The sequence below is a fragment of the Paraburkholderia lebeckiae genome, from assembly GCF_014201005.1.
GTDB classification, from domain to species: Bacteria; Pseudomonadota; Gammaproteobacteria; order Burkholderiales; family Burkholderiaceae; genus Paraburkholderia; species Paraburkholderia tuberum.
On record NZ_JACHDK010000026.1, the window covers coordinates 1 to 54,855 of the forward strand.

Sequence of the window (54,855 nt, forward strand, 5' to 3'; positions counted from 1 at the left end):
TCTCCACCCGGTATGACAAGCTCGCTGACAGCTATCTCGTGTTCGCGTCCCTTGCCTGCTCGTTTGGGCCGCTTTTAAATGTGAACACGGCCTAGGCCTTTCGCTCCAGCAGGTCTGTTGCGAAAGACTTCGCATGCACTAAAGCCTCTTGCGCGTCGAGGAATACACCGAGCTGATCCCAGTGCTCTTCGACCGCGTACGTTCCTTTCATACCGAGTGCCCTCTGAACGCGCAATTGCGCTGCGTACCTGCCGTCCTCCAATGGTCGGGCAGTCGCTAATACCTTGTGCGGAAGATCGGATCTTTCTGGCTGAACCAACTCGACAGGACCGCCAGGTACGCCGATTTCTTTCAACTCGTACATGGTTCCGGCCGCCGCGGATCACGAGTCTGCCGAAGTCCCGAAAGCTATGCAGAATGAACGTGTTCAACGGGAGATGGTCGATATTGCGCAGCTCCAAGTCGAAGTCGTCGGCCAGCCCGCATCGTGCGGCCAGCAAAAGCGCGAGTGCAAGACTCTCCAGTGGCCGCGCGACGAGCGATCTCGCCGCGCTGTAATCGCCGTTGGTCGTGGCATGAAGATAGGCGAGCACGCTGCCGGGCAAAATCGATGGAACGGCCAGCCTGCCCCGATGCTGCACGATGCGGTTAAATAGCACTCCGACGGATACTTCGAGAAGCGCAGTCAGGCCGAGCGACAGCGCGGCATGCGCAAGCGTCAGCAAATACGGAGTTTCCTCGTCACTCACGTCGCACAGCGCCGGCGCATACTCATCCACGATGGACCCTGCCAGAGTTTCGAAGGGTGCGCGGCACGCGTCTGATCATCAGTAAGCGTGTCGCCGAAACCGTCTTGACGCGGAGTTGAGTTACGTACGCGCGGGAAGCTGAGCGGCAACGGCCCACGGCGTGAGGTCGCCGACGCGATTGATGGGATGATCGGCGAGGCGAGCGAGTACGAACCGCAGATATGCCTCGGGATCAACGTTGTTGAGCTTCGCGGTGCCGATCAGGCTATAGATCGCTGCGGCACGTTCGCCGACCATGCGATTAACCGCATCGACGAACTCGCACCGTGGGTCGTCGCCGATCAGCTCCGCACTGCGGTCTGAAGACGCCGGTCTCCGGTCAACCCGTTGCTGGTGCCACGCTTACCTGCACGCAGAGATGGCCTGATCCGTTGTCGGCACGTCGAAGCGCCCATCGTTGCGTTCCCGCTGATCGGCGTCATCGGCTCCGTGCACCACTTAGCTCCCGCGATTGAGTTCGCGGTTCAGCGCGGTCATTTCGTCAGTGCTCGGGAAAGCGGGGTACGCGCCGAGTCGGTCCATGAGCGCCTGGAGGTTCTGCGGCGCACGGGCCTTGTCCGCTGCCGCCAGCGCTTTGCGCAGGTCATGCGCCGTCAGGGAGGTGCAATACGCCGGCGTGCCCGGCTGCTGGCGCCAGGAGTCGGCAAGGCTTCCCGCATCGACCGGCTCGAACCCGGTTTCGTCCACCAGCGTCTGCGCGATCGCCTTGGCGGCCGCGTCATCGCCCGCGACCGGTACTGCGATGCGGTCGGCTGCGCCGCGCGGTTTTCCCCCGTCCACAAGCACGCCAGCCAGAATGGCGTTAAACGTCTTCACTACCGGGCGGCCGAACTGGGCGCTAGACCAGACGCTCTCGGGCTTGCCGTCGTCGACTTCGGCGATATTGCCATCTCGCACGGGATAGTAATTCGAGGTGTCTATGACGACGACGTCCGCCGGCACATCGGCGAACAGGCCTGCGAGTTCCGGGTTGTTCTTGAAAGGAATGGAAAGGACTACGACGTCGACGTCCTCGACCGCTTCGGCCGGAGTGACCGGTTCCGCGCCCACCTTTTGGGCCAACTGGCGTAGTTCGTCGGGGGGGCGGGTTGAGGCCAGCTTGATGCTGTGCCCGTTCGCGGAAAATTTTTGTGCGAGCGTTGCGCCGATGTTGCCTGCGCCGATGATGCCTATTTTCATGTTCGTCTGTTCCTTAAGTGTCGCGAGCGTCGGCCGCAAGCCAACGAGGGCGAAGTTGATCGCAGCCGGCGTCCGGCGTGAGGCCGTGTCCGGTCGCGGCTGGCTGATCGGCTTCGCATTCGCTTCTCGACACTGGACGTATCAGGTCTGTGTCGAGAAGCCCGCCGACCAGAGCGCCGATCCCCTTTCGAAGTTGAGCGAGCGTCAGCCTCCGGATCGGCGGCTTGTTACATCAGTCTACGTCAGACAGTCCGGCGCGAGCCGATGATCGCCTTGGTCTCCAGGTATTCGCCGAAGGCAACCTCGCCCCATTCGCGTCCGTTGCCCGATTGCTTGTACCCGCCAAACGGCGCGGCAAAGTCCATGTCGGCATAGTTCAGCGTGACCTGGCCGGCGCGCAGCCTGCGCGCAACGCGCTCGGCCTGGACCGGCTCGCCCTGGACGTAAGCCGCCAGCCCAAACACCGTGTCGTTGGCGATGGCGATGGCGTCGGCTTCATCGGCATAACCGATGATTGCGAGAACCGGACCGAAGATCTCCTGCTGTGCGATCGCCATATCGTTCTTCACATTGGCAAAGACGGTCGGGCGAACATAGAAGCCCGTTTCCAGTCCCTCGGGACGGCCAGGACCGCCGGTGACGAGCGTCGCGCCTTCATCGATGCCGGACTGGATCAGGCGCTGGATCTTGTTCCACTGCGCCTCAGATACGACCGGTCCCATCTTCGCATTGCTAGCCGGATGCCCCACGACCCACTGCTCGGCTGCGGCCCGGGCAAGCTCGGAGGCCTCCGCCATCCGCTCGGCGGGAACCAGCATCCGCGTGGGCGCACCGCAGGATTGACCGCTATTGATCATGACGCCCGCGACGCCCGCCGCAACAGCCGACGCCAGATCGGCGCTTGGCAGGAGGATGTTGGGCGACTTGCCGCCCAGTTCCTGATGCACGCGCTTCACCGTCTGGGCTGCATTGCGCGCCACCTGGATGCCGGCTGGCGTGGATCCGGTGAACGAGACGAGATCCACATCGGGATGCGCGGTCAGGGCATTACCCACGCCTGCTCCGTCGCCTTGCACCAGGTTGAACACGCCCGCAGGCGTCTGAGCCTCATGCATGATCTCGGCGAAGATCGTCGCCGAATACGGCGAGATTTCCGACGGCTTCACAACCATCGTGCAACCGGTCGCCAGCGCCGCGGCGACCTTGCAGGCGATCTGGTTGAGCGGCCAGTTCCAAGGGGTGATGAGCGCACAAACCCCGATCGGCTCACGCACGATCTGTGCAGTGCCGTGGGGGCCCTCGAAGCTATAACCGGCGAGCGCAGTGCGGCCGATCTGAAGGTGGCCGAGGCCGACGGGCACCTGATACTGCTCTGCAAGCCAAAGCGGCGCGCCCATCTCCTGCGAAACGGCTTGGGCCAGATCCCTGGCACGCCGCTGGTAGCCGGCGATGATACGGTCGAAGAGCGCAAGACGGTCCTCGACCGAAGTCAGCGAGAACGTCTCGAACGCAGCACGAGCTGCGGCGACCGCTCGGTCGACGTCGCGGGCGTCGCCGATCGCAACCTGGCCGGACACAGATTCATCCGCGGGGTTGATGACATCGATCACGGTGTCGCCGGCAGGCTCAACCCACGATCCGTTGATATAGAACTGAAGATTGTTTTGCATATCCGGGCTCTCCATCTTCGTCAAAGGAGGCCAAGGTATACGCCGTAGACCTGGGCGTCAATTAGGCACCTGGAGTAGCTCAGGTAGGCTTGAGGATACCGCGTGCTATGGGCCAACCCCGTTCGGTGGTGGTGTCCCGGTCGCCCTCACAGGCCCTGGTCGATAGTTCCTGCAGATCACTCGTCAAGCAAACTGTCGAAGTCCTGATCCTTCCGCCAACAGGCTCCCACCGGCCGCCGCGTCGAATGCCTGACGCGCGGCCTCGACCTCGGAAAACTTGACGAGCGTCCACTCATGCAGTGCCCGCAATGGCGGCTGCAACGTGCGCCCAAGAGGCGTGATCTGATACTGCACCGCCACCGGAGACAGCGAAACGACCGTCCTCGAGATCAGGCCGTTGCGCTCCAGCCGGCGAAGACTCTGGGTGAGCGCCTTCTGCGTGACGCCTTGGAGGCGCCGCCGGATGGCGTTGAAACGCTGCGGCCCGTCGTCCAGCACGGCCAGCACCATCATCGACCACTTGTCCGCGATCTGGTCGAAGAGTGCGCGGCTGGGACAGTCAGACGAAAAGCATTTCAGTTCGGGAACGGGCATGGGTGGTTTCCTTCGATACACCTGGGCGACTTCAGGTGCCTAATTGACGGCAGGTATCAAACATATACCATGATGCCTTTGTTTGCAACGGAGCCTGTTCAATGTCTCACCCCGATACCAGTACCCTGTTTCGTCCCTTCTCAATCCGCTCGCTCAACCTGAAGAACCGGATCGTCATGGCCCCGATGACGCGGCTCTTTGCCCCCGAGGGCGTGCCTGGCGACGCGAATGTCGCCTATTACCGGCGCCGCGCGGAAGGGCGCGTGGGGCTTATTCTGTCCGAAGGGACGGTCGTCGACCGTCCTGCATCACGCAACGACGGCGGCATTCCGTTGTTTTATGGCGAGGCCGCGCTAGCCGGTTGGAAAGATGTGATCGATGCCGTCCACGACGCAGGCGGACGCATGGCGCCTCAGATCTGGCACACCGGTTCCACCCGTTACCTCAACAACTGGGAGCCTGATGCGCCGGTCGAAAGCCCATCCGGGCTAGTCGCGCCCGGCGACCCTCGCGGTGTGGCTATGAGCGAAGAGGACATCGCGGATACGGTCGCCGCCTTCGCCAAGGCGGCAAGAGACGCCAAAGCGCTCGGCTTCGACGCGGTAGAGATCCATGGCGCCCATGGCTATCTGATCGACCAGTTTTTTTGGCTGGGAACCAACCAGCGGACCGATCGCTATGGCGGGCCGACGGTCAAGGAGCGGTCCCGCTTCGCAAGTGAGATTGTCGCTGCCGTGCGCGACGCCGTCGGTCCGGATTTCCCGATCATCATGCGGTTCAGTCAGTGGAAGCAGCAGGATTTGAGCGTGCGCGTCGCCGAGACCCCGGCGATCATGGAGGACTGGCTACTGCCGCTGGTTGAAGCCGGGGTCGATGTCCTGCACTGTTCGCAGCGACGCTTCTGGGAACCCGAGTTTCCTGAGATCGATGGCGAAAATGGGCTAAATTTTGCCGGCTGGGCCAAGAAGGTGACGGGTGCCGCGACGATCAGCGTCGGATCGGTCGGGCTTGAAAAGGATTTCGCCACCTCTTTTGCCGGCGAGGGATCGACCCCTGCGAGCCTGGACCGTCTCGTCGAGCGAATGGAACGCGACGAGTTCGATCTGATCGCCGTTGGTAGGGCCATTCTCAACGACCCAAGCTGGGTCAAAAAGGTTGAACACGGCCAATACGGCGCGCTGAAAGGGTTCGACGCGGCAGCGCTCGCCGAATTGGTCTGACGGTGAGTTCGAGGACGGGAACATTCTTCGAACCCGTCCTCGTTATTCGAATTTCACGCTTTCATCTGTTTTGAGCTTCCCTCGATCGTCCACCCAAACGTCAATGCCAGGACTTTTGCAGCCCTTCCCCAGGTTCGCCAGCCGCCGAGCCAGATGTGCCCATGACTTCTCGATACTCTCGCATGAGCAGGCTGCCGCTGCGCGGTTGCTTAGGTTCCATGGACGCAGGAAACAATCGGAACCGCTGTCGGCCGCTGTTTTGCGCGACGCTTGTCCGCTGACCGCAAATGAAGGGGTGGAAAGCTCCAGGAGACAACGAGTGTGCAACTCCCGTTTTACTCCAGTCGGGCTTACTGTCGCCGCCCTCCCCACATAGCATCTAGGAAACCGGACTGCCGACCATCGGCTTCCAACGAAAAAACCGGCGCAAGTTCGGTTCCTTCGGGTGGAACTACTGGCGGGTTAGACGGTACCTTCGAGCAGCACAAAGTTACCGGTCGCGGCCCCGGCGCGCAGCGCCTTCGCTGCCTGATATTCAGGGCTCTCATAGAACGCTTTGGCATCCGCGAACGAATCGAACTCGATCACCATGTGTTTCGTGTGCGTACCGCCTTCTAAATGCTCATGTTTGCCTGAGACTGCAACGATTTTCGGCGCAACATGTTTCGTTGAAAAGCTTGCTATTGCTTCGCCTGCGGCTTTTGAGTAGATCGCGTAGGCGGCTGCATCCGTGATGTTTACGTGTGCGACGAGGTAGCCTTTTGGCACGGGTTTCTGATGCATGGCTTGATCTCCTGTTGTTCGCGGCTGAACGACGTGTGCAGCTCGAACGTCGGATCGTGCCTGCAGCATCCACGCGGATAAAGCTGTCCCTGTGGACAACAGCATTCGAGCCGCATCAACAATGCTGCGACGCATTGGCCTGGCAATGCGGCCCGAAGCCGGCGTCGATTGTTGCACCCTGCGCGGTTGCGATGCGGGGGGAGGCAGAAAGCGATTCACCCGCCGAAGAAGTTCTTGCCGCTTGATCGGCTCGACCGGCGTCAAGCAGCAGACAACCACACCCGCATGGGCGCGCGATACGCCTCAGAGCCGCTTACGATCGAGCCACTGTAGTCTGCGGTCACTGGTGCAGCCTCGCGTATCTGAGGCCACGATGTCGCCCACAAGATAGGTATTCTTATATTTGCAGCGAGATTCTGTTGCGTAACCGCACCGATGCCGCGCACTCCACTCAGCACGCGGTGCCCGAGCGCGCAAAGCTGCGCACGCATTATCAGGGCGCGAAGCAATTTGCTTCATGGTCGCCCTGTCAGGCATCCGTGCGAATGGACCTTCCAATTGCTCACCTGCCCGACTCCCCGGATGACGCCTTGCGCCCCGAGGCGTGTCCCGACGGCCGACTTCTGACGCAGCGAATGACGTTCCGGTCAAACGCTGCTTCGGGGCGCGTCACAGGCCAGCGGGGTCAACTCGCTGGACAGAGCCACAGCCCCTCCCTCCAACATCTTTTTCCGGCGCGCTTCTCTCACGGCGATACTTTCGTCCAGTTGCCGCTCGAGACCGTCGTCTGCGTTGTCGGCCCTCCATCGTGCGACGCCATGCCTCTGACGCGTCAGGTGCGCCAGGCCGGGCGCCTGTTTCGCCAGCCTGGCGCACTCGAACTCCACGTCGTCGCAAACATCCGGAGGAAGGGCATATTCCCAGGTCGAACTGACATACTCCCGGGCATGGTGGACTGTCGCCGGAAAGTCTCGCAGCACGGACGTGATTTGTGATTGAGCCACTTCCATTCGACGGTGGGAAACGACAATTCAGGGACATGGACGCCGACCGTCGGTTGACCGCTACCGGTGCGAATCGCCTCTGCTGATGCCCACCCGGCCCTGTGCATCATGGCGCGGCAGGTGCGCGCGTATTTCTCAAGGGAGAGCGCGACTTCGAGCGCAGCGTCGCGCCGTTCGCGCCGATGATCACGTCGGTCCCGATGTGAATTCCAGCCGATGGTCACAACTGAGCTGACGACACTCGAAGCCAGAGTCATCTTGAACGTGTCCCACCAGTCGAACTGCTGCACTAGCGGCAACCATCCCGATGCGATGTCCACTTTCTCCATTGTTCGACTCATCAGTTCAACCCGCAGCTTGCCGTCGGGAGAAATGCGGGGGAATTCGATCGGACCCTGCTCATCACAAGTTCCTGCGCGTTCGGGTCTCTGTCTGGCCGTGCGCTCACTGGTGACCTGGCCGGTTCCGATCGGGTGTCATTACGCCGTGACTATCACGGCGTCACTACCTGTGCAGGCGTCGATGGCTCGACATGAGAGGGTCTGCGGGGCAAACCCGAAACCTCCTCGGGCCTTCCCGGGTTCAGTGACCGGGCCGCTGCCCGGCGCCTCACAGACCGTCATCTGTGCGCGGTTCGCGACCGCTCCCGTGTACTACGGTCGAAAGGAAATATGACCTGGGATCAGGGCGATCCATGCGAGCCCTGGCGGTGATTACCTGAAGCGTGCTCCGGATCGACGTTTTGCAAAGACGCCCATCTCGCGAAACCCGCGGCGAGGCCGGGGTGCGCTGCGAGGAAATCTGGGGACGACCGGCGCGTGCCCGTTGCGGCTGCCTCGACAATCGCACGTCCAGCCCAAACGGCGCTTCACACGGGATTCCCGACCGGCGACCCCGTAGGCAATGAAGGCGCGGGACAAACGACTTCCGTCGCTATCAGGGCAGAGCGCGACGGCGCCTTGACCCGCTGCCGGACACGCCCGGCAGCGGGCACGGTGCTGCCCGGCCCGTGTGGCCTCGCTGCCATGAACGACGTCGAGGCGATTGCGGCGTGGCTCGGGCTGCACGAATCGGCGCACACGGTGCTCGCCTACCGGCGCGAAGCCGAACGGCTGGTACTGTGGGCCGTCGTCGAGCGCCGACTGCCGCTCTCCTCGCTCACCGCCGAGGACGCGACTGCCTTCCGCGCCTTCCTGCCGCGTCCTGTGCCCGCTGCGCGCCGGACCGGGCCACCCTGCCCGCGCACGTCGCCGGCGTGGCGGCTGAGCGCGGGGGCTCACCCCGCGCTCAGCCGCCTACGCGCTGTCGGTGCTGCGCCGCCCTCCTTGCCTGGCTGGTCGACCAGCATTACATAATCATCAATCCGTTTGCCGGCGTGACGGTCCGCGGCGCTCACCCGCGCACCCCATTCGCCGCCGCGCGCGCTCTCGAAGGGCGCGAGTGGAAAACCGTACGCGCGTTTGCAGACCGGCTCGAACGCGCCGGCTGGAAGCCACCCGCGGCACACCGACTGCGCTTCGTGCTGGATTTCGGTTACGCCACCGGGTTGCGTGCGCGCGAGTTCGTGGCAGCGACGCTCGGCGACATCGAGGTGGAGACGCGTGGCACGTGGTGAATGGAGGTGACCGGTAAGGGGGCCAAGCCTGGCCGCGTGGCGCTGCCACCGCTCGCACGCGATGCCTTGCGCCGCTACCTCAGGTCACGGAGCCTGCCGGTCAATCGGAACCGATGGACGCCAGCCACACCGCTGATAGGTGCACTCGACCGAAATCAGGAAACGGCCCGGAGGGGCGGTCACGGCGCGTCGGGTAATACCAGCATCAGCTTTTCCAGGAGGCAGCGGAACATGTCCTGGCGCGCAATCCGGCGCTCGCCGCAAAGCTGCGGCACGCCAGCCCCCACTGGCTTCGTCACTATCTTCCCTGCCGGACTATGTCTTGTAAGCCCGGAATGCTGCTCCTTTTGAGGCAAATGGGCGAAGCCAAATAGAGATAGTCTGGGGCTCCTTTCCGCTGCACCCCAACATCGGGGAAGGAGCTCAACGTGAAGTACGTCATCCATGATCAGGTGGTCCTCTCACGACCACCTGAAGGGCCACTTGCGACGCTTCTCGCCTCATTTGCAAGAGCGCTGAGTGATCAGGGATACAGTGCGTATTCCCTGCATCGGCAAGTGCGCATTGCAGCAGACTTTAGCAGGTGGCTTGAACACGCAGGTGTCGGAACACGCCGCATCGGCACTGACCATGCAACACGGTATTTGCGACATCGCGCGCGAATCGTTCGACTGTGCCGCGGAGATCGCGCCGCCCTCGGACACCTCATGGAATTCCTACGCAGTAGGCAAGTAATTCACGCTGAGAAGACACCGGTTTCCCAACTGTCGCCTATTGAGCGCTGTATCAAGGCCTACGTAGCGTACTTGCGCGAAGCGCGCGCCCTGACCGAAGCGACGATTCGCAACTACGTGCCCTTCGTCCGCAGTTTCCTGGAGGACTGCTTCGGCAACCAACGGGTCACGCTCTCCCGTTTGCGCGCGAGCCATATCGTGAGATTCGTGCGACGTCAGGCACCACGTTTGCACCCGAAGCGGGCGAAGCTCATGACCGCTGGGCTGCGATCCTTTCTACGCTATACGAGCTATCGTGGCGACGTGGCGCTCGATCTCGCCGCAGCTGTTCCCGTTGTAGCCAACTGGTCGATGCCTGCGATTCCCCGCGCGATCGCGCCGGCTCAAATCCGGCAATTGCTTGCTAGCATCGATCGTCGAAGTGCGGTTGGTCGTCGCGACTACGCCATTTTGCTCCTGCTTGCCCGACTTGGATTGCGGTCGGGAGAAGTAGCGTTCCTCGAACTCAACGACATCGACTGGGCCGAGGGATGCCTGACTGTTCGCAACAACAGCGGGTTGTGCAACGAATTGCCCTTGCCCGCTGACGTCGGTAGGGCGATCGCCGCATATCTGAGTCGTGATCGACCGTCCGGCCTCTGTCGGCGCGTATTCTTGCGCTCAAGAGCTCCGTTCACCGGGTTTCGGAGCGCGTGTGCGGTCGGCTCCGTTGTGCGTCATTCGCTCCAGCGCGCCGGCATTGACGCGCCGACTATGGGAGCACACCAATTTCGCCACGGATTGGCCACTGAGATGCTGTGCCACGGTGCGTCGCTCGGCGAGATCGGTGAATTCCTTGGACACCGGCATCCACAGACCACGAGGATCTACACGAAGGTCGATATCAAGGCGCTGCGAACGCTGGCCGTGCCATGGCCAGGAGGTGTGCGATGAACACGCTTCGGCAAGCGCTCGACGAGTACGTTACCGTGAGACGCGCCCTCGGATTCAAGCTGAATGAGGCAGACAAGGGATTGCGCGACTTTGTCGCGTTCATGGAACGACGCCGCGCCTCGTACATCACGCAATCGCTCGCTCTCGAATGGGCTCAGCAACCATCATGGCAGCGACCCGCAAGCTGGGCGCAGAGGCTGGGCTTTGTCCGTATGTTCGCGCGCTATCGCAGTGCAACCGATCCACGCACCCAGATCCCAGCGCAAGGCCTGCTTCCCTTTCGGCCGACGCGGGCACGACCATATCTATATTCGGATGGTGAGATTCGAGCGCTGCTGGACGCGGCGCTTCAAATGCCGTGCAGGTTCCGACGCGATGAACTGCAGCCATGGACCTATCATTGCCTGTTCGGGCTCCTCAGCGTAACGGGTATGCGTCTGGGCGAAGTCAGAAACCTTGAACTTGAAGACGTTGATTTGAAGACAGGAGTGTTGACGATCTGCGGCACCAAGTTCGGCAAGTCGAGACTCGTTCCTTTACATGTCTCGACCTGCAAAGTACTTGCCGCCTACATTGCACGGCGAGAACGTTATTGGGCCGGGCGAACCGTGTCATCCTACGTATTCGCTTCCAATAGGGGGAACCGGCTGGACAACAGCGAGATTCATCGCGCCTTTTATCGACTCTCGCGCCAGATTGGGCTGCGCGGCGAATCAGACAGTCACGGGCCACGCCTGCATGACATGAGGCACGTCTTTGCGACGAGAACGCTTCTACATTGGTACCGGTCTGGACAGGACCCCGAGCGTCGTCTGCCCATCCTGTCGGCCTACCTCGGTCATGTCCATGTGGCCGATACGCAGTGGTACCTCAACGCCTCGCCCGAACTCATGCGCGAATCGATGGGCCGACTCGAGCGGCATTGGGAGAACCGCTCATGAACAAGTCAGCCAGCTTTGCTCCCTTTCTGGAGCGATTCTTTATACAGCGCCTGATGCAGCAGCGGCAGGCCAGTCCTCACACCATCATCTCGTATCGAGACACCTTCCGTCAGTTTCTGAGGTTCGCCGAGCAACACCTGCATAAGCCGCCGTCAGGTCTGGACTTCAAGGAGATCGACGCCCCCTTGGTTGTCGCGTTTCTGGACGACCTTGAGAAGCGTCATGGCGTAAGCACTCGCAGCCGTAATCTTCGCCTAACGGCAATTCACTCGTTCTTCCGGTACGCAGCTCTCGAAGCGCCGGAGTATTCTGCGCAGATCCAGCGCGTGCTAGCCATTCCCAGCAAGCGCTTCACCCGCACGCTCGTCAACTTCCTGACTCGCCCGGAGATCGACGCACTCCTTGCCGCGCCCGATCAACGTGCCTGGTCCGGCCGACGTGATCATGCCTTCTTGCTGGTGGCTGCGCAGACCGGCCTGCGTTTATCCGAGATGACTGGACTCAAACGCGAGGATCTCGTTCTTGGTGCCGGCGCTCATGTACGCGTAATCGGCAAGGGACGCAAAGAGCGCTGCACGCCGATCACGAAGTCTACGCGCGCCGTATTGAAATCCTGGTTGCGCGAGCCGCAGCGCGGTGATGGTGATGTGCTGTTCCCGAGCGCCAGGGGAGGACGTCTCAGTGTCCATGGCGTCCAGTACCTGATAAACAAGCATAGAGAAGCGGCGTCAAGAATGTGTCCCTCCTTGAACACGAAGCGGATCACCGTCCACTGCTTGAGGCATACGGTTGCCATGGACCTTCTTCAATCGGGCGTTCCTCGTTCAGTGATTGCACTGTGGCTCGGACACGAATCGGTAGAAACAACGCAGATCTATCTCGAGGCAACGCTTGCAATGAAGGAACAGGCCCTTGCGAAGATGTCGCCATTACGCGGCAAGGCGGGACGCTTCTGCCCGACGGACCAACTGCTCGCCTTTCTGAACAGCCTGTAGGGTCACGAAACTATGTTGGGTGATCGGAGCGGCGCTTCTGTTCTGAGGCGTGCAATCGTTGGGCCAATATGAACTCTCATCCATATCGCCCGACATAGTCCGGCAGGGAAGATAGTGTCTGCTATCTACCCAGCTACATAGTCGTCACACGCATGCCACGCACGCGCTCGACGCCGGGGTCGAACTTGTGACGGTGCGCGACAATCTCCGTCATGCCTCGATCGCGACGACCTCGACCTACCTGCACGGCGAAGAGGCGAAGCGTGCACGCCAGGTCAGCGCAGCGTTCCGGCGTCAGCCACCTCGCCAACCGCGACGCGAGGACAGATTTCGTTCGACCCGGTAGTCGAACGTTGGCGCGAGTGTATCCCCTGACATCTTAGGCACCGGAACGGCACCGGGTTGAACGCATCGATTATCGACATTTAGCACGCAGACTTTGTTGTACCCGAACGACAAACCTTGCGACCCCGCAGCAAAAAAGAGTTTGACAGACTATCTTAAGATATATATCTTAAGATGCATCTTACGACACTCATAGGAGAGTCCCAGATGCGTCATCCTCATCATTTTTCCGGTCCGCGCGGCGCGCGCGACCGTTTTCATGCCGGCTTCGGCCTTCCGTCGTCGCAGGCGAGCGAAGTCGCCGACCTCGGCGCCTCCGAAGCATGCGCTTCCTCAGGCGCCCGCCACCACTACCTGCTGCACGTTTTGCGTCACGCCTTTGGCCGCCATCACGAGGGGCGCTTCGGCGGCCGTGGCGCACGCTTCGGCGGTGGTTTCGGCGGTCCGGGCGGATACGGTAGTTTCGGCGGCGGCCCCGGCGGCTTCGGCGGCGACGGCGATGGTTTCCCCCGTGGTCGCAAATTCAGCTCCGACGATCTGCAACTGCTGCTGCTATCGCTGATCGAAGCGCAGCCGAGTCACGGCTACGAGTTGATCAAGGCGCTCGAAACGCGCTCGAACGGCTTCTACAGCCCGAGCCCCGGCATGGTCTATCCAGCACTGACCTACCTCGAAGAACTCGGCTACGTCACCGTGCAGCTCGAAGGCAACCGCAAGCGCTATGAGCTGGCGGATGCGGGCCGCGAATATCTGGCCGCGAACCGCGAGCGCGTCGAGCTGATGCTCGCGCGACTCTCGCATATCGCACGCAAGATGGATTCGGTGCGCCGCGCGTTTGCCGGCGAGGAGCCGGCCGACGTCAGCGAAGGCGGCTGGGTGCCCGAGCTGAATGAAGCGCGCCGCACGCTGAAGAACGCGCTGCTGCGCCGCGACAACGCGCCGGCCGACGAACAGCGCCGCATCGCAGCGATTCTGATGCGCGCGGCCAAAGAAATCGAAGGCGGCAGCCGTGGCGACATCGCAAAGCCCGGCAACGACAGCGAGCCGACCGCCTGACAACGCGCGCCCGTCCACGAGGCGACCCGCGCGTCCTCCTGAACCGAACCGGAGCATCGCCCATATGCAAGAGCAACACACTCGCCCTGATCTCGCCGTGCATCGCGTACGGCATCCGTTGAAGTTTCGTCTGCTGCAGGTCAAGCAGGTACGCGCGCTGACGCCGCACCTGATTCGCGTGACCTTCACCGGCGACGATCTGCACGACTTCGTCTCAGCCTCGTTCGACGACCACATCAAGGTCTTCTTCCCCGACCCCGGCGCTGACAAACCTACGCTGCCGCAAGCCGGCCCCGACGGCCCGGTGTTCCCGGAAGGCAAGCGGCCGACCGCGCGCGATTTCACGCCGCGCCGTTTCGATCGCGACGCCCGCGAGCTCGACATCGAGTTCGCGATGCACGACGCGGGCCCCGCAGCGACGTGGGCCGCGCAGGCGCAGGTGGGCCAGTATCTGGGCGTCGGCGGCCCGCGCGGTTCGCTGGTGATTCCGACCGGCTTCGACTGGCATCTGCTGATCGGCGACGACACCGCGCTGCCCGCGATCGCGCGCCGTCTCGAAGAGTTGCCTGCCGCCACGCGCGTCGCCGCGGTGATCGAGGTCGCCGATCCGTCGGCGCGCATCGAATTCACGACGCAGGCCGAGGTGCATCTCGTCTGGTGCTATCGCAACGAAGCCAACACGCAAAACGGCACGCGCGGCGAAGCGCTGTTGCACGCGGTGCGCGAGACCTGGCTGCCGGAGAAAGGCGAAGGCTACGTGTGGGCCGCAGGCGAAGCGGCAACGATCCGCGCGGTGCGTCAGCATCTATGCGGCGAGCGCGGCGTCGACAAAACGCGGATTCGCGCGGCCAGCTACTGGAAACAGGGCGCGGTCGCGGTCCACGAAACGATCGACGACTGAGCTTCTGCTCGCGTGGCGCGCGGCATTAGCGGCGTACTTCGAACGACAACAAAAGGAAATCAACCGATGTACTCAATCACTGCACGGCACGAGCGTCGTTTGTTGTGGCTGCTCGCGCTCACGCAGTTCACGATCATCATGGACTTCATGGTGATGATGCCGCTCGGCCCGCAGATCATGAGCGCGTTCCAGATCGCGCCGGCCGCGTTCGCGACGGCCGTATCGGCGTATTCGTGGTGCTCGGGGCTGTCGGGCCTGTTCGCGGCGACCTATATCGACCGCTTTGACCGGCGCCGTCTGCTGCTCACCATTTACGCGCTGTTCGCGCTGTCGAACCTCGCGTGCGCGCTCGCGTCGAGCTTCGCGCTGCTGCTCGCCGCGCGTGCGTTCGCGGGCATCACGGGCGGCGTGCTCGGCTCCGTGATCATGGCGATCGTCGGCGACGTGATCCCCCTGCAACGGCGCGGCGCCGCGACCGGCACGATCATGACCGCGTTCTCGCTTGCGGCGATCGCCGGCGTGCCGGCCGGCGTGATGCTCGGCGCGCAGTTCGGCTGGGCGGCGCCGTTCTTCCTGCTGGTCGCGTTGTCGCTGCTGGTGTGGTTCGCGGCCTCGCAACAGGTGCCGTCGCTGGCCGCGCATCTGAGCCGCCGGCAGCCGCCGCTCGCGGAAGTACTGCCCGAGCTGTGGCGCCTGCTGAGCAACCGAAGCCATCTGAACGCGTTCGCGCTGACGTTCATGATGATGATCGCGCACATGCTGGTGATCCCGTTCATCGCGCCGATGCTGGTCGCCAATCACGGCGTCGCGCCGCGACAGCTGTCGTGGCTGTACATGGCCGGCGGTGCGGCGACCTTCTTCACGTCGCGCCTCGTCGGCAGATTCGCCGACCGCTTCGGCACGCAGCGCGTGTTCCGCTGCGCGGCGCTGCTGTCGTTCGTGCCGGTGCTGTTCATCACGCATCTGCCGAACCTGCCGTTCTACGCGCTCGTGCTGTTCTTCCCGTGCTTCCTCGTGTTGATGAACGGCCGCATGGTGCCGATGCAGGCACTGCTGACCACGGTCCCCGAGCCCGCGCGACGCGGTGCGTTCCTGAGCGCGAACAGCGCGCTGCAGGCGCTCGGCACCGGCACCGGCGCGTGGCTCGGCGGCTTGATGCTGAGCACGTCGGCTGATGGCCGCATCGCCGGATATGGAACCGTCGGCTGGGCGGCGGTGGCGGTCGCATGCGCGGCGGTGCTGTGGGTCTCGCGCGTGAAGGGCGTGCCGCGCGAAGTGGCGGCGGCCAGCGCCGCTGGCGCGACGATGCCTCGCGCCGGCATTGAAGCTCACATCGCTGGAGAAGGTTAGCGATGCCATGCGGCGCGCGGTGTCGCTGCGCCAACTGCGCGCCGCGCGTTACGCCTCATCGTCGGTGCTGCCCGTCAGCGCGCGCCGCGCGGCCTCGCCCTGACCGTGCGACGCCGTGTAAAACACGCGCGCCCGGCCGATCACGATTTTCAGCGTCGCGATGACGGGCACCGCGAGAAAAATCCCAGCGACGCCGCCAAGCTGATCGCCCGCGAGCAGTCCGACGATTACCAGAAACGGACTGACCTCCACGCCTTCGCTCATCAGATACGGATTGAGCACGTAGTCCTGGAACAGCCGGTACAGTCCGATAAAAATCACGAGCCACAACAGGTGCGGATAGCCGCTGAATACGGCTACCACGAGCGTGATCGCGACCGCGGCAAGCGGCCCCGCGAACGGCACGAATTCGAGCATCCCCGCGCTGACCGCGAGCAGAAACGCGTACGGCACGCCGAGCAGCGAAAACACGACGCCGTAGCTAAATAGCGTGGCGAGCGACAGCAACAGCAGCGCGCGCACGTACTTCGACAGCAGCACGTTCAGATCGTCGACGATCTCGTTCCACAGCACGCGATGCCGGCTGTTCAGCAACGCCAGAAACGCGTCGCGCATCCGTTCGCCGTCCTTGATCAGCAGGAAGCTCAGAATCGGAATCAGCACCAGGTAGATCAGGTTGCTCGCCGCATGGACGACGCCGAGCCCGAGGCTGCGCGCCAACGGCACGGCCTTGTCGGAACCGGTCTCGATCTGGCTGCGCACGAAATCGACGATCCGCTCGCGCAGCGGTTCGAGAAAATGCGGAAGCGGAAAACGGTTCGGCACATCGGTGCGCAGCAGCGCGGGCAGTTGCGTGACGAGGCGCGTCGCCTGATCCTGCAATTCCACGCCGAACACTGAGCCAACCACCGCGAGCAGCGCGACCACGACGACGAACACGACCGCGATCGACACGACGCGCGGCATGCGGCGCGGCCTCACGCGTTCGACCAGCACCACCATCGGGTAGATCAGATAGCTGAAAAACACCGCGAACACGACGACGAGCACCGTCGTCGACGCGATATAGATGAGGAAAAATAGCAGCGCGAGCAGAGACGCGGTCCAGACTTTCCTGGCCGCGCCGACGTCGAATCCCAGCATGAAGCGTCCTCGAATGGGCGATGCGGCGCCGGCGCGACGAGTGCGCCGGCTGACTCTGGACCGTAACAGAAATTTACACGTTCCGTGTGTCGGACGCCGCGCCGCGAGGGCGCGACGCGGCGAGCACCGGCAGCGTGCGAGGCGCTACGCACGCGGTGCGTCATTGCACGGCTTGCGTGCCTGACTTGATGTGCCCGAAACCTGGGGGCAGGATAAATGAAGCTGCGGGTATGTGAAGTTTCGGCTCGCTAACCCTTCACACGCTCTCGTAACTCTTCGGTTTCTTCGCCGATTCTCGCCTGTATCCTGCCGGCTATTTTCTCGGCCGCTCCTTCGGCCTGCTTCGCGCGATTGCCGGTGACCTTGGCAATCGCTTCCTTGACCGAGCCCTTGAGCTCCTTTGCTGTACCTTCTACACGATTCCTGTCCATGGTGCCTTCCTGCTAGGTTTGACTGTGGAGTTGCCTGCTGGCGTTGCAACGAAACAGCCAACGTACGGCGCGACGCGCCTCGTTATGGCGCGGATCGCTTCGCCAGAGGCGATCCGCGTCGGAGCAACCTGAAAATTCCTAGCATTCGTCGTTCCCGATATCCAGTGCGCCGCGCATCGTCACCTCACCGTGACGGTGTCCTTCGCGGCGTCGTTGGCGGCATCCTTGCCGTGAGCCGGATCAGGATGATCATCTTTCGCGCCATGAAAGATATGCTTGAAAAGTTCCTTGTTCTTTGCGCCATTCAAGAGGTTTCGCAGCGCGGCTTCGTCGTGATTGATGAAGCACGCGGGAGGCTTGGTCCGGTCGATCACGTAGACGCACTGCTTCTGCAGATTGCCGGCGTCGGGCAGCTTGCCGCGGAAGATCTTGTCACGCAGGAACGTGCACATTTCTTCCCAGCACTCCTCGGTGGATTTGCCCGCCGCGCAGGACCGCAAAATTTCGGTCTTCAGAATGGCCTCTGGCACGGCATAGTAAATCGGATAACCCGCTCTCAGGTAAAGTTGCAGTTGCAACACTTCGTAACAGCGGCCCAACGCATGGATCGACGGCACGAGCAAAGACCGTTCATCCGACTCGTCTCCTTCGGTGGGTCCGGTCGCCGTCTGACTGCCCTTCGAGCGGGAGTCGACGTAGGGAGCCGCCTCGCCTTCCTCTTCCGCGAGACGCTTCTTCTCCTCGACCTCGCGTTCCGCGATGGTCCGTGCCCGTTCTTCTTCTCCACGGCAAATGTGGACATAGAACACGAGGAACGTGAAGGCCGTGACCAGCAACGCAAGCAGCCAGCTCTCACCCATGCTGGTTGCACGATCAGCGTCGCTGACTTCCTTCATCACCGCGGCGATCTTTTTAACGCACTCGATGCCGGGAGGAAAGCAATCCGCATCCGGCACGCGATGCGAGAAGGTCACCACCCAGTAGATACCGCTGCCCACCAGAACCGCAATGCCGCCTGGCGCGGTGAGGGCGAGCTTTTTTGCATGAGGGCCCTGCTCGACGTGGGAAGCGGGTTTGTCGCCGAAGGGTTTGGAGCGGCAATTCTCATCTGACGGCTTTTCCATGCGCATTGCCTCCTGATCGATCAAGAGCACGAGAATGCGGGAAGCGGTGACGTATAAACGCACCGTAGGTCGGACGAGCGCCGTGATGAGGGCTGCGAGCAGGCTTTGCCGGTCGGGACGGGGCTGAACTATCTATCTAAGATTGCGCCCGGAAAGATGTCAATTGGCGCGCGTAGTTTGTGTCCGCCAGACCACAATTGGCACCGGCGGCTGATGGGCGGGACATGCCAAGCAGACCTAAGGGCGCGCGCGGGTGCGCCGGGCCGCGCGCCTCGCGCGGCATGCGATACGCCGCGCAAGTCAGTCGCCATGCTCCGCGCCCAGCGCCGCCAGTGGATGCGCGTCGCGATGCCACGGCGAACTCAGGAAATGCCGCACGCGCTCGGGTTGCACATCGGCGAGCGTCGCCGGTGACCAGCGCGGCCGACGGTCCTTGTCGATCAGTTGCGCGCGCACGCCCTCGCGGAAATCGCCTTCCTCGATCGAGCGCTTCACGATGCCGAGCTCCATCCGGAAGCAATCGGCAAGCGTCATCTGCCGGCCGCGCAGCAGCGCTTCGCGCGTCACGTGCAGCATCGTCGGCGAATGGGCGGTCAGTGCGTCGTAGGTCGCTTGCAGCCATTGCCGCACCTCGCGCGGCGGTTCGCGTTCGAGATCCTGGCGCAGTGTCGCGACGATGCGCTCGACGCCCGAACGCCGGTCGAAGTGGCGCAGGATCAGTTGCGTCAGCGCGCCGAGCGGCGCGTGCGGCACGATATTGCACGGCGGCTCGAACACGGCGCGCAGCGCGTCGATGCGCTCGCCGTCGTGCGACATGCGCTGCAGACGTTCCTCGAAGCTCGCGAGCCAGTCGGCCGGCACGCACAGGTCGGCCAGTTGCAGGCGCATCGCATCGGCGCCCGCTAGCGTCGCGCCAGTCAGCCCGACATACAGCGCAAGCTCGGCCGGCATCACGCTCAGAAAGCGGCTCGCGCCGACGTCGGGCACGAAGCCGATGCGCGTCTCCGGCATCGCGATGCGGCTGCGTTCGGTCACGATGCGCAGCCGCGCCGCCTGGCCGAGGCCCATGCCGCCGCCCATCGCGATGCCGTCGAGCAGCGCGACCACCGGCTTCGGAAACGTGTGCAACGCGTAATCGAGCCGGTACTCGTCGACGAAGAACGCGAGCCAGCGTGGGTCACCCTGCGTCGCGAGCCGATGCACCTCGCGCACGTCGCCGCCCGCGCAAAAGCCCTTGTCGCCAGCGCCCTTCAGCACCAGCGCGACGATCCCGGGATCGGTGCGGCAATGCTCGACCAGCACCGCGAGTTCGCGCACCATCGCGTGCGACAGCGCGTTGAGCGCGGCAGGCCGGTTCAGCGTGATGATCGCCACGCGGTTGACGACGCGCAACAGCACGTCGGGTTCGGCTTGCGTGTTCGTCACGTCGCGCATTTCGACCGCAAAGCCGTGCAAAGCGCTCATCGCTGCGTCTCCCGCGATGCACGGCTCGTCTGCCAGCGCGGCGCGCGTTTTTCGAGGAACGCGTTGACGCCCTCGCGCTGATCGGCGCCATCGAACAGATCGACGAAGCGCTCGCGTTCTAGCGCGAGCGCGGCGGCGCGCGGCACGCCATGCCGCGCCTGATGGATCAGCTCCTTGCTGAAGCTGACCGCCTGCGGGCTCAAACCGGTGACGCGCTGCGCCATGTTCAACGCGGCTTCACGCGCGGCGCCGCGCTCCACCACTTCTTCGACGAGACCGATGCTGAGCGCGGTCGCCGCATCGACGCGCTCGCCGGTCAGAATCATCCGCTTGGCCCAGCCTTCGCCGACGAGCCACGGCAGCGTCTGCGTGCCGCAGCCGCATGGCAGCAGACCGACCGCCGTCTCGGGGAGCGCCAACACCGCATGCTGCTCGGCGATGCGGATATCGCACGCGAGCGCGCATTCGAGACCGCCGCCCATCGCAAAGCCGTTGAGCGCCGCGATGACGACGGGCCGCGCGTTCTGCAGCGACTCGAAGGCCGCGCCGAAACGCGCGGCCGCGGTGCGCGCGACTTCGCGATTGCCGTCGGCGAACGTGTTCAGATCGGCGCCCGCGCTGAAAAACTTCGGACCGTCGCCGGTGATCACGAGCGCGCGCACGCGCGCATCGGCGTTCAACCGCTCGACGGTGCGTTGCAATTGCAGCAGACCGTCAGGCGTGAAAGCGTTCGCGGGGGGCCGTTTCAACGTGATCAAAGCAACGGCGCCGTCATGTGCGTAATCGAGGTCGATCATTGCGTGCCTCCGTGGCCGTTAGCGCCGCGCTCACGCGAGCGATACAGCTTGATCACCGCCGAAAAGTCCAGGCGCCCCGCGCCGTTCGCGCTCATCGTTTGATAAAGCTGCTGCGCGAGCGCGCCGAGATAGACCGGTTGACGCACGCCGCGCGCGGCATCGGTGGCGAGGCCGAGGTCTTTCAGCATCAGGTCGGTGCCGAAGCCGCCGCTATAGCCGCGCGACGACGGCGCGGTCTCGATCACGCCCGGCATCGGGTTATACGTGTCCGAACTCCAGCAGCGCCCGGTCGACGTATTGATGATGCTACCGAGCACCTTCGTGTCGATACCGAGCGCCTCGCCGAGCGACATCGCCTCGGCGACGCCCGCCATCGAGATGCCGAGCACGAGGTTGTTGCAGATCTTCGCGACCTGGCCCGTGCCGGTGTCGCCGCAATGCACGATGTTTTTTCCCATCGCCGACAGCACTGGCTTGACCTGCTCGTACGCGCTAGCACTGCCGCCGACCATGAAGGTCAGCGTGCCCGCCGCCGCGCCGCCCGTGCCGCCCGAGACCGGTGCATCGACGAAGCTGTTGCCATGAGCCGCGGCGAGTTCGGCAAGCGCTTTTACGCTGGCGGGGTCGATCGTGCTCGAATCGATGATCGGCACGCCCGGCGCGATGCCGGCGAGGATGCCATCGTCCGCGACGAGCACGCTGCGCACGTGAGCCGCGGCGGGCAGCATCGTGATCACGCATTCGACGTCGCTCGCGGCGGCTTGCGGTGAGCGGGCCGGCTGCGCGCCCGCGTCGACGAACGTGCGCACAGCTTGCGCGCTGAGGTCGAACACGTTGAGCGCGTGGCCCGCCTTCAGCAGGTTCAGCGCCATCGGCGCGCCCATATTGCCGAGTCCGATAAAGCCGATCTTCATGATGTCGTCTCCGTGTGTGCCTTCAACGCAGGCGGATCGTCGTGTTGACGCCATCGTTGACGGTGTCGTCGTCGAACCAGCGCGCGGTGACCGTCTTGGTCTGCGTGTAGAACTGCACGACCTGCTTGCCGTAGGGACCGAGATCGCCAAGCTTCGAGCCGCGCGAACCGGTGAAGCTGAAAAACGGCACCGGCACCGGGATAGGAATGTTGATGCCGACCTGGCCGATATCGATCTCGCTCTGGAACTTGCGCGCCGCCGCGCCGCTTTGCGTGAAGAGGCCGACGCCGTTGCCGAACGGGTTGGCGTTGACGAGCGCGATCGCATCGTCGAGCGTCGCGACGTTCAGCACCACGAGCACCGGCCCGAAGATTTCGGCGCGGTAGATTTCCATGTCGGCCGTCACGTCGGTGAACACCGTCGGGCCGATGAAGTTGCCCTGCTCGTAGCCGTGCACGTTCACATCGCGGCCGTCGAGCACGAGTGTCGCGCCCTCTTTCACGCCAGCGTCGATCAGGCCGAGAATGCGCTGCTTCGCGGCGCGCGACACGACCGGCCCGACATCGGTGCCCGGCTCGTGACCCGCGTTGACCTTCAGCGTCTTCGCCTTCGCGACGAGCTCGGGCAGCCATTCGCGCGCGGCACCGACCAGCACCGCCACCGAACTCGCCATGCAGCGTTGCCCAGCGGCGCCGAACGCGGCGCCGGCGAGCGCGTTGAGGGTCTGTTCGCGATTCGCGTCGGGCAGCACGACCGCGTGGTTCTTCGCGCCCATCATCGACTGCACTCGCTTGCCGTATTCGCTGCCGAGGCGATATACGTGCGTGCCGACCGCCGTCGAGCCGACGAACGAAATCGCCTTCACCAGTTCGTGCGTGCACAGCGCATCGACGACTTCCTTGCCGCCGTGCACGACGTTCAGCACTCCCTTCGGCACGCCGGCTTCGAGCGCAAGCTCGACGAGCTGCATCGTCGACAGCGGGTCCTGCTCGGATGGTTTCAGCACGAAGGTATTGCCGCACACGAGCGCCATCGGGAACATCCACAGCGGGATCATCGCGGGAAAATTGAACGGCGTGATGCCGACGCATACGCCGAGCGGCTGGCGCAGCGTGTAGGTGTCCACACCACCCGCGACGTTCTCGGCGAACTCCCCCTGCTGCAACGTGCCGATCGAACACGCGTGCTCGACGACTTCCAGACCGCGGAAGATGTCGCCCTCGGCATCGGGAATCGTCTTGCCCTGCTCGGCCGACAGCGTCTTCGCGATGCGCGGCATACGCTCGCGAATCAGCGCCTGGTACTTCAGCATGATGCGCATGCGCGCGCCGATCGGCGTGTCCTTCCACGTTTTGAACGCGGCGTGCGCGCTGCGCACTGCCGCGTCGACTTCCGCGACGGTCGCGAACGGCACGCGGGCGAGGACCGCCTGCGTGGCCGGGTTCACGATGTCGCGCCACTCGGTCGTCTTCGATTCGACGAACTCGCCGTTGATCAGCAGTTTGACGGTGGCCACGGCGCCGGCAACGTCGCGGCCGGTCTCGTTCGAAGCAAGGGTGCTCATGCTGAAACTCCTGTGATTTAGAAAACAGTGCCCCGACGCGTCGAATCCGAAGCTCGGATTCAACGCGTGCGATTCACACCGGGGCGGCAAACCAGCAATGGCGAGGAATAAAGACAGTCACCGCAAGTCGGGAAAATCCTCTTCCCAATACTCGTCCGGCAGACGCGCGGGCTCGGCCGCGCGCTCCATTTCGCGGCGCCGCAATTCGACGCGGCGGATCTTGCCGGAGATCGTCTTCGGCAGTTCGCTGAATTGCAGACGGCGAATCCGCTTGTACGGCGCGAGTTTTTCACGCGAGAACGCGAACACCGCGCGCGCGAGTTCGGGACCGGCTTCGTAGCCGTGACGCACGGTGACGAACGCCTTCGGCACCGACAGACGCAACGCGTCCGCGCTCGGCACGACGGCCGCCTCGCCGATCGCCTCGTGTTCGATCAGCACGCTTTCGAGTTCGAACGGACTCAGGCGATAGTCGGACGACTTGAACACGTCGTCCGAGCGGCCGACGTATACGTAGTAGCCGTCGTCGCGACGCAGCGCGACATCCGACGTGCGATAGAAGCCGTTGCGCATCGACTGCGCGGTCGCGTTGGCGTTGTTCGCATAACCCGTCATCAGGCCGAGCGGCCGTTCGACGAGCGGCAGCGCGATTTCGCCTTCGCCGACCGGCTGGTCGTCGGCGTCGAGCAGCTCGACCCGGTAGCCCGGCAGCGGACGCCCCATCGAGCCGGCCACGACCGGCTGGCCCGGCGAATTGCCGATCTGGCAGGTCGTTTCGGTCTGGCCGTAGCCATCGCGAATCGTAATGCCCCACGCGTGCCTGACGCGCTCGATGACCTCCGGATTCAGCGGCTCGCCAGCGCCGACGATTTCGCGCAGCTTCACCGGATAGTCGCCGAGCGGCTCCTGCACGAGCATGCGCCAGACGGTCGGCGGCGCGCACAGCGTGGTGACGTTGAAGCGCACGAGCGCGGCGAGTGTGTCTTTCGGCACGAACCGCGGGACGTTGAACACGAACACGCAGGCCTGCGCGTTCCACGGCGCGAAGAAGCAGCTCCACGCGTGCTTGGCCCAGCCCGGCGAGCTGATGTTCCAATGGATGTCGCCGGGTTGCAGGCCGATCCAGTACATCGTCGACAGATGCCCGACCGGATAGCTCTGGTGCGTATGCTCAACCAGCTTCGGCTTCGATGTGGTGCCGGACGTGAAGTACAGCAACAGCGGATCGCTGGCGTGGGTGACGCCGTCCGGCGTGAAATGCGGCGAAGCCTCGTACGCGGCGGCAACATCGATCCAGCCGTCGCGCGGCGCACCGACCGACAGGCGGGTGAGCGGCACGTCGAGCGCATCGAATTTGCCCAGCTCCGCGCTGTCGACCACGACGAACTTCGCGCCGCCGATCTGCACGCGGTCGCGCACGTCCTCGCCGGATAGCTGCGTGGTGGCGGGCAGCACGATCGCGCCGAGCTTCATCGCGGCGAGCATGACGTCCCATAACTCGACGCGGTTCGGCAGCATCAGCAGCACACGGTCGCCACGGCCGACGCCCACGCCGCGCAGAAAGTTCGCCATCCGCGACGAGCGCTCCGACATCTGCGCGTACGACAGACGCAGGCCGTCGCTGGAAGGATCGTCGACGATCCACAGCGCGGGGTTGTCGTTGTCATGCGCGATCGCGTCGAAGTAGTCGAGCGCCCAGTTGAACTCGCCGAGAGCGGGCCACGCGAATTCGCGGTACGCGCGCTCGTAGTCGGTGCGATGCCGCACTAGCAGATCGCGCGCTTCGAGAAAGGCTTTCGCTGCTGTCATCGTCGTCTCCTGTCGACCAGAGTTAGCGCTTTAGCGCTTACTCCGGTCCCATGCAACGTAGTTGCGAGTGGCGCGGGGCGCGCTCGGTTTTTTTCGCCGCGGTGATCCCAGGCGAGCATCCGCGGCCAGGCTATTGTGCGCTCAAACACCGCCCTCAAACATGGCGCGCGATCACCATCCGCTGCACTTCGCTCGTCCCTTCGTAAATCTGCGTGATCCGTGCATCCCGATAGTGGCGCTCGACCGCATAGTCCTCCAGATAGCCGTAGCCGCCATGAATCTGGATCGCGTTCGAACAGATCTCCTCCGCAAGCTCCGACGCAAAAAGCTTCGCCTGCGACGCCTCCGACAGACACGGCCGCCCCGCCGAGCGCAGCCGTGCCGCGTGATGCACGAGCAGGCGCGCGGCATTCAGGCGCGTCGCCATGTCGGCAAGCATGTTCGCGATCGTCTGGTGGTCTTTCAGCGGCTTGCCGAACTGCTCGCGCTCGTTCGCGTAGCGGCGCGCGGCGTCGAACGCGGCGCGCGCAATGCCGACTGCCTGCGCGGCGATGCCGATGCGTCCGCCTTCGAGATTCGACAGCGCGATGCGCAGACCCTCGCCCGGCTCGCCGAGCAGATTGGCCTCGGGCACCGCGCACTGATCGAGCGAGATCGGACAGGTGTCGGACGCGCGAATGCCGAGCTTGTGCTCCGGCCGGCCGACGTTGAAACCCGGCGTCGAGGTCGGCACGATGAAGGCGGACAGGCCGCGCTTACCGCGCTCGGGATCGGTGACCGCGAACACGATCGCGAGACCGGCGCGCGCGCCGTTGGTCACGAACTGCTTGCTGCCGTTCAGAACCCACTGCCCGTCGCGCCGCTCCGCGCGGGTGCGCAGATTGTTCGCCTCGGACCCCGCCTGCGGCTCGGTCAGGCAAAACGCGCCGATCGTCCGGCCGTTGGCGAGCTCGCGCAGATAGCGGTCTTTCTGCGCGGCGCTGCCGAAGTTCAGGATCGGCGCGCAGCCGACCGAGTTGTGCACGCTCATCAGCGTCGCGCAGGCGGCGCAACCGGCCGCGATCTCTTCGAGCGCGAGCGCATAGGCGACGTAATCGGTGTAGGAACCGCCCCACTCGGCCGGCACCATCATGCCCAGAAAGCCGAGTTCGCCCAGCTGCGCGACGACCTCGGCCGGCAATTGCGCGTCGCGATCCCATTGCGCCGCGTGCGGCGCGAGGCATTCGGTCGCGAAGTCGCGCGCGGCGTCGCGGATCATCCGTTGTTCGTCGGTGTAGAAGCTGTCCATGACTGCGTCCTCGTTGGTGCTGACGGCCGTGCTGGCGATCGCGGCGATGCGGCAAGTGTAGGCAAGCGGCCCGCGCCGTTCGATGCTCGCTCCGCTCATTCTTGCTGAGCGCTTTTGCCACACTGCTACCATGCACGGACATGGGGCCTCGCCATTTCAAGGGCTTCATGAACCAGGACCCAGCCCATGCTGAGCGCTTTTGCCAGAAAAACCGAATGCCGATGAAAAGCGACAAAGGCACGATCTCCGTCAGTCTGGTCGAGGAAACGCTCGCGCTCGCGACGGCGCGCGGCCTCGACGCGCGAGCGCTCGCCGAAGCGGCCGGCATTGCCGCGGCGATGCTCGCGTCGCCGAAAAGCCGCGTATCGTCGGCGCAATACGGCGCGCTGTGGGCTGGCATCGCACGCGCGCTCGACGACGAATTCTTCGGCCAGGACTCGCATCCGATGAAAAGCGGCAGCTTCATCGCGATGACGCAGATGGCTCTGGGCGCGCGCAACGGCGCGCAGGCGCTTGCGCGCGCGGTCGGCTTCATGCGGCTCGTGCTCGACGATCTCGGCGCGACGATCGACACCGACGCGCAGCGCGTGCGCCTGAAGTTCGTCGAGCGCGCGGGCACGCGCAAGCCGGCGATGTTCGCTTACGCGACGTATTTCATCCTCGTGTACGGGCTCGTGTGCTGGCTCGTCGGCCGGCGCATTCCGTTGCTCGAAGCGCGCTTTCGCTGCGCCGCGCCGCCGGCCGCGCACGAATACCGGCTGATGTTCTGCGAAGACATGTATTTCGACGAGCCCGAGTCGTCCGTCGATCTCGACCCTGCGTTTCTGGAACTGCCGGTGATCCAGACTTCGCGCTCGGCGCGGCCGTTTCTGCGCGATGCGCCGGGCAGCTTCATCGTCAAGTACCGCAATCCGGGTTCGCTCGCCGCGCGCGTGCGCAAGACGCTGCGCGCGCTGCCGATGTCGGGCTGGCCCGCGGCCGATCAGATGGCCGCGCGCCTGCACGTCGCCGAGGCGACGATGCGGCGGCACCTGAAGCAGGAGGGCCACACCTATCAGTCGATCAAGGACGCGCTGCGGCGCGACATCGCGATCGCCGAACTGCAGCGCACGCAGCGCACCATCGCCGATATCGCCAACGCCGTCGGCTTCGCGGAGCCGAGCGCGTTTCATCGCGCGTTCCGCAAATGGACCGGCATGCGCCCGACCGACTACCGGCCGGCCCGGGCCGCGGAGCTCGATCTCACGCGACGCGCCGAATCGGACTAAGCTTTAAGCGGCAACAGGCCAGCCTTGATCGAGGGTATGGGCCCGCGCCGCCGGTTCGCACCGGCTGGCGCGACGGCCGTCAGCGATGAACACGACTCCGCGTCTCCCGCTCCGGCAGTCCGGTCCGCGCAAGCCGCTTATCCGCGGCGGCATCGTGGGCCGTTTGATGCGCGGCATCGCCGTGCTCGGCGTGCTATGCGCGTTCGGCTTCGCGACGCGCGAAGCGCTGGCGCCGCTGCAAGCGGCCAATGCGGCGAGCTCGGCGAACGTTGCCGCCGCGACCGCCGACAGCGTCGTCGTGATTCCGGTGAATGGCGCGATCGGACCGGCCACCGCCGATTTCATCGTGCGTGGTTTGCAGCGCGCGGCCAGCCAGCGCGCACAGCTCGCGGTCCTGCAACTCGATACGCCCGGCGGCCTCGATACGTCGATGCGGCAGATCATCAAGGCGATCCTCGCCTCGCCGGTGCCGGTCGCGACCTTCATCGCGCCGAGCGGCGCGCGCGCGGCCAGCGCCGGCACCTACATCGTCTACGCGAGCCATATCGCGGCGATGGCGCCGGGCACCAACCTCGGCGCCGCGACACCGATCCAGATGGGCATCGGCGGCAACGAGCCGCCCGCCGGCGGGCCGCCGGTAACGCCAGCCACCCCAGGCACCCCAGGCACGCCGGGACTGCCGGACATGCGCACGCTGCCTGGCGGCGCGTCCGCGCCTGCGCCTGCGTCACCCGGAGCATCTTCCGAAGCCGCCAGCGCACTGCCGCTCGACACCCAATCGACCGAACTGCGCAAGCAGGTCCACGATGCCGCCGCCTACATCCGCGGCCTCGCGCAGATGCGCGGCCGCAACGCCGACTGGGCCGAGCGCGCGGTCCGCGAAGCGGTGAGCCTGTCCGATGAAGAAGCGCTCGCGCAGCACGTCGTCGATATCGTCGCGCGCGACGTGCCGGACCTGCTGCGCCAGCTGGACGGCCGCACGTACGTCACGAGCGCGGGCAGCGTCACGCTGCACACCGCGCATGCGCCGCTGATCACGCTCGAACCCGACTGGCGCAGCCGCTTTCTCGCCGTGATCACCGATCCGAGCGTCGCGCTGATTCTGCTGATGCTCGGCATGTATGGCCTGTTCTTCGAATTCGCCAATCCGGGCTTCGTGCTGCCCGGCGTAGTCGGCGCGATCAGCCTGCTGCTCGGCCTGTTCGCGATGCAGATGCTGCCCATCAGCTACGTCGGGCTCGGGCTGATCTTTCTCGGCATCGCCTTCCTGATCGGCGAAGCGTTCCTGCCGACCTTCGGCTCGCTCGGTTTTGGCGGCGTGGTCGCGTTCGTGGTCGGCGCAATGATGCTGATGGATACCGACGTGCCCGGCTACGGCATCCCGCTGCCGCTGATCGCCGCGGTCGTCGTGTTCAGCGTCGCGTTCGTGCTCGGCGTGTCGCGGCTCGCGCTGCGCGCGCGGCGGCGGCCGGTCGTGACGGGCTCGGAGGCGCTGATCGGCTGCCTCGGCGTGGTGCTGGACGACGGCTTGCTGCCCGAACCCGAACACGCGGCGGGCGGCCCGCTGGCCGGCTGGGCGCGCGTGCACGGCGAGCGCTGGCGCGTCTCGAGCACCACGCCGGCCGCGCCGGGTCAGAGCGTGCGCGTGACGGCGCGCAACGGCCTCACACTGACCGTGGTGCCCGTAGCGTCGGTCGACGCCTTACAAGGAGAACGCTCATGATCGGCTTCACATTCGGCTTCGGCAGCATCCTGATCCTGCTCGTGGTCGCGCTGATTGCGTCGTCGGTGCGGATTTTTCGCGAGTACGAACGCGGCGTCGTGTTCATGCTCGGCCGCTTCTGGAAGGTCAAGGGGCCTGGGCTCGTATTGATCATTCCGATCGTGCAGCAGGCGGTGCGCATGGATTTGCGCACCATCGTGTTCGACGTGCCGACGCAAGATGTGATCACGCGCGACAACGTGTCGGTCAAGGTCAACGCGGTCGTGTATTTCCGCGTCGTCGATCCGGAGAAGGCGGTGATCCAGGTCGCGCGCTACTTCGAGGCGACCAGCCAGCTGGCGCAGACGACGCTGCGCGCGGTGCTCGGCAAGCACGACCTCGACCAGCTGCTGTCGGAGCGCGAGCAGTTGAACACCGACATCCAGAAAGTGCTCGACTCGCAAACCGACGCGTGGGGCATCAAGGTATCGATCGTCGAGATCAAGCACGTCGACATCAACGAGACGATGATCCGCGCGATCGCGCGTCAGGCTGAAGCCGAGCGCGAACGGCGCGCGAAGGTGATTCACGCGGAAGGCGAGTTGCAGGCATCGAAGCAGTTGCTGGAGGCGGCCCAGACGCTCGCACGGCAACCGCAGGCGATGCAGTTGCGCTATCTGCAGACGCTGGTGACGATCGCCGCCGACAAGAACTCGACGATCGTGTTCCCGCTGCCGATCGACCTGTTGAGCTCGGTGATGGAACGGTTCAACAAGCCTTCGGCGTGATAGGACGATATTTTGTCAGGACACCCATTTGGCACGGACTAGCGTCGAAGTTTTCAGCAAACCCGCCCGCTTCCGCGTTGCTTGCGCTCACGTGGGGAACGAGGCTCGCGGCGGGTTCAATCTGCCGGCAGAAATGATGCGCTGCGTTCTACCGCCTTACCCGGCGCGCACCGATAAACCATATTGCCCGGCTGTTTTTTCCGCTCCGCAGGAGCCCGCCATGACTCTGTTCTCCCGCATTGGACTCGGCGCGCTGTTGGCCGCCGTGAGTATCAGCACCGTCTACGCGCAAGCGGTGACGCAGCCCGCCGACCCGTCGGCGCCGAAAACGCGCGCCCAGGTCCGCGCTGACCTCGCGGAATGGCTCGCCGCCGGCTACGATCCGTTGGACTGGATCAACTATCCGGAGAACGCGCAGCACGCGAGCCGCATCGTCGCGCAACACCGCGAGCAGCAGCAAGGCAACGCCCCGACGACCGTGCAGTAAAGCGTCGCGGTTGCCTGGTCGCAGCCTGAATGCCGCCCGCCGCGGGCGGCATGGCGAGGCTTGCGTCGCGGCAAGGTATCATCCCGTCCCGCCATTCTCCACGCAGCAAACCAGCCGCACACAGCCGGAACCCGCACCATGCCAATCTGGGTCGATGCCGACGCCTGCCCGGCCGTCGTCAAGGACATGCTTTATCGCGCGGCGCGCCGGACCGGCATGCCGCTGACGCTGGTCGCGAATGCGTTCCTGCGCGTGCCGCCGTCGCCGCTGATCCGCGCGATTCAGGTGCCGTCCGGCTTCGACGCTGCCGATCAGTTGATCGTCGAGCGCGTCGTCCCGGGCGATCTCGTGATCACCGCCGACATCCCGCTCGCTGCCGCCGTGCTGGCAAAAAATGCCCATGCGCTCGATCCGCGCGGCAACTGGTACACGCCAGGCACGATCGAAGAACGTCTGCGCATGCGCTCGATGCTCGACCAGTTGCGCGCGAGCGGCGTCGACACGGGCGGGCCGGCCGCCTTCAGCGCGCGCGATGGCAAGGCGTTTGCTGGCGAACTCGATCGCTGGCTCGCGCGTCAGGCGGCTCGCGGTGATGCGCAGGCGCCACAGTCGCACTGCAAACCGCCCGCCTGACGGGGCCGGGCGGCCCGCCGCGCGGCCTGCCTTGCCGCGCCGCGCTGTCACCGCCTCGATCACAAAAACACTGTCTGAACGACGAAAGAGAGAAAACCCGCCACATGGACTCGATCAAACGCTACTTCGGCTTCGACGCCGTCGACACCAACCTGCGCACCGAAGTGCTAGCCGGCGTAACCACTTTCCTGACGATGGCCTACATCATCTTCGTGAACCCGGCGATTCTCGGCGACGCCGGCATGCCGAAGAGCGCGGTGTTCGTCGCGACCTGCCTCGTGGCCGCGCTCGCGTCGCTGATCATGGGTCTGTACGCGAACTACCCGATCGCGCTCGCGCCCGGCATGGGCCTGAACGCGTACTTCGCATACACGGTCGTCAAGGGCATGGGCTACACGTGGCAGGCCGCGCTCGGCGCGGTGTTCATCTCCGGGTGCCTGTTCCTGATCGTCACGCTGTTCCGCGTGCGCGAGGTGATCGTCAAGGGCATCCCGCATTCGATCCGCATCGCGATCACCGGCGGCATCGGTCTTTTTCTCGCGATCATTTCGTTGAAGTCGGCCGGCGTGGTGGTCGGCAATCCGGCCACGCTCGTCACGCTCGGCAATCTGCATGACCCGCACGTCGTGCTCGCGGCGGTTGGCTTCTTCGGCATCGTCACGCTGGATCATATGCGCGTGCGCGGGGCGATCCTGATCGGTATCGTCGGCGTGACGATCCTGAGCTTTTTCTTTGGCGGCAACCAGTTTCACGGCATCGTGTCCGCGCCGCCGTCGATCGCGCCGACGCTGTTCCAGCTCGATATCCGCAGCGCGCTGTCGAGCGGCGTGCTGAACGTGGTGCTGGTGTTCTTCCTCGTCGAGCTGTTCGATGCGACCGGCACGCTGATGGGCGTCGCGAACCGCGCGGGGCTGCTGGTGGAAGGCAAGATGCATCGGCTGAACCGCGCGCTGCTCGCGGACAGCACCGCGATTCTCGCCGGCTCGATGCTCGGGACCTCGTCGACTACCGCGTATATAGAAAGCGCGTCGGGCGTGCAGGCCGGCGGCCGTACCGGTATGACCGCGATCACGGTTGCCGTGCTGTTCGTCGCGGCGCTGTTTTTCGCGCCGCTCGCCGAAGTGGTGCCGCCGTATGCGACCGCGCCCGCGCTGCTGTACGTGTCGTGCCTGATGCTGCGCGAACTGGTCGACCTGCCGTGGGACGACGCGACCGAGGTCGTGCCGGCCACGCTGACCGCGCTGCTGATGCCGTTCACCTACTCGATCGCGAACGGCGTGGCGTTCGGCTTCATCTCGTACGCGGGGCTCAAGCTGCTGACGGGCCAGGCGCGCCAGGTGAAGCTGGTCGTGTGGATCATCGCGGCGATTTTCCTGTTCCGGTATTTCTATCTCGGCAGCGAGTGAGGAGGTCGCGCGGTCGGGGGGCGAATGTGTCGTCGGGTTCGGGGACCGTTTATCATCCGATGTTTCGAATGACGATCGACCGGGTCGCCCCCCCAGGAGCCGCGATGTCCTCATATAACCGCACGGCGGACCGCTACACGAAGCCCGCGATTTTCTTCCACTGGATGATTTTTCTGCTGGTCGCGCTGGCCTATCTGGCCATCGAAATCCGCGGCCCGCGCGGCTCCGACAGCCGCGCGTTCTGGACCGGCGTGCATTTTTGGGCCGGCACGCTGGTGCTCGGGCTGGCCGTGTTGCGGCTCCTGTGGAGATTGTGGGCCGGCGCGCCGGGTGAGCTCGAAAGCAATCGGCTGCTCGCTTTTCTCGGGCGCTCCGCGCACCTCGCGCTCTATGTGTTCATCTTCGCGCAGCCGCTGCTCGGCATGCTGATGGTCAATGCGGGCGGGCGGCCGGTGGCGCTCGCATGGACGGACATCGGCTTCACGCTGGTGCGTGCGGATTCGATCGCGCGGCCGCTGTTGAAGGACGCGCACGAGTGGCTCGGCAACGTGTTCTATTGGGTGATCGGACTGCACGCGCTCGCGGCGATCGCGCACCATGTGGTGTTCAGGGATCGGGCGCTGCGGCGGATCATTTGAAAGTAATGGAGTGGGCTGCGTGCCGCCGATGCATTGCACGCGGCTGCGGCTTGCGCGCAGGCCAGCCAGTGGCAGCGGCACCGGTGAATCCGAACTTCGCGCTTCGGCAGCAGTCGCGCTTGCCGAAGCTTCGGTGCCGGTAGCCAGCCGATAACTTCAGATCGGTCAGTTACGCCAGTTCGCCTCGTAAAACCGCACGTAACCGCTTCTGAGCACGAGACACTGCGCGCGCGTTTCCGACAACAGCCGGCGCGTGGCGGCCTCGATGCGCGGCCGGTGCGCGTCGAACGCGACGATCATGTCCTCCAGCCGGGGCGACGCGGCGCCGAAGTGATCTTCGAGCGCTTCCGCGGTGATCATGCACTCCACCCTCTGCCCATCGACCATTGCCGGAAACGCCAAAGTAAGTTCGCGACCTGAATATTCAGGGGCTTCGTTCGGGAATTGGATCTGCATGGGAGTCACCTGGAAGAGTGCGCGCACGATGCGCTCGGGTAATGCACGCGCTGATTGCTTGCTATCGCGTCCGCCGCTCGTTCCTCCTTGTCCCATGCAGCCGACGCGGGCCGTCGCCTCGACGCGGCATCGTCAGTTCGCGCCACGCGGAGGTGAATTGATTCACTTTAGACGAGTTCGGGCCAGGTGCAAGATTTCCCCCGATTTTTTCTTGAAGGCGCGACGCGCCGATGTTGCGGCGCGGCATAAAGCGGTGTCGGATCCCGTGTAAAGTGTCGCGCACCTAGTCATTGACTTGCACGATGTCCGCCCCCACCCGCCCGCCTGTGGTTCGCGTCGAACCGCTCGGCCAGAGCTTCGAAGCGCCCGATTCGCTGACGATTCTCGAAGCCGCCGCTTTCGCCAATCTGCGTTTGCCGCGTTCGTGCCGCAACGGCACGTGCCGAACATGCTTGTGCCGGATGACGTCTGGGCGTGTGCGCTACACGATTGAATGGCCCGGCGTGAGCCGCGAGGAAAAGGCGGACGGTTATATCCTGCCGTGCGTGGCGGTCGCGGAAACCGACCTGGTGATCGAAGTGCCGGATGCGGTCGCGATACCGGCACGGTGAGCGGGAGCATGGGGGCCTGGCGCCCCGCTCGCCGACGCTTTCACGCGCTGTGTCTTACCGCGCGTTGCCCATTGCGCGGGCGATTTTCTTGTCCGTGTTGTACTGACTCAGCGCATACACCGACCAGATGGCCGCCGGCACCCAGCCGATCACCGTGATTTGCAGAATCAGGCAGATGATGCCCGCAAACGGACGGCCGATCGTGAAAAACTGCAGCCACGGCAAAATGATGGCAAGCAAAAGACGCATTCGGTTTTCCTGTTCCTGTGATTACGGCAGCATGGGCGAGTCCGCCGGGGACGCATCTGCCTCGTTGTTGAACTCATCGAGCGGCGCAAAACGCGGCACCTTGACACCTTCCTGCTCTACCAGCTCGAAAAACACCGTCGCTGGACGGGTCCAGATCGTACCATTGCCCGCCTTGTAGACGATCATCGTGACCGTCGGATCCGATTCGAGCGTGGCCTCGCAGACCAGTTCGTAAATGCCGCCTTTGTAGTGTCGGTAGCGCATGGTGTGTGTCCTTATTTTGGGCGTCATCGATGCACTTTCAAACGTGGCGCGCCGGAGCTCAGCCGCCCTCTTTCATCTGCTTCAGGATCTTGTAGACGGTCGCGCGGCCCATCGTCAGCACCGCGGCCACGTAGTTCGCCGAGCTGCGGCCGCGAAACGCGCCCTGCGCGTGCAGCGCCTCGACGATTTCACGCTTGTGCTCGCGCGTCAGCGCATTGATGCCGATCTGCCGGTCACGCAGCCACGTGTGCAGATACGTGTTGATGCGGTCCTGCCAGTCGTCGCGGAACAGATCGTCGGCAGGCGCGTCCGTCATCGCGCCGCCCTTGATGAACAGATCGAGCGTCGAGCGCACATCCTCGAACACCGCGATGTTGAAGTTCACGCACAGGATGCCGGCGGGCTTGCCGTCGTCGTCGAACAGGATGTTGCTCACGCAGCGCATGCGGCGGCCGTCCCAGTTCAGCTTTTCGTAGGGACCGATGGTCTGGCCGCGCGCCGCGAAGTGAGCGTCGTCGAGCACCGACGGCGCGCCCACCTCGAGCCGCGACAGATTGTTCACCAGATACGCGATGGTCTGATCGCGCAGATCGTGAATCACCACCTCGGCGCACGGATAGAGCAGCGCGGCGATGCCGTCGGCGATCGGCGCGTAGCGCTTCAGCAGCAGGTCTTTGACAGGAGACACGTTCGGGTTGCGCATGGAAAAAACGCGAGGTTCGAAGGAGGCGGCGCGCGATAGCGGATGACGACGAAGCCAGATGCCCGCAGTGGACGCCGGCGCGCACGCTCGGTCCGCAATTCAGGAAGTCGCCATTGTAGCGGCCTCGCGCTGGCGCCGCGAATCGATGCCGGACGGCTATTTTGTCTACCTCGCGAGCGCATTTTTTTCGTGCGATAAACACTGATTCACCGACACCCAACCGAACGGAGCCAACCGATGGCCACACTCGAAGCGCTTCGCGCCGTGCTCGACGACAAGCGCACGCCGGAGATCATTCGCAACCACATCATCGATTCGCTGCAGTACGCGCTGTGCAACTATGGTCAGGTCTTCACGGCGAAGGAAGTCGAATGGCTGGCCGGCTGGGACGATGCGCGCCTGCCGCTGGTGGCCGCGCGCGAATTGCAGAAGCGCGTCGCCGAGACGTCGCGCTGACGCACGCGTTCGGATAGCGAGACTCGCGCGCCACTCGCGCAATTCGCGCGTCCGTCACCGGTCCCGCATCCGACACGACTTCGCCAACCGCCCGCGAAGCCCCGCCAGTCGGGCGTTCCGGTCGTGCGCTGAAGTTGGCACTATCCAATCAGCCCTATTTCAGGCATCATGTTGCAATTGTTGTACCTCGCACCCATATAGCACTGGCAGCACCAGGCAGTCTCAACCCGGCATCTCCGCACCACCCCCGACTGTTCGACCGCCCTTTATCTGCGATCCCGTCACTCCGGCAATGCGCCGCCCGCATTCGCCGTCGCGAGAAGTACACCGAGCGGTTCAGCATCATGCGTCCGGCGCCCGAATTGACGCGCCGCCTCAGCGTTTTTTCGGTCGAATCCGCGTTTTCGCGCGACCGCTCGGGCCATTGTCATTGAGCCCGCCGGGTCTAGCAGGCCTGTGCCAACCATTTTTATCGCCGGCGCGCCCATCGGTGCTGCGCCGCCGGTCCGCGCCGTGACGCGTCAAAGGAGCGTTGCCGGAAGCAGCGCCCCGCACGCGGCGCGTGGACCACGCAATACAGGACATGTTGCTCATGAATTCAGCAGTCAGGACCTACAAGGGTTACGAAATTCACCCGCTCGTTTATCCGCGCCGCCCCGCGGGCGCGCAAGCGACCCGCAATCCGGGCGCCGGTTACGACGCTTCGGTGCGCATCTGCCGCGTCGGCGCCAATGCGGCGGCCGACGGCCGGGTATTTCGCCTGCAGTACCTGTTTCCGTTCGACGGCATGGGCAAGGCGCGCATCGCGTGCATGGCGCATGCGGAACGGCTGATCGACGGCCAGGTGAGCGGTCAGTCGGTCAGCGATCTTTGAGCGGCGTCATCGGCGCGTCACTCATGTCGCGCAGCGTGCTTTCGGGCGCCGCTGCTTTTCAAACGAATCCACAGTCGCGCCGCTCGCAATGCCCGCGGCCGATTTCCCCTTTATCCCATCGACCAGGAGTTATGCATGGCGAAAGAAGAACTGCTTGAACTTGACGGTATCGTCGACGAAGTGCTTCCGGATAGCCGCTACCGCGTGACGCTCGACAACGGCGTCGTGGTCGGCGCCTATGCGTCCGGGCGCATGCGCAAGAACCATATCCGTATTCTCGCGGGCGATCGCGTGACGCTCGAATTGTCGGTCTACGACCTGACCAAGGGGCGGATCAATTTCCGCCACAAGGACGAGCGTTCGAGTGGCGGCGGTGCGCCACGGCAGGCGGCGCGGCGCAGGTAAGCAGGGGTCACGGCGCCGCCCTTCGTACCTGCGATCTTGTGCAGGCGATGCGGGTAGCCCGCGAAAGCGCGAGGCCCGACTGACTCGCGCCATACCTTCCGACTCCGCGTTCTGCTTGAACGCGCTACGTCAGCCTCGCCGCCCAAGCGCGTGAAATAGACGTCTTCCCTGACATTCGGGATGCTCGCCAGCGCTTGCTCGACCGTCGTACGCCGCAACACGCGCGGCGTCTTGATTGGAATCTGGCGGCACGCCGCTTCGGTGACCACGCACGTCGCAGCGCGTCTCGCTAAACCCCAAACACCCGCTCCCCAATCCTCCCCGCCCGCGCTCTTGCGCACCTGCTCGACCACCCGCTCCTCCAGCTCCGACAGACGCTCGCGCATCGCCGTCACCGTGGCCTGCAGGTCGCCGGCATCGAGTGCGTCGATGATCCGCGCGTGCTCATCGGCGGAACAGCTCGAGCCCTTCGACGGATCGAACAGCGCCTTGTATAGCTCTGTCTTCGCGACGCGTTGCCCGACCAGTCCAAGCAACTCGGTGCCGCCCGCCAGCTCCGTCAGCAGTACGTGAAACTGGCCGGCCAGGCGCACGGATTCACCGATGGTGCCCGACGCCGCGCCGCTGCTGTGGATCGGTATCGCGGGCGCGGGGCTCGGCGGCGTGTTTTCGCTGACGCTCGTGACCGCGATGGATCATTCGACCGATCGTCGCGTGGCCGGCCAGCTGGTCGGGTTCACGCAGGGCGTCGCCTTTATCGTTGCGGCGGTTGCGCCGCTCGTGGCCGGCATCGTGCGCGGCTGGAGCGGCGGATTCGTCGCCGCGTGGATCATGCTCGCCGGCTGCATCGCCGCGATGATGGCGGTGACCTTGCTGTTTTCACCGCGCAGTTATTCGCGCTGGCTATAAGGCTCCAGGGCTGCTGCCGCGACGAACGCGATGCGCCGCTTCGGTGCATCGGGCGCCCGCTGTCCCGCATGCCCCTCGCCGGTGCAGCGCGACCGACGTGGCAGCGTCACCTCTTTCGCGGACGATTCGCAGCCATCGCCCGCAAAAAAACCCCAATCGATCCCCGCCATTCGCGCGAATGCGCTCACACACCTCGTCAAGCCCCGTCGCGCGAAGGCTGGCATATCCATTGCTTTACTGATAGTCAGATGCCCCTTCCCCTGACTCCATGCTGCGTGTTCTCCTTGTCACCGACACCGACAAACCCATCGGCGATCTGCGCGACGCGCTCGCCTGTCTCGGCTGCGAAATGCTCGCCGGCACCGCGACGCCGCAGGCGCTGCATCGCGCGGTTCAGGACGAGCGGCCCGACGTCATCATCATCGATACGGAGTCGCCGTCGCGCGATACGCTCGAACAGCTCGCCGTGATGCACGCGACCGCGCCGCGCCCCGTGCTGATGTTCAGCCACGACGCGAACCAGCAACTGATCCGCCAAGCGGTCAACGCGGGCGTCACCGCGTATCTGGTCGAAGGCCTCGCGACCGAACGGCTCGCGCCGATTCTCGAAGTCGCGCTCGCGCGTTTCGCGCAGGAGTCGCAATTGCGCGAGCGGCTCGCGCAGGCCGAAAACGAACTGGCCGAGCGCAAGCTGATCGATCGCGCGAAACGCCTGCTAATGGATCAGCAGAAACTCACCGAACCGGCCGCCTACGCGAGTCTGCGCAAACGCGCGATGAACCAGGGCGTCAAACTCGCCGAGGTCGCGCGCGAGGTCGTCGCGTCGGCCGGCTCGCTCAAATGATGCGCTCATGAATCCAGCCTCTTCCGTCACCGCGGCGGCCTTTGCCGAGCCGCCTGAAAAGACCCATCTGCGGCTCGGCTTCGTCGCGTTGTCCGACGCGGCGCCGCTGATCGCGGCGAAGCTGCTCGAGTTCGGCCATGCGCACGGGCTCACGCTCGAACTGTGCCGCCAGCCGTCGTGGGCCGCCGTGCGCGACAAGCTGCTAGCCGGCGATCTCGACGCCGCGCACGCGCTTTACGGGCTCGTGTATGGCGTGCAGCTCGGCCTCGGCGGCCCGCGCACCGACATGGCCGTGCTGATGGTGCTGAACCGCAACGGCCAGGCGATCACGCTGTCGAATCGGCTCGCCGATGCGCTCGCGAAGCATGGGACATTGCGCGAGGCGCTCGCGACGCTCGGCCGCAAGCCGGTGTTCGCGCACACCTTCCCGACCGGCACGCATGCGATGTGGCTGTACTACTGGCTCGCGGCGCAAGGCGTCGATCCGTTGCGCGACGTCGACAGTGTCGCGATTCCGCCGCCGCAGATGGTCGCCGCGCTTGCCGAAGACCGGCTCGACGGTCTGTGCGTCGGCGATCCGTGGAATGAAATGGCCGAGGCGCACGGCGTCGGCAAAACGATCGCTTATTCGAGCGAGGTGTGGCCCGAGCATCCCGAGAAAGTGCTCGCCTGCCGACGCGATTTCGTCGATGCGCATCCGCGCACGACGCGCGCGCTCGTGCAGACCGTGCTCGAAGCGTGCCGCTGGCTCGACGGCGTCGGGCATCGCGACGAGATCGCCCGCTGGCTCGCGCGACCCGATTACATCGGTATCGACGAGACGCTGATTGCGGCGCGGCTCGGCGACCACCTCGACACGGCGAACCCGCGCCGCCTGCCGATGCGTTTCTTCGACGACGGCGCGGTCAACTACCCGCATCCATTCGAAGGCGCGTGGTTCCTCACGCAGTTCGAGCGCTGGGGGATCATCGACGCGCGCAACGACTACGACGCGGTCGCCGCGCGCATCAACCAGACGCAGTTGTATCGCAAGGCCGCCGCGCGCGTGAACGTGCGGGTGCCCGGCGAGGACGTCACCAAGGAACTGATCGACGGCGCGGTGTGGGGAAGCGGCTCACCATCCGCCGCTTATGCGCGGCGTTTTGCGATCCGCCGCTGAGCGGACCGCACACGAAAGCCCCGAGAATCCCCTGCGCTAACTGCCCACGAAACGCCAACGGCGATCAGGTGAACAGTCGGCGTTGCCGAAGCTCAGAAGTTGTACTTGTCGATGTTGCTCGCATCGAACGTGGTCGGCGGCCCGAGAATGATTTCGCCTTGCGCGCCGATCGTGCGCTTGCCGAGCTTGCCGGCGTCGAACGTTTCGCCCTCCTTACCCGTGATCTTGCCCGACGCGAGCGATGCCGCCGCGTACGCGGCCAGATAGCCGAGCTCGCTCGGATCCCACAACTGGAACGCGGTCACGGTGCCGTTCTTCACGAACGCGCGCATCTGGTTCGGCGTGCCGAGGCCCGTCACCGCCACCTTGCCCTTGCTCGACGACGACGAGATATAGCGCGCCGCCGCCGCGATGCCGACCGTCGTCGGCGCGACGATCGCCTTCAGGTTCGGATACGCCTGCAGCAAGCCCTGCGTTTCGACGAAGGACTTCTGATCGTCGTCGTTGCCGTACGCGATCTTGACGAGCTTGATCTTCGAGTACTCCGGTTTCTTCAGTTCCTCCTGCATCCACTTGATCCAGGTGTTCTGGTTCGTCGCGTTCGGCGTCGCCGACAGAATCGCGAACTCGCCCTCGCCGCCCATCAGCTTCGCGACCAGTTGCACCTGGCCGCGGCCGATGCCTTCGGCGTTCGCCTGATTGACGAACAGCTGGCGGCCCTCGGGCGCGGTATCGGAGTCGAACGTGACGACCTTGATGCCCTGACCCATCGCCTTCTTCAGATACGGCACGACCGCGTTCGCATCGTTGGCGGCAATCACGATCGCATCCTGGTGCTGCGTGATCAGCGTGTTGATGTACGACACCTGCGACGACGCGCCCGCATCCGACGGCCCGACCGCCTTGCCCACGCCGCCGAATTCCTTGATCGCGGCGAGGCCGCCGTCGTCGGCGATCACTTCGTACGGGTTGTTGATCTGCTTCGGCACGAACGCGATCTTCAGCCCGCTTTTCAGTTCCGCGGCGAACGCGCCGCCGCAGCTGATCGCGAGCAACGCGGCGCAGAGCGCGGCCATGCCGGTGTGACGTAGAGGTTTGAACATGAAGTGTCTCCTGCGTTGTTGTTGGACAGAGAGGGGAAGCTAGGTTGCGGATGAAGAAGACGCGGCGGCGGACTTCGCGATGAAACGCCGGTCGCGCGCCGCACGCCAGCGCGCGACGAGGTTCGGAATCAGCACCGACGCGAGCAGCAGCACGCCGGTCACGATGGTCAGCGTTTCGCTGGATACGTCGTCGAGCGTCAGCGCGTTCTTGAGCACGCCGATGATCAGCAGCGACAGCAGCACGCCGACCATCGAGCCGCGTCCGCCGAAAATGCTGACGCCGCCGAACAGCACCGCGGCGATCACCGACAGCTCGAAGCCCTCGCCGTTATCGCCGCGCGCGCTCGTGAAGCGCAGCGTATAGACGATGCCCGCGAGCGCGCTGACGAGACCCGACAGCACGAACAGGCGCAAGCGGATCTTCGCGACCTCGATGCCGGAGAACGCGGCGGCGGTCGGATTCGCGCCGATCGCATAGAGACTGCGGCCGAACGCGGTGGCTTGCAGCAGAACCGTGAACAGCACGGCGGCGACGATCACGATCACGAACGGCAACGGAATGAACGTAGGGCCAAGCGTGTTCATGCCGAACGCCGTATACGCGGCCGGAAAATCCGCGACCGCCTGATCGCCGAGCAGCACATACGCGAGACCGCGAAACAGCGCGAGCGTACCGATCGTGACCGCGAGCGACGGCAGGTTCAGCTTGACGATCACGAGGCCGTTCAGCAGACCCGCCAGCGCGCCGGCGATCAGCACCACAACGATCACGACCGGCATCGGCAGACCCATGTGCCACAGCACGCCCATCAGCGCGCTCGACGCGCCCAGCACCGACGCGACCGACAGATCGATTTCGGCGGCGACGATGATCAGCGTCATCGGCAGCGCCATCAGCGCGATCTCGGTCAGATCGGCGAGCACGTTGCTCAGGTTCGCGCCGGTCAGAAACACCGGCGACAGCCAGCGGCCCAACACCAGCGACACGATCAGCACGATCACCAGCAACACTTCCCACTGCAGCGGCGTTTCGCGCTTGCGCGTGAGCAGCGCGGAATCGGGTTTAGCCATGATCGCGTTTCCTCATCATGCGTTTGGCGACGGAGCGGGCCAGCAATGTATCAGCGGCGATCGCGGCGACGATCAGCGCGCCCTGGATCGCCTGCTCCCAGAACGGCGACACGTGCAGCACGACGAGCGCGATGCTGATCACGCCGAGCACGAGCGCACCGAGCGTCGCGCCGAGGATCGTGCCGACGCCGCCCGTAATCGCGACACTGCCGACCACCGCCGCCGCGACGACCTGCAATTCGATGCCCTTCGCGGTGCTGGCATCGACGGTGCCGAAGCGCGCGAGCCACAACGCGCCCGCAAAGCCCGCGATCGCGCCGGACAACAAAAAGCCCGACATCACGCGACGCTCGACGTTGACGCCCGCGAGCCGCGCGGCTTCCGGATTCGAGCCGATCGCATAGTGCTCGCGACCGCCGCGAAACTGCTTCAGATACACCGACAGGCCGGCGAGTACGACGATCGCGATCAGCGCGAGCGTCGGGATGCCGAGCAGCGTGCCGGTCGCGAGCCGCGAGTACGCATCGGGCAGACTGGTCGCGTTGATCTGGCCGCCGTGCACCCATGCGTAATCGGCGCCGCGAAAGATGTACAGCGTCGACAGCGTCGCCACCAGCGAAGGCACGCGCCCCACCGCGACGAGCAGCGCATTGATGCCACCCGCGACGAGCCCGATCGCTAGCCCCGCGGCCAGCGCGACGAGCACCGGCATATGCGGGAACGCAACGTACAAACTCCCCACGGCGTATGCGCTGATACCCACCGTCGAGCCGACCGACAGATCGATATGCCGCATCAGGATCACGACGGTCATCCCAGCCGTCAGCAGACCGATGATCGACACGTTCAGCAGCACGTCGCGCAGGTTCTGCATATTCAGGAACTGCGGCTTCGCAAGCCCGGTCCCCGCGATCAGCAAGATCAGCACGACGAACAACGTGGTTTCGCGGCTCTTCGCGACGCTCGCGACGAGGCCGCCCGATGAAGCGGCGGAACGCTTCGGCAGCGACTGCCGCACCGGCGCGGGATGGGTCGAATGGCGCATCATGCTGCACGTCCCAATGGTGAAAGTCCCTGACCGAGCGCGGCGCCCATGATGCGCTCCTCGTTCGCGTCGGCGCGCGCGAGCTCCGCGCTGATGCGGCCTTCGTGCATCACGAGCACGCGATCGGCCATACCGAGCACCTCGGGCAACTCGCTCGAAATCATCAGCACGGCCATGCCATCGCGCACGAGTTCGGCGAGCGCGCCATACACCTCGGCTTTCGCACCGACGTCGATGCCGCGCGTCGGTTCGTCGATGATCAGCACTTTCGGGCCGGTCGCGAGCCACTTGCCGAGCACGACCTTCTGCTGGTTGCCGCCCGACAGCGTACCGACCGGCGCCCCCGGGTCGCCCGCCTTCAGGCGCAGACGCGTGCCCCACTTGTTGGCGAGCTGCGTTTCGCTGCGCGCCGAAATGAGCCCATGCCGAACGAGCCGTCCGAGCACCGTCATCGACGCATTGCGCGCGATGCTCAGTTCGAGCGCGAGCCCTTGCTGGCGGCGATCCTCCGGCACGAGCGCGAGCCCGGCGCGCACCGCGGCCGCGGGCTTGCCGGTGTCGAGCCGCTTGCCGGTCAGCCACACTTCGCCGGAATCGAGCGGATCGATGCCGAAGATCGCCCGCGCGACCTCGCTGCGTCCCGCGCCGACCAGACCCGCGAGCGCGACGATCTCGCCGGCGCGCACGTCGAACGAGACATCCTTGAACACGCCGATGCGCGTCAGGCCGCGCACCGACAGACGCACGTCGCCCGGTATGCAATCGGCCTTCGGATAGAAGGTTTCCAGATCGCGGCCGACCATCTTTGCGACGATCGCATCGGTGCTCAGATCGGCGGTCAGCGCGTCGAAGACCTTCGCGCCGTCACGCATGATCGTCACGCGCTGCGTCAGCACGAATACTTCGTCGAGTCGGTGCGTGATGAACAGAATCGCGACGTCGCGTTCGCGCAGCTTCCGCACGATCGCGAATAGCCGCTCGACTTCAGGCAGCGACAACGCGGCCGTCGGTTCATCCATGATCAGCACGCTCGCGTTCAGCGACAACGCCTTCGCGATTTCGATCACCTGCTGATCCGCGATCGACAGACCGCGCACCAGTTGATCCGCGCGCAACTCGACGCCGAGCGAGGCGAGCAGTCCGTCCACTTCGCGATGCATCGCGTCGTACTGAATGCGGCCGAAGCGGTCGACCGGCTGCCGGCCCATGAAAATGTTCTCCGCGATCGACAGATCGAAGAACAGCGTCGGCTCCTGATAGATGACCGCAAGCCCGGCGTCGCGCGCTTCGGCCGGTGTTGCGAAGCGGCGTGCCTCGCCGTTCACCAGCAGTTCGCCGGCGTCGGGTTGATGCACCCCGGCGAGAATTTTCACGAGCGTCGATTTGCCCGCGCCGTTCTCGCCGAGCAGCGCATGCACCTCGCCGGGCCACAACACGAGGTCGCCGTCGGACAGCGCGCGCACCCGGCCGAAGGATTTGCTCGCGTGCCGCAATTCGAGTCGCGGCACCGCGGAAGGGGATGGCTGCACTGCGTGTCTCCTTTTTTTGCGGCTGTCTTCTCTTCGACGCGCGGCGCGTCAAATCCGGTAGTACCGTTCCGCGTTGCGCCGAAACAGCGCGTCCTTCTCAGCCTCGCTCGCATCGCCAACGATCGCCGCATACGCGCGCCACAAATCCGTATACGAACCAAACAGCCGGTCGACCGGAAAATTCGACGCGAACATCGCGCGTTCGACGCCGAACGTATCGATCGTTTCGAGCACATAAGGCCGCAGGCTTTCGACGGTCCAGTGATGATCGAACATCGCGAGCCCGCTGATCTTCACCGCGACGTTCGGACACGCCGCGAGCAGGCGCATGCCTTCGCGCCACGCGCGGTAACCGGCCACGCTATTACGATCGACGAACATGCCCGCATGATTGACGACCAGAAGCGTGTCCGCATGCGCACGCGCGAGCGCGGCCGCCTCTTCCATTTGCGACGGATACAGCTGCAGATCGAACGACAGGTCATAACGGCGCAGCAACGCGAAATGCTCGCGCCACCGCGGCTCGCGCATGTAATGACGGCCGACGTAATCGAACAGTTTGTTGTCGTGCACGTTGAGAATCTGCCGGATGCCGCGCGTATTCGCGAACGACGCATGCGCTTCGAGCAACGCGGGCGCATTTTGCGCGGACAGGTCCACGGCGGCGACGATCGCGTTCGGCATGCCGCGCGAGGCGTCGCGATCCGCGATCGACTGCAACCAGCGCGTTTCCTCGACGGGATCGGCCGGATCGTGATTCGCTTCGACGTGCACGAGCTTCAGCACGTCGATGTCGCCCGCTTCACCGAGCAGATCGTCGAGCAGATAGTCATGCTTCAGATCGCTCGCATCGCCGACGAACGACACGCCCGGGTTCTCCAGCCACGGATAGCGATGCGTCTTCAGATCCCACAGATGGATATGCGAATCGACAACCTGCATGCGGCACCTTCGTCCGGTGAAAAGCGTTTCGAGGTTCGTGCGTCGTTGCGGGGTTCTGCTGGGTTCAGCGCGACTCAATGACTGAGATGAAAGACCGGTTCGAGCGTCTGCGACAGCGGCGTGTGATCGGGCGCGGTCTGCATGATGTCGGCCATGTAATCCCACCATTTGCGCATCACGTCGAGTTGCGGCAACTGGTCCATCGTGTGATCGCTGGTGCGCGAGAGCACCGCGAAAAGATGATGCGTGTCGGGGTCGAAGAAAATCCGGTAGTCGCGCACGCCGGCGTTGTGCAGTGCGTCAACGAGCTCGGGCCAGATCTCCGTATGACGCCGTTCGTATTCTTCGCGCATGCCGGGGTTCAGCACCATCCGGAAAGCGATTGTCTCCATTGCGGCCTGTCTCCTGTAGCTCTTCGAACGACTATAATTCCTGCATCGATAGCCTCTCAATCCGTTGTTGGGATTGGGCGATCCACAAACCGAATCGCACGGGCACTCCTACTGGCACCATGAGCCAACATTCAGCCGCCGTCGCACTCGTCAATCGTCTCAAGTTCAAGCATCTCGCCCTGCTCGTCGCACTCGACGACACCCGCAACCTGCATCAGGCCGCCGAGGCCGTCAACGTCGCGCAACCGAGCGCGAGCCGCATGCTCGGCGACATCGAGGAAGCGTTCGGCTTCCTGCTGTTCGAGCGCAACGCGCGCGGCATGACGCCGACGCCGCTCGGCGTCGTCACGCTCGCTTACGCGCGCCGTGCGCTCGCCGAGCTCACACGCTTCGCCGAAGACCTCGATGTCAAACGCCGCGGCGGTCACGGCCAGTTGACCGTCGGCGCGATCATGGGCGCCGCGCCCGATCTGCTGGCGATGTCGGTCGCCGCGCTGAAGACCGAAAGCCCGCTGCTCAGCGTGCGCATCCTCGGTGAAACAAGCGATCAGGTCGTGCAATTGCTGCATCGGCGCGAGGTGGATCTCGCGCTGGGGCGCCTGACCAACCCTCTGCAGCACAACGACTTCAGCTTCGAGCCGCTCGCGCGCGAAACGCTGCTGCTCGTCGTGCGCGCCGTGCATCCGCTCGCGCGGCGCACGCGCATCACGTTGCGCGAACTGGTCGCGTGGCCGTGGGTTGCGCAACCCGTCACGAGTCCGGCGCGCGTGCTGTTCGAGGAAGAACTCGCGCGTGCCGGGCTCGCCACGCCAGTCAATCTGACCGAATGCGCGTCGATCTTCGCGACGCTGCAATTGCTCGAGAATTACGATGCGGTCGCGATGCTGCCGGAGTCGGTCGTGCGCGATCATGTGCGCGGCGGCCTGCTGGTCGCGCTGCCGCTCGAAATCGGCAAGAGTCTCGCGGGTTTCGGCATTCTCACGCGCAAGGAAGAGCAGCTCGCCGAGCCGGCGCTGCGCTTCATCGAACTGCTGCGCGGCTTCTCGCGCGACCTCGCGCGCGACAATCCGGCCGCCGCACCCGGCACGCCGACTACGCCCGTCATGGTCAATTGACGCCCGCATCGCGCGCCGCTTATTGCAGGTTCACGAACAGGCCGCCGTCGACGAGCAGCGCGGCGCCCGTCACATAGCGCGCGCGGTCCGACGCGAGAAACACGACGCAATCGGCGACGTCGTCGGGACGCCCGAGGCGGCCGAGCGGAATGCGCTTTTCGAAGTAGGCCTTCTTCGCTTCGTCGGCGAGATCTTCGGCGTTCAGATCGGTGGCGATCGTGCCCGGCATGACAGAGTTGCAGCGGATGCCGAACGGCCCCAACGCGATCGCGCACGACTGCATCAGCGAATGCACGCCGGCCTTGGTCGGCGTGTAATGCGTTTGCATGCCGCCGCCCACCAACGCGCTGATCGAACTCGTCGCGACGATCGCGCCGCCGGTGCCCTGCTTTTTCATCTGCTGCGCGGCGGCCTGCGTCACGAAGAACGCGCCGTTCAGGTTGACCGCGACCGTCGATTCGAGCACGTCCGCCGGCATGTCGAGAAAAGCGTGAAACGGGCAGATGCCGGCATTGCTCGCGAGCACGTCGAGCTTGCCGAACGCGTCGAGCGTCCGTCGCACCAGCTCCTGGCCGGTGTCGCGCGCCGCGACGTTGCCTTCCACCGCGATCGCGCGCCGCCCCAACGCCTCGATTTCGCCGACGACTTCCTCGACCGCCGAGCGCCGGCCATACGATGCGTCGTTGTCGCCCCAGTAGTTGATCGCCACGTCCGCGCCTTCGCGCGCGCAGGCCACCGCGATCGCGCGTCCGATGCCGCGCGAGCCGCCGGTGACGATCACGACTTTGTCCTTGAGCAGCACCCTAATCTCCTTTGCGGCGGTTCGCCATTCGGCACAGGTTCAAAACGTTCGACACGTTCAATGCGGATAAGGCCGCACCAGCGCGCATTCCGGATTGAGCCGCACGCCAAAGCCCGGCGTGTCCGGCACCTTCATGCGCCCGTTCACCGGCACCGGCTCGTCGAGCAGCAGCGGATTGAACATCGGCACGACTTCGTCGGCTTTCGGCGCCATCATCAGAAACTCGGAGAACGGCGAGTTATGGCGCGTGACGACGAAGTGATAGCTATACACCGACGACCCATGCGGCACCACCATCACGTTGTGCGCATCGGCGAGCGCGGAAATCTTGATCAGCTCGGTGATGCCGCCGCACCAGCCGACGTCGGGCTGGATCAGATCGCAGCACTGCATCTCCAGCAGCATCCGGAAGCCCCAGCGCGTCGCCTCGTGCTCGCCGGTCGACACCATCATGCCGCGTGGCACGTTGCGGCGCAGTTCGGCGTAACCCCAGTAATCGTCGGGAGGAAGACACTCCTCGACCCATTTGAGGCCGTATTGGTGCGCGCCTTGCGCGAGCCGCGTCGCGTAACGCACGTCGAGGCTCATCCAGCAGTCGTACATCAGCCAGAAGTCGTCGCCGACGCGCGAGCGCATGTCGGCGAGCTTGTCGAGGTTTTGCCTGAGTCCGTCTTCGCCTTCCGCGGGACCATGCTGCAACGGCAGCTTGCCGCCGATGAAGCCCATCTCCTTCGCGAGATCGGGCCGCGCGCCGGTCGCATAGAACACCAGCTCGTCGCGCACCGGGCCGCCCAATAGTTGATACACGGGCTCCTTGCGAACCTTCGCGAGCAGATCCCACAGCGCGAGATCGACACCGGAAATCGTGTTCAGCACGACGCCCTTGCGCCCGTAGTACAGCGTCGCGAAGTACATCTGATCCCACATCTTCTCGATGTCGGTCACCATCTGCCCTTCGAGAAAACGCGCGAGATGCTTTTCGACGATGAACGCGCCGATCTCGCCGCCGGTCGTCACCGCGAAGCCCACGGTGCCGTCGCTCGCTTCGATTTCGACGACCAGCGTGCCGAGCACATTGATGCCGAACGACTGGCGGCTCTGGCGGTACTCGGGATAACGCGCCATCGGCGTCGCGATGTGATCGTCGATCCAGTGTCCGCCGGCCTGGTCGTGATAGTCCGCGCCGCCGCCGCGAACGATGAAGGCACGCACGTGCCGGATGGTAGGCATGGCCATGAAAGGGCTCCGTGAGAGAGGCGTCGAAGCGGCTCGACAACGCGCGTTCGACGCGTGTGCAATACGCTGCGGGACGTGAGCACCGTGTGAGCAATGCACGGGCAGCGCGCTCAATAGGTGGCGCGGCCGCCCGACAGGTCGAATACCGAGCCGGTGCTGAAGGCGCAGTCTTCGGAAGAGAGCCACAGGATCAGCGACGCCGCTTCTTCCGGCAGCAGGAAACGGTTCATCGGAATCTTCGACAGCATGTAGTCGATGTGCTGCTGCGACATCGAATCGAAGATTTCGGTCTTGGCCGCGGCCGGCGTGACCGCATTGACGAGGATGTTGCTGGTCGCGAGTTCCTTGCCGAGCGACTTGGTGAGCCCGATCAACCCCGCTTTCGACGCGCTGTAGTGCGAAGCATTCGGATTGCCCTCCTTGCCCGCCACCGACGCGATATTGACGATGCGGCCGTAGCCCTGCTTCAGCATCTGCGGCACGACCGCGCGGCAGGTCAGGTAAGGGCCGATCAGATTCACGTCGATCACGCGGCGCCACATGTCGGGCGCAAGCTCCCAGGTCGTGCCGTTGCCGCCGGTGATGCCCGCGCAGTTGATCAGCACGTCGATCGAGCCGTGCTCGGCCACCGTTTGCGCGGCGGCCTGCTGGACCGCGGCGTCGTCGGTCAGCTCGACCGTGACGGCGCTCACCTTGCCGAGTTCGCTCAGCTCGCGCTGACTGCGCGCGAGCCGTTCGCTATCGACGTCCCACAACGCGACCGACGCGCCCGAGCGCAACGCCCGCTGCGCGACCGCGTAGCCGATGCCACGCGCGCCGCCGGTGATGACGACCGTGCGCCCCTCCAGATCGATCCGATTCATTGCTGTGCTCCTGTGGGCCGCCGTGCGGCGTGCCATCGAGTTGTTGTATATCGCTGCGGTCAATATACGGGCGGTGCGATGCGCCAACAATTCGACTATTGGAGGGGGCAATAGCAAAAGTGGATCGGCAGCGGGAGCGAACGCTAAAGGGAAGCGAAGCGGCTAATCCTCGGCAGCGACGAAAAGCATCGACACATACAGAATGGTCGACACGACGATGATGCCGACGCCGAGCAGCACCTTGGTCTGGTCGAAGTTGATCCCGCCGATGATCGCTATGCCGATCCCGAACACCGACGACAACGTGCCGAGCGCCGCGAGGCCCACGTGTATCTTGCTGCGGACCAGCCGTTTGCGCTCCGATTCCGCAGTGGTTTCCGTTTCGCTCCGTTCCATTCCCCGCTCCTTCGCGCGCGACGCGATGACCATCGTGAAACCTGAGCCGCAATGGCCGGCGCGCGACATCGAACCGCCGGTTGCGGTTCGACGCCGTGCAACCTCTACGCTTCAGCGTAGTTTATTTAAGCCTTCTCGATCGCCGTTATTTGACGTCCGCGCCATTGCGCGACACCGACGCCGCGATGGCCGAGACGAACACCGCGCGCACCGAATCGCCGACCTTCAGTTTCTCGAGCGCAATGTCCGGCGCCACGTCGAGCGTTTCCGTGCGCGACGGCCCGCGCAGCGTGATCGTGCGCTTCTTGCGATCGATCTTGCGCACCGTCGCGACGACCTCGACGCGCCGCGCCGATGCAACGACACCGTTGGACGCAGGCTGCGTGACTTCGGTATCGATGCGCTGGCGGATTCCGTTCGGCGCGAGTTTGTCGACACCGACCAGCACCGCCTTCTTGTACGCAATCGTCACGACGTCGCCGACATGCAGCTTGCTGACGTCGGCGGCTTGCGGATTCACGTCGAAAGTCTCCTCGCCGCCTTGCGGGCCGCGCAGCGTCACGCTGTTCGTCGCGGGATCGATCGCGACGACGCGCGCCTGAACGTGCAGCAGCGCCGCGGCGCCAATTGCCCGCTGTTCCGGCGCGGACGCGGCCGCGCTGTCCTGTGCCAGCGCCGGACCCGCCGCCGCGACGCAAACCACCAACGCAACCGCGATCGCCTTCACCCGCATGAGCCCGGAGACCGTTGAATTGCAAGCCATGAAATGCTCCTTTTGATTGCGTCGTTGTTACGGCAAATGTTTTGTCGCAGATCGCGTACTACGCTTGGCACCGGCAAGTGCAGTCGCTTCGAATAAAAATAAAAACCGACTATTAATCGCTTTTATCGGACGGGGTTATGGTTTTTGAAACCAATGGCGGTTCCTGTCTAATGCGTCGATTCGTCCCGGAGAACTGGTCGTGAAAAGCGCGCGCTTCTCCATGCGATGCAATCGGTATGCGGAGTCGTGGCGGATGAGCTTGCGCAAGGAGCCGAGCAGCTTTGCGCATGCGTTCCCGCAAGCGTCAGCGGAGGGGTAGAGAGCTAGCCATAACATATTCCTCGCAACGAGATGGACTACCGGGCGACCCAACGTGAGCGGGTCCGGAAATTGCCGAACGTTATGACTATTTAAAACGGTTTCGGAGATGCTAGCAAACGCGCAAAGGAATGGCAAGACAAGTGGCGGCGCATCGCCATTCCCGATTAATCGGGTTTGCAGCGTCAAATCCTTTATGACGGTGGGCGATTCATTTGCCATAAAAATATGACGGCTGCAATTCGTTGAGCTCAAATGCCCGGCGACGCCGTCCTCGCTCTGGCTCTGTCCGGTTGCCTGACAACAGTCGAATCGGCGCATTCGAGATGCATTGAAAAGCGGTAGGCGAGCGGCAGATTGCCAATCGCCGAACGACTCCGCACAAACCCTTAATGGATGATACTGAAGCGATTACGCATCGCTGCGCGACGAATACAAAAAATTGTCGTCAATCATTGGAATACTGCGAACACGGCTGTATTGATCGAGCGAATTTTGCCGTCGAAGGACGCCTGAGCCGATGGCCACCCCCATGTGGGCATCACGGGCACAGGGTTTGCTAAAACTAGCGTCAGCGTCTGACGCACATACATTGATTTATCGAAAGGACACCACACATGGTCACGACTCGCCCCTGCACCGCCGCCTGCGTCATCGACGGCCGCCTCGTCACGCTGACGTTCTATCCGGACAACGGCGTGCTGCGTATTGCCGATTCGTCCGGCGCCTGTCTAAGAGAAACGCGCTGGCATGGGTCATGGCGCGCTCTGCTCGAGGAGTTCCGCGGTTACTACCAAACGGCGGAAAACGACGCGGCGCGCGGCTTCGACGATATCGTCGCCCGCCTCGTCGAGCGCAGCGCTGATGCCCAGCGGGAATTGGCATTCGCGTGAAATGGCATGCGCTTGCGATCAAGCGCGTGAGAGGCGGCGGCAGCGCTCGGCACCCGTTCGTTGCCTCGCGATCCGGGGTCGTTCCTGGCGCCCCGCTGCCGCTCGCGAACACTGGTCATTGACCGAAATAAGTCTTGCACTCCGTGCTGAACGAGCATGACCGGCCGCGCCGGCCTCCCGCTTGCGACTCGCCCGCCGGAACCCCACCATACGACGCGTTGCGTATGCCCTGCTCACGCGAGTCCCAGTTCTGACCGAACGACATGTCGGTCGTCGCCTGCGCCGATTCGTTCGCATCGTGCTCCATCATCGCGCGACCCGACACGGCGGGGCCCGCCTGGCCGCTCAACTCATCCGCGATGGCCGTTCTCGGCGCGAGAAACAGAACGGCGGTCGCGGCAATCATCAATATACGTACTCTCATTTCCGGACTCCTCGAATCCGGCGCAGCAGTGTTCGTCCTCCATAAGAATTGATCCGCGAACAGCCAACCTGCCCAATCGGGCCGAGGAACGGGTCGATGCCAATGCGCTACTGCTGCGACGGGTCACCGAACTAAACAGATGAAGAATTACCGCGCTTGCAACCGATACTCGACGCGTTCCCGAGCGTCGGCGGAATCGGCGCGCAAGGCGGCTGTAAGTCTGCATTGCGCAGCTTGTCGTCCTTCTTTTATAGTTCGCGCACCCCGGAATTCAATCCAGGAGCTTCCAGCAGTGTCGCCAATCGTCCACACCGTTCGACAAACCGCATTCACCGACAAATTCAACGTGAACTAAGCGTGCTTTGCTCGCGCATTGCGTTATCATGTTGCTACAACGCACAAAAAAGCGAACCCGCACGTCGGCGAAAGTCCGGTGAAAGACGGACAGCGTGGAACGACTCCATCCATTCGCAATCATTGCATCGAGACACAGAGTTTTTCATAGCGAACGTCAGGCTTACCGGCCTCGTTCGTCGCGTTGCGACATGCTGAAATATTTGCTGATCGAGACTCTCGGTTCGAGGGTCGGTTGTTCCAGCGGCCGTCTTTGTCCAAGGCCGTATTGCAGTTCAGGGAGCAACGTTTTTTAACCCGGCACATGACATTTCCGTCAATCGACAACCCCACCGTGGGGCGGCCCCATTCAGTCGGGCTCGACGCTTCGCCGCTTTTTCCCCGCAATCTGTCTTCGACAGCACGCTGCACGTTTTAGAAGGACGAATATCCTATGGACGAAAGGAAGCGAGATAGCATGATTGCGTATCTCCGCCATCGTATGGAAGAGTTTGGTATCAGACCAGAAGACCTTGCCGCAGCGCTGGCGACCGAGTCATTGGCCAAAAAGGCTGAGCGCTATCGCAATGCGACCGGAGACAGCTGGGACGGCAATGGCGAAATGCCGCAATGGTTGAAGCAGGCCATTAGTGCCGGCCAGAGCATTGAGCATTTCGAATTGGCCGCAAAACCGGCGCCCGCGCCCCAACCGAAAAAACAGGTGGACTGGTCGAATGACCCGTTCGCCGGCACGCGGCTCGGGCGTCCGAATAACCGCTAGGTGCAGGCCGCCGCGCTCGAAGGCGCGGGCACAATGGCTGCGGCTTCGAAACGAACCGCCGTGCCACGCACCAGTTTTGCGCCACCGCTTGCCACATTTACGGCATTCGCGGCATTCACCGTATTCCCCGCATTGACGGCATTCGCCGCATCGGCGCGATTCGCATGATTCGAGGCAGGCTGCGCATATTGCGGCAGCTCGATAAGCGCGCTGACCTGCCGGACGATCTGCCAGAAGGTCTTGTCGAAAAGACGGGCCTGCTCGTCAGCGGACCCGTGGCCGCCCGCGAGCGGATCGGTAATGGTCCAATAGACGAACGCCGGTGCGCCGGGAA

At 64.3% G+C, this 54,855-nt stretch carries 58 protein-coding genes and 4 pseudogenes (1 of these 62 only partly in view); 29 read left to right on the top strand and 33 right to left on the bottom strand.

Annotated elements, in window-relative coordinates; translation table 11 throughout:
* Positions 1-95: pseudogene (locus HDG39_RS29880) on the top strand (IS5/IS1182 family transposase); the annotation flags it as partial.
* Here the strand turns inward: HDG39_RS29880 and HDG39_RS29885 are convergent.
* Positions 92-358: pseudogene (locus HDG39_RS29885) on the bottom strand (hypothetical protein); the annotation flags it as partial. The pseudogenes HDG39_RS29880 and HDG39_RS29885 sit on opposite strands and share 4 nt — an antisense overlap.
* Before the next feature lie 52 nt (positions 359-410).
* Between HDG39_RS29885 and HDG39_RS29890 the strand changes: the two are divergent.
* Positions 411-656 (top strand): hypothetical protein, encoded by a 246-nt coding sequence (locus tag HDG39_RS29890; protein WP_184011208.1) that lies wholly within the window; start codon positions 411-413, stop codon positions 654-656.
* A gap of 213 nt (positions 657-869) precedes the next feature.
* On the opposite strand, the pseudogene HDG39_RS29895 reads toward HDG39_RS29890, so the two are convergent.
* The 4 genes and pseudogenes from HDG39_RS29895 to HDG39_RS29910 all read right to left on the bottom strand — a co-directional run.
* A pseudogene (locus HDG39_RS29895) lies at positions 870-1,040 on the bottom strand (transposase domain-containing protein); the annotation flags it as partial.
* A gap of 207 nt (positions 1,041-1,247) precedes the next feature.
* A complete protein-coding gene (locus HDG39_RS29900; protein ID WP_260328352.1) occupies positions 1,248-2,027 on the bottom strand; it encodes an NADPH-dependent F420 reductase in 780 nt (259 codons plus the stop codon).
* Between the two features lie 203 nt (positions 2,028-2,230).
* Entirely contained in the window at positions 2,231-3,658 is a 1,428-nt protein-coding gene (locus HDG39_RS29905) for an aldehyde dehydrogenase family protein (protein ID WP_184011212.1), read from the bottom strand.
* 183 nt (positions 3,659-3,841) lie between these two features.
* Positions 3,842-4,252, bottom strand: coding sequence for a winged helix-turn-helix transcriptional regulator (locus HDG39_RS29910; RefSeq protein ID WP_184011214.1), 411 nt, complete (start codon positions 4,250-4,252; stop codon positions 3,842-3,844).
* A gap of 101 nt (positions 4,253-4,353) precedes the next feature.
* Between HDG39_RS29910 and HDG39_RS29915 the strand changes: the two genes are divergently transcribed.
* Positions 4,354-5,472: an NADH:flavin oxidoreductase gene (locus HDG39_RS29915; RefSeq protein ID WP_184011216.1), complete on the top strand. Its 1,119-nt coding sequence runs from the start codon at positions 4,354-4,356 to the stop codon at positions 5,470-5,472.
* 462 nt (positions 5,473-5,934) lie between these two features.
* On the opposite strand, the gene HDG39_RS29920 is transcribed toward HDG39_RS29915, so the two are convergent.
* A complete protein-coding gene (locus tag HDG39_RS29920; RefSeq protein ID WP_221305915.1) occupies positions 5,935-6,255 on the bottom strand; it encodes a DUF1330 domain-containing protein in 321 nt (106 codons plus the stop codon).
* Positions 6,256-8,284: 2,029 nt separating this feature from the next.
* Here HDG39_RS29920 and HDG39_RS29925 point away from each other — a divergent pair.
* The 9 genes and pseudogenes from HDG39_RS29925 (at position 8,285) to HDG39_RS29960 (ending at position 16,129) form a co-directional block, all read left to right on the top strand.
* Positions 8,285-8,614 carry a hypothetical protein gene (locus tag HDG39_RS29925; protein WP_184011218.1) on the top strand — a complete coding sequence of 110 codons (330 nt, stop codon included), beginning with the start codon at positions 8,285-8,287 and terminating at the stop codon, positions 8,612-8,614.
* 20 nt (positions 8,615-8,634) lie between these two features.
* Positions 8,635-8,874: a site-specific integrase gene (locus HDG39_RS29930; protein ID WP_184011220.1), complete on the top strand. Its 240-nt coding sequence runs from the start codon at positions 8,635-8,637 to the stop codon at positions 8,872-8,874.
* 428 nt (positions 8,875-9,302) lie between these two features.
* The gene (locus HDG39_RS29935) at positions 9,303-10,541 is read left to right on the top strand and encodes a tyrosine-type recombinase/integrase (protein ID WP_184011222.1); all 1,239 of its coding nucleotides are present in this window, start codon (positions 9,303-9,305) and stop codon (positions 10,539-10,541) included.
* Entirely contained in the window at positions 10,538-11,482 is a 945-nt protein-coding gene (locus tag HDG39_RS29940) for a tyrosine-type recombinase/integrase (RefSeq protein ID WP_184011224.1), read from the top strand. Before HDG39_RS29935 ends, HDG39_RS29940 begins: the two co-directional genes overlap by 4 nt.
* Positions 11,479-12,477, top strand: coding sequence for a site-specific integrase (locus HDG39_RS29945; RefSeq protein ID WP_184011226.1), 999 nt, complete (start codon positions 11,479-11,481; stop codon positions 12,475-12,477). The genes HDG39_RS29940 and HDG39_RS29945 overlap by 4 nt, the downstream gene beginning before the upstream one ends.
* A 142-nt stretch (positions 12,478-12,619) precedes the next feature.
* Positions 12,620-12,823 (top strand): annotated as a pseudogene (locus HDG39_RS35335) (integrase); the annotation flags it as partial.
* Positions 12,824-13,029: 206 nt separating this feature from the next.
* A complete protein-coding gene (locus HDG39_RS29950; protein WP_184011228.1) occupies positions 13,030-13,878 on the top strand; it encodes a PadR family transcriptional regulator in 849 nt (282 codons plus the stop codon).
* Between the two features lie 64 nt (positions 13,879-13,942).
* Positions 13,943-14,779 carry a siderophore-interacting protein gene (locus tag HDG39_RS29955; RefSeq protein WP_184011230.1) on the top strand — a complete coding sequence of 279 codons (837 nt, stop codon included), beginning with the start codon at positions 13,943-13,945 and terminating at the stop codon, positions 14,777-14,779.
* 66 nt (positions 14,780-14,845) lie between these two features.
* The gene (locus tag HDG39_RS29960; RefSeq protein WP_184011232.1) at positions 14,846-16,129 is read left to right on the top strand and encodes an MFS transporter; all 1,284 of its coding nucleotides are present in this window, start codon (positions 14,846-14,848) and stop codon (positions 16,127-16,129) included.
* A 48-nt stretch (positions 16,130-16,177) separates the two neighbouring features.
* Here the strand turns inward: HDG39_RS29960 and HDG39_RS29965 are convergent, their stop codons facing one another.
* The 9 genes from HDG39_RS29965 to HDG39_RS30010 all read right to left on the bottom strand — a co-directional run bounded on the left by HDG39_RS29965 (position 16,178) and on the right by HDG39_RS30010 (position 26,663).
* Positions 16,178-17,272 (bottom strand): AI-2E family transporter, encoded by a 1,095-nt coding sequence (locus HDG39_RS29965; protein ID WP_184011234.1) that lies wholly within the window; start codon positions 17,270-17,272, stop codon positions 16,178-16,180.
* A gap of 248 nt (positions 17,273-17,520) precedes the next feature.
* The gene (locus HDG39_RS29970) at positions 17,521-17,703 is read right to left on the bottom strand and encodes a CsbD family protein (RefSeq protein WP_184011235.1); all 183 of its coding nucleotides are present in this window, start codon (positions 17,701-17,703) and stop codon (positions 17,521-17,523) included.
* Positions 17,704-17,882: 179 nt separating this feature from the next.
* Positions 17,883-18,827 (bottom strand): hypothetical protein, encoded by a 945-nt coding sequence (locus HDG39_RS35340; RefSeq protein ID WP_260328354.1) that lies wholly within the window; start codon positions 18,825-18,827, stop codon positions 17,883-17,885.
* Between the two features lie 300 nt (positions 18,828-19,127).
* Entirely contained in the window at positions 19,128-20,291 is a 1,164-nt protein-coding gene (locus HDG39_RS29985) for an enoyl-CoA hydratase/isomerase family protein (RefSeq protein ID WP_184011237.1), read from the bottom strand.
* Positions 20,288-21,088 carry an enoyl-CoA hydratase gene (locus HDG39_RS29990; RefSeq protein ID WP_184011239.1) on the bottom strand — a complete coding sequence of 267 codons (801 nt, stop codon included), beginning with the start codon at positions 21,086-21,088 and terminating at the stop codon, positions 20,288-20,290. The genes HDG39_RS29985 and HDG39_RS29990 overlap by 4 nt, the downstream gene beginning before the upstream one ends.
* On the bottom strand, positions 21,085-22,002 hold the full coding sequence (mmsB, locus tag HDG39_RS29995) for a 3-hydroxyisobutyrate dehydrogenase (RefSeq protein WP_184011241.1): 918 nt from the start codon (positions 22,000-22,002) through the stop codon (positions 21,085-21,087). Before mmsB ends, HDG39_RS29990 begins: the two co-directional genes overlap by 4 nt.
* A gap of 22 nt (positions 22,003-22,024) precedes the next feature.
* On the bottom strand, positions 22,025-23,566 hold the full coding sequence (locus HDG39_RS30000) for a CoA-acylating methylmalonate-semialdehyde dehydrogenase (RefSeq protein WP_184011243.1): 1,542 nt from the start codon (positions 23,564-23,566) through the stop codon (positions 22,025-22,027).
* A gap of 117 nt (positions 23,567-23,683) precedes the next feature.
* On the bottom strand, positions 23,684-25,375 hold the full coding sequence (locus HDG39_RS30005) for an AMP-binding protein (RefSeq protein ID WP_184011245.1): 1,692 nt from the start codon (positions 25,373-25,375) through the stop codon (positions 23,684-23,686).
* A gap of 154 nt (positions 25,376-25,529) precedes the next feature.
* Positions 25,530-26,663, bottom strand: coding sequence for an acyl-CoA dehydrogenase family protein (locus HDG39_RS30010; RefSeq protein ID WP_184011326.1), 1,134 nt, complete (start codon positions 26,661-26,663; stop codon positions 25,530-25,532).
* A 221-nt stretch (positions 26,664-26,884) separates the two neighbouring features.
* On the opposite strand from HDG39_RS30010, the gene HDG39_RS30015 reads away from it, so the two are divergent.
* From HDG39_RS30015 to HDG39_RS30045, 7 genes are all read left to right on the top strand, one after another.
* Positions 26,885-27,931, top strand: coding sequence for an AraC family transcriptional regulator (locus HDG39_RS30015; protein WP_184011247.1), 1,047 nt, complete (start codon positions 26,885-26,887; stop codon positions 27,929-27,931).
* Between the two features lie 85 nt (positions 27,932-28,016).
* Positions 28,017-29,654 (top strand): NfeD family protein, encoded by a 1,638-nt coding sequence (locus HDG39_RS30020; protein ID WP_184011249.1) that lies wholly within the window; start codon positions 28,017-28,019, stop codon positions 29,652-29,654.
* A complete protein-coding gene (locus tag HDG39_RS30025; protein ID WP_018425401.1) occupies positions 29,651-30,421 on the top strand; it encodes a slipin family protein in 771 nt (256 codons plus the stop codon). The genes HDG39_RS30020 and HDG39_RS30025 overlap by 4 nt, the downstream gene beginning before the upstream one ends.
* A 220-nt stretch (positions 30,422-30,641) precedes the next feature.
* Positions 30,642-30,908 carry a DUF4148 domain-containing protein gene (locus tag HDG39_RS30030; RefSeq protein WP_184011251.1) on the top strand — a complete coding sequence of 89 codons (267 nt, stop codon included), beginning with the start codon at positions 30,642-30,644 and terminating at the stop codon, positions 30,906-30,908.
* A gap of 138 nt (positions 30,909-31,046) precedes the next feature.
* Positions 31,047-31,541, top strand: coding sequence for a YaiI/YqxD family protein (locus HDG39_RS30035; protein ID WP_184011254.1), 495 nt, complete (start codon positions 31,047-31,049; stop codon positions 31,539-31,541).
* A gap of 104 nt (positions 31,542-31,645) precedes the next feature.
* Positions 31,646-32,947, top strand: coding sequence for an NCS2 family permease (locus HDG39_RS30040; RefSeq protein WP_184011256.1), 1,302 nt, complete (start codon positions 31,646-31,648; stop codon positions 32,945-32,947).
* A gap of 104 nt (positions 32,948-33,051) precedes the next feature.
* Positions 33,052-33,585, top strand: coding sequence for a cytochrome b (locus HDG39_RS30045; protein WP_184011258.1), 534 nt, complete (start codon positions 33,052-33,054; stop codon positions 33,583-33,585).
* 165 nt (positions 33,586-33,750) lie between these two features.
* Here HDG39_RS30045 and HDG39_RS30050 read toward each other — a convergent pair whose 3' ends face one another.
* Positions 33,751-34,041: a DUF1488 family protein gene (locus tag HDG39_RS30050; protein WP_026226687.1), complete on the bottom strand. Its 291-nt coding sequence runs from the start codon at positions 34,039-34,041 to the stop codon at positions 33,751-33,753.
* 302 nt (positions 34,042-34,343) lie between these two features.
* Between HDG39_RS30050 and HDG39_RS30055 the strand changes: the two genes are divergently transcribed.
* Complete coding sequence (locus tag HDG39_RS30055; protein WP_184011260.1) at positions 34,344-34,652, top strand: 2Fe-2S iron-sulfur cluster-binding protein; 309 nt, start codon at positions 34,344-34,346, stop codon at positions 34,650-34,652.
* Positions 34,653-34,706: 54 nt separating this feature from the next.
* On the opposite strand, the gene HDG39_RS30060 is transcribed toward HDG39_RS30055, so the two are convergent.
* Genes HDG39_RS30060 through HDG39_RS30070 form a run of 3 tightly spaced genes read right to left on the bottom strand, consistent with a single transcriptional unit; the run spans position 34,707 to position 35,868 of the window.
* Positions 34,707-34,901, bottom strand: coding sequence for a YqaE/Pmp3 family membrane protein (locus HDG39_RS30060; RefSeq protein WP_018425408.1), 195 nt, complete (start codon positions 34,899-34,901; stop codon positions 34,707-34,709).
* A gap of 21 nt (positions 34,902-34,922) precedes the next feature.
* Positions 34,923-35,192, bottom strand: a complete 270-nt coding sequence (locus tag HDG39_RS30065) for a DUF1653 domain-containing protein (protein ID WP_260328356.1) — start codon at positions 35,190-35,192, stop codon at positions 34,923-34,925.
* A gap of 31 nt (positions 35,193-35,223) precedes the next feature.
* A complete protein-coding gene (locus tag HDG39_RS30070; RefSeq protein ID WP_018425410.1) occupies positions 35,224-35,868 on the bottom strand; it encodes a helix-turn-helix transcriptional regulator in 645 nt (214 codons plus the stop codon).
* Between the two features lie 237 nt (positions 35,869-36,105).
* Here HDG39_RS30070 and HDG39_RS30075 point away from each other — a divergent pair, with 237 nt between their 5' ends.
* From HDG39_RS30075 to infA, 3 genes are all read left to right on the top strand, one after another.
* Complete coding sequence (locus HDG39_RS30075) at positions 36,106-36,324, top strand: hypothetical protein (RefSeq protein WP_184011264.1); 219 nt, start codon at positions 36,106-36,108, stop codon at positions 36,322-36,324.
* A 592-nt stretch (positions 36,325-36,916) separates the two neighbouring features.
* The gene (locus tag HDG39_RS30080) at positions 36,917-37,198 is read left to right on the top strand and encodes a hypothetical protein (protein ID WP_184011266.1); all 282 of its coding nucleotides are present in this window, start codon (positions 36,917-36,919) and stop codon (positions 37,196-37,198) included.
* A 135-nt stretch (positions 37,199-37,333) separates the two neighbouring features.
* Positions 37,334-37,603: a translation initiation factor IF-1 gene (infA, locus tag HDG39_RS30085; protein WP_018425415.1), complete on the top strand. Its 270-nt coding sequence runs from the start codon at positions 37,334-37,336 to the stop codon at positions 37,601-37,603.
* Here the strand turns inward: infA and HDG39_RS35345 are convergent.
* Complete coding sequence (locus tag HDG39_RS35345) at positions 37,510-38,196, bottom strand: FCD domain-containing protein (RefSeq protein WP_311667739.1); 687 nt, start codon at positions 38,194-38,196, stop codon at positions 37,510-37,512. The genes infA and HDG39_RS35345 overlap by 94 nt on opposite strands.
* 10 nt (positions 38,197-38,206) lie before the next feature.
* On the opposite strand from HDG39_RS35345, the gene HDG39_RS30095 reads away from it, so the two are divergent.
* The 3 genes from HDG39_RS30095 (at position 38,207) to HDG39_RS30105 (ending at position 40,515) form a co-directional block, all read left to right on the top strand.
* A complete protein-coding gene (locus HDG39_RS30095) occupies positions 38,207-38,512 on the top strand; it encodes an MFS transporter (protein ID WP_260328357.1) in 306 nt (101 codons plus the stop codon).
* Between the two features lie 268 nt (positions 38,513-38,780).
* The gene (locus tag HDG39_RS30100) at positions 38,781-39,356 is read left to right on the top strand and encodes an ANTAR domain-containing response regulator (RefSeq protein WP_184011268.1); all 576 of its coding nucleotides are present in this window, start codon (positions 38,781-38,783) and stop codon (positions 39,354-39,356) included.
* A gap of 7 nt (positions 39,357-39,363) precedes the next feature.
* Positions 39,364-40,515, top strand: coding sequence for a CmpA/NrtA family ABC transporter substrate-binding protein (locus tag HDG39_RS30105; protein ID WP_184011270.1), 1,152 nt, complete (start codon positions 39,364-39,366; stop codon positions 40,513-40,515).
* Between the two features lie 92 nt (positions 40,516-40,607).
* On the opposite strand, the gene rhaS is transcribed toward HDG39_RS30105, so the two are convergent.
* The 6 genes from rhaS to rhaM form a co-directional block, all read right to left on the bottom strand.
* Positions 40,608-41,618: a rhamnose ABC transporter substrate-binding protein gene (gene rhaS / locus HDG39_RS30110; RefSeq protein WP_026226690.1), complete on the bottom strand. Its 1,011-nt coding sequence runs from the start codon at positions 41,616-41,618 to the stop codon at positions 40,608-40,610.
* A gap of 39 nt (positions 41,619-41,657) precedes the next feature.
* Positions 41,658-42,689 carry an ABC transporter permease gene (locus HDG39_RS30115; RefSeq protein WP_018425423.1) on the bottom strand — a complete coding sequence of 344 codons (1,032 nt, stop codon included), beginning with the start codon at positions 42,687-42,689 and terminating at the stop codon, positions 41,658-41,660.
* Positions 42,682-43,737, bottom strand: a complete 1,056-nt coding sequence (locus HDG39_RS30120; protein WP_184011272.1) for an ABC transporter permease — start codon at positions 43,735-43,737, stop codon at positions 42,682-42,684. The genes HDG39_RS30115 and HDG39_RS30120 overlap by 8 nt, the downstream gene beginning before the upstream one ends.
* On the bottom strand, positions 43,734-45,263 hold the full coding sequence (locus HDG39_RS30125) for a sugar ABC transporter ATP-binding protein (RefSeq protein ID WP_184011274.1): 1,530 nt from the start codon (positions 45,261-45,263) through the stop codon (positions 43,734-43,736). Before HDG39_RS30125 ends, HDG39_RS30120 begins: the two co-directional genes overlap by 4 nt.
* Before the next feature lie 48 nt (positions 45,264-45,311).
* Positions 45,312-46,205 (bottom strand): amidohydrolase family protein, encoded by an 894-nt coding sequence (locus tag HDG39_RS30130; protein WP_184011276.1) that lies wholly within the window; start codon positions 46,203-46,205, stop codon positions 45,312-45,314.
* 74 nt (positions 46,206-46,279) lie between these two features.
* The gene (rhaM, locus tag HDG39_RS30135; protein WP_176106219.1) at positions 46,280-46,597 is read right to left on the bottom strand and encodes an L-rhamnose mutarotase; all 318 of its coding nucleotides are present in this window, start codon (positions 46,595-46,597) and stop codon (positions 46,280-46,282) included.
* A 119-nt stretch (positions 46,598-46,716) separates the two neighbouring features.
* Between rhaM and HDG39_RS30140 the strand changes: the two genes are divergently transcribed.
* Positions 46,717-47,712 (top strand): LysR family transcriptional regulator, encoded by a 996-nt coding sequence (locus HDG39_RS30140; RefSeq protein WP_184011278.1) that lies wholly within the window; start codon positions 46,717-46,719, stop codon positions 47,710-47,712.
* Positions 47,713-47,731: 19 nt separating this feature from the next.
* Here HDG39_RS30140 and lra1 read toward each other — a convergent pair whose 3' ends face one another.
* The 5 genes from lra1 to HDG39_RS30165 all read right to left on the bottom strand — a co-directional run bounded on the left by lra1 (position 47,732) and on the right by HDG39_RS30165 (position 51,772).
* Positions 47,732-48,514, bottom strand: a complete 783-nt coding sequence (gene lra1, locus HDG39_RS30145; RefSeq protein ID WP_184011280.1) for an L-rhamnose 1-dehydrogenase Lra1 — start codon at positions 48,512-48,514, stop codon at positions 47,732-47,734.
* 57 nt (positions 48,515-48,571) lie between these two features.
* Positions 48,572-49,750: an L-rhamnonate dehydratase gene (rhmD, locus tag HDG39_RS30150; RefSeq protein ID WP_184011282.1), complete on the bottom strand. Its 1,179-nt coding sequence runs from the start codon at positions 49,748-49,750 to the stop codon at positions 48,572-48,574.
* 110 nt (positions 49,751-49,860) lie between these two features.
* Entirely contained in the window at positions 49,861-50,613 is a 753-nt protein-coding gene (locus HDG39_RS30155; RefSeq protein WP_184011284.1) for an SDR family NAD(P)-dependent oxidoreductase, read from the bottom strand.
* A 162-nt stretch (positions 50,614-50,775) separates the two neighbouring features.
* Positions 50,776-51,009, bottom strand: a complete 234-nt coding sequence (locus HDG39_RS30160) for a hypothetical protein (RefSeq protein WP_184011286.1) — start codon at positions 51,007-51,009, stop codon at positions 50,776-50,778.
* 145 nt (positions 51,010-51,154) lie between these two features.
* Positions 51,155-51,772 (bottom strand): copper-binding protein, encoded by a 618-nt coding sequence (locus HDG39_RS30165; protein ID WP_184011289.1) that lies wholly within the window; start codon positions 51,770-51,772, stop codon positions 51,155-51,157.
* A gap of 935 nt (positions 51,773-52,707) precedes the next feature.
* Between HDG39_RS30165 and HDG39_RS30170 the strand changes: the two genes are divergently transcribed.
* On the top strand, positions 52,708-52,983 hold the full coding sequence (locus tag HDG39_RS30170) for a hypothetical protein (protein WP_184011291.1): 276 nt from the start codon (positions 52,708-52,710) through the stop codon (positions 52,981-52,983).
* Positions 52,984-53,098: 115 nt separating this feature from the next.
* Here the strand turns inward: HDG39_RS30170 and HDG39_RS30175 are convergent, their stop codons facing one another.
* Positions 53,099-53,407 carry a hypothetical protein gene (locus HDG39_RS30175; protein WP_184011293.1) on the bottom strand — a complete coding sequence of 103 codons (309 nt, stop codon included), beginning with the start codon at positions 53,405-53,407 and terminating at the stop codon, positions 53,099-53,101.
* Between the two features lie 787 nt (positions 53,408-54,194).
* Between HDG39_RS30175 and HDG39_RS30180 the strand changes: the two genes are divergently transcribed.
* On the top strand, positions 54,195-54,521 hold the full coding sequence (locus HDG39_RS30180) for an H-NS histone family protein (protein WP_184011295.1): 327 nt from the start codon (positions 54,195-54,197) through the stop codon (positions 54,519-54,521).
* Here HDG39_RS30180 and HDG39_RS30185 read toward each other — a convergent pair.
* Positions 54,518-54,855, bottom strand: partial view of an arsenate reductase/protein-tyrosine-phosphatase family protein gene (locus HDG39_RS30185; RefSeq protein WP_184011297.1) — the 3' portion only. 292 nt of this gene lie beyond the right edge of the window; 338 of the gene's 630 nt are visible here — the last part of the coding sequence; the start codon falls outside the window, past its right edge; its stop codon occupies positions 54,518-54,520. The two genes, HDG39_RS30180 and HDG39_RS30185, sit on opposite strands and share 4 nt — an antisense overlap.

Bases quoted from the DNA above. Each gene is read 5' to 3' on its own strand.
- HDG39_RS30055 (WP_184011260.1), top strand. From the start codon at position 34,344: ATGTCCGCCCCCACCCGCCCGCCTGTGGTTCGCGTCGAACCGCTCGGC.
- HDG39_RS29925 (WP_184011218.1), top strand. From the start codon at position 8,285: ATGAACGACGTCGAGGCGATTGCGGCGTGGCTCGGGCTGCACGAATCG.
- HDG39_RS35340 (WP_260328354.1), bottom strand. From the start codon at position 18,827: ATGGAAAAGCCGTCAGATGAGAATTGCCGCTCCAAACCCTTCGGCGAC.
- HDG39_RS29965 (WP_184011234.1), bottom strand. From the start codon at position 17,272: ATGCTGGGATTCGACGTCGGCGCGGCCAGGAAAGTCTGGACCGCGTCT.
- HDG39_RS30035 (WP_184011254.1), top strand. From the start codon at position 31,047: ATGCCAATCTGGGTCGATGCCGACGCCTGCCCGGCCGTCGTCAAGGAC.
- HDG39_RS30040 (WP_184011256.1), top strand. From the start codon at position 31,646: ATGGACTCGATCAAACGCTACTTCGGCTTCGACGCCGTCGACACCAAC.
- HDG39_RS30070 (WP_018425410.1), bottom strand. From the start codon at position 35,868: ATGCGCAACCCGAACGTGTCTCCTGTCAAAGACCTGCTGCTGAAGCGC.
- HDG39_RS30050 (WP_026226687.1), bottom strand. From the start codon at position 34,041: ATGCAGATCCAATTCCCGAACGAAGCCCCTGAATATTCAGGTCGCGAA.
- HDG39_RS29910 (WP_184011214.1), bottom strand. From the start codon at position 4,252: ATGCCCGTTCCCGAACTGAAATGCTTTTCGTCTGACTGTCCCAGCCGC.
- HDG39_RS29920 (WP_221305915.1), bottom strand. From the start codon at position 6,255: ATGCATCAGAAACCCGTGCCAAAAGGCTACCTCGTCGCACACGTAAAC.
- HDG39_RS30115 (WP_018425423.1), bottom strand. From the start codon at position 42,689: ATGGCTAAACCCGATTCCGCGCTGCTCACGCGCAAGCGCGAAACGCCG.
- HDG39_RS30045 (WP_184011258.1), top strand. From the start codon at position 33,052: ATGTCCTCATATAACCGCACGGCGGACCGCTACACGAAGCCCGCGATT.
- HDG39_RS30080 (WP_184011266.1), top strand. From the start codon at position 36,917: ATGAATTCAGCAGTCAGGACCTACAAGGGTTACGAAATTCACCCGCTC.
- HDG39_RS30105 (WP_184011270.1), top strand. From the start codon at position 39,364: ATGAATCCAGCCTCTTCCGTCACCGCGGCGGCCTTTGCCGAGCCGCCT.
- HDG39_RS29915 (WP_184011216.1), top strand. From the start codon at position 4,354: ATGTCTCACCCCGATACCAGTACCCTGTTTCGTCCCTTCTCAATCCGC.
- mmsB (WP_184011241.1), bottom strand. From the start codon at position 22,002: ATGAAGATCGGCTTTATCGGACTCGGCAATATGGGCGCGCCGATGGCG.
- HDG39_RS29990 (WP_184011239.1), bottom strand. From the start codon at position 21,088: ATGATCGACCTCGATTACGCACATGACGGCGCCGTTGCTTTGATCACG.
- HDG39_RS30030 (WP_184011251.1), top strand. From the start codon at position 30,642: ATGACTCTGTTCTCCCGCATTGGACTCGGCGCGCTGTTGGCCGCCGTG.
- HDG39_RS30180 (WP_184011295.1), top strand. From the start codon at position 54,195: ATGGACGAAAGGAAGCGAGATAGCATGATTGCGTATCTCCGCCATCGT.
- HDG39_RS30065 (WP_260328356.1), bottom strand. From the start codon at position 35,192: ATGACGCCCAAAATAAGGACACACACCATGCGCTACCGACACTACAAA.
- HDG39_RS30155 (WP_184011284.1), bottom strand. From the start codon at position 50,613: ATGAATCGGATCGATCTGGAGGGGCGCACGGTCGTCATCACCGGCGGC.
- HDG39_RS30130 (WP_184011276.1), bottom strand. From the start codon at position 46,205: ATGCAGGTTGTCGATTCGCATATCCATCTGTGGGATCTGAAGACGCAT.
- HDG39_RS29945 (WP_184011226.1), top strand. From the start codon at position 11,479: ATGAACAAGTCAGCCAGCTTTGCTCCCTTTCTGGAGCGATTCTTTATA.
- HDG39_RS30165 (WP_184011289.1), bottom strand. From the start codon at position 51,772: ATGGCTTGCAATTCAACGGTCTCCGGGCTCATGCGGGTGAAGGCGATC.
- HDG39_RS30175 (WP_184011293.1), bottom strand. From the start codon at position 53,407: ATGAGAGTACGTATATTGATGATTGCCGCGACCGCCGTTCTGTTTCTC.
- HDG39_RS30025 (WP_018425401.1), top strand. From the start codon at position 29,651: ATGATCGGCTTCACATTCGGCTTCGGCAGCATCCTGATCCTGCTCGTG.
- HDG39_RS29955 (WP_184011230.1), top strand. From the start codon at position 13,943: ATGCAAGAGCAACACACTCGCCCTGATCTCGCCGTGCATCGCGTACGG.
- HDG39_RS30100 (WP_184011268.1), top strand. From the start codon at position 38,781: ATGCTGCGTGTTCTCCTTGTCACCGACACCGACAAACCCATCGGCGAT.
- HDG39_RS29890 (WP_184011208.1), top strand. From the start codon at position 411: ATGCAGAATGAACGTGTTCAACGGGAGATGGTCGATATTGCGCAGCTC.
- rhaM (WP_176106219.1), bottom strand. From the start codon at position 46,597: ATGGAGACAATCGCTTTCCGGATGGTGCTGAACCCCGGCATGCGCGAA.
- rhaS (WP_026226690.1), bottom strand. From the start codon at position 41,618: ATGTTCAAACCTCTACGTCACACCGGCATGGCCGCGCTCTGCGCCGCG.
- HDG39_RS29970 (WP_184011235.1), bottom strand. From the start codon at position 17,703: ATGGACAGGAATCGTGTAGAAGGTACAGCAAAGGAGCTCAAGGGCTCG.
- HDG39_RS30160 (WP_184011286.1), bottom strand. From the start codon at position 51,009: ATGGAACGGAGCGAAACGGAAACCACTGCGGAATCGGAGCGCAAACGG.
- HDG39_RS30010 (WP_184011326.1), bottom strand. From the start codon at position 26,663: ATGGACAGCTTCTACACCGACGAACAACGGATGATCCGCGACGCCGCG.
- HDG39_RS29905 (WP_184011212.1), bottom strand. From the start codon at position 3,658: ATGCAAAACAATCTTCAGTTCTATATCAACGGATCGTGGGTTGAGCCT.
- HDG39_RS30075 (WP_184011264.1), top strand. From the start codon at position 36,106: ATGGCCACACTCGAAGCGCTTCGCGCCGTGCTCGACGACAAGCGCACG.
- HDG39_RS29940 (WP_184011224.1), top strand. From the start codon at position 10,538: ATGAACACGCTTCGGCAAGCGCTCGACGAGTACGTTACCGTGAGACGC.
- HDG39_RS30120 (WP_184011272.1), bottom strand. From the start codon at position 43,737: ATGATGCGCCATTCGACCCATCCCGCGCCGGTGCGGCAGTCGCTGCCG.
- HDG39_RS30000 (WP_184011243.1), bottom strand. From the start codon at position 23,566: ATGAGCACCCTTGCTTCGAACGAGACCGGCCGCGACGTTGCCGGCGCC.
- HDG39_RS30170 (WP_184011291.1), top strand. From the start codon at position 52,708: ATGGTCACGACTCGCCCCTGCACCGCCGCCTGCGTCATCGACGGCCGC.
- HDG39_RS30140 (WP_184011278.1), top strand. From the start codon at position 46,717: ATGAGCCAACATTCAGCCGCCGTCGCACTCGTCAATCGTCTCAAGTTC.
- HDG39_RS29960 (WP_184011232.1), top strand. From the start codon at position 14,846: ATGTACTCAATCACTGCACGGCACGAGCGTCGTTTGTTGTGGCTGCTC.
- infA (WP_018425415.1), top strand. From the start codon at position 37,334: ATGGCGAAAGAAGAACTGCTTGAACTTGACGGTATCGTCGACGAAGTG.
- HDG39_RS30020 (WP_184011249.1), top strand. From the start codon at position 28,017: ATGAACACGACTCCGCGTCTCCCGCTCCGGCAGTCCGGTCCGCGCAAG.
- rhmD (WP_184011282.1), bottom strand. From the start codon at position 49,750: ATGGCCATGCCTACCATCCGGCACGTGCGTGCCTTCATCGTTCGCGGC.
- HDG39_RS30005 (WP_184011245.1), bottom strand. From the start codon at position 25,375: ATGACAGCAGCGAAAGCCTTTCTCGAAGCGCGCGATCTGCTAGTGCGG.
- HDG39_RS29985 (WP_184011237.1), bottom strand. From the start codon at position 20,291: ATGAGCGCTTTGCACGGCTTTGCGGTCGAAATGCGCGACGTGACGAAC.
- HDG39_RS30060 (WP_018425408.1), bottom strand. From the start codon at position 34,901: ATGCGTCTTTTGCTTGCCATCATTTTGCCGTGGCTGCAGTTTTTCACG.
- HDG39_RS30095 (WP_260328357.1), top strand. From the start codon at position 38,207: ATGGTGCCCGACGCCGCGCCGCTGCTGTGGATCGGTATCGCGGGCGCG.
- HDG39_RS29950 (WP_184011228.1), top strand. From the start codon at position 13,030: ATGCGTCATCCTCATCATTTTTCCGGTCCGCGCGGCGCGCGCGACCGT.
- HDG39_RS30015 (WP_184011247.1), top strand. From the start codon at position 26,885: ATGAAAAGCGACAAAGGCACGATCTCCGTCAGTCTGGTCGAGGAAACG.